Annotated in this window: 53 protein-coding genes and 5 tRNA genes (2 of these 58 cut by a window edge); 37 read left to right on the top strand and 21 right to left on the bottom strand. The window is 69.1% G+C overall.

The annotated features are described in order from the left end of the window. From murJ to ML342_RS08550, 6 genes are all read left to right on the top strand, one after another. Nucleotides 1–167, top strand: partial view of a murein biosynthesis integral membrane protein MurJ gene (gene murJ, locus ML342_RS08575; RefSeq protein WP_240126647.1) — the final stretch only. Its footprint begins 1,423 nt before the window's first position; only the last 167 of its 1,590 coding nucleotides appear in the window; its start codon lies beyond the left edge, outside the window; its stop codon occupies nt 165–167. A gap of 53 nt (nt 168–220) precedes the next feature. After that, the gene (locus ML342_RS08570; RefSeq protein ID WP_240126616.1) at nt 221–1,192 is read left to right on the top strand and encodes a bifunctional riboflavin kinase/FAD synthetase; all 972 of its coding nucleotides are present in this window, start codon (nt 221–223) and stop codon (nt 1,190–1,192) included. 59 nt (nt 1,193–1,251) lie between these two features. After that, nucleotides 1,252–4,041, top strand: a complete 2,790-nt coding sequence (ileS, locus tag ML342_RS08565) for an isoleucine--tRNA ligase (RefSeq protein ID WP_240126646.1) — start codon at nt 1,252–1,254, stop codon at nt 4,039–4,041. Beyond that, a complete protein-coding gene (gene lspA, locus ML342_RS08560) occupies nt 4,041–4,538 on the top strand; it encodes a signal peptidase II (RefSeq protein WP_240126615.1) in 498 nt (165 codons plus the stop codon). The genes ileS and lspA overlap by 1 nt, the downstream gene beginning before the upstream one ends. 9 nt (nt 4,539–4,547) lie before the next feature. Then, nucleotides 4,548–5,498 (top strand): 4-hydroxy-3-methylbut-2-enyl diphosphate reductase, encoded by a 951-nt coding sequence (ispH, locus tag ML342_RS08555; RefSeq protein ID WP_240126614.1) that lies wholly within the window; start codon nt 4,548–4,550, stop codon nt 5,496–5,498. A gap of 28 nt (nt 5,499–5,526) precedes the next feature. Further along, a tRNA-Thr gene (locus ML342_RS08550) sits at nt 5,527–5,602 on the top strand. 229 nt (nt 5,603–5,831) lie between these two features. Here the strand turns inward: ML342_RS08550 and ML342_RS08545 are convergent. Together ML342_RS08545 and uvrB are read right to left on the bottom strand one after the other, a co-directional pair. Next, nucleotides 5,832–5,908 (bottom strand) — tRNA-Asn (locus ML342_RS08545). Between the two features lie 92 nt (nt 5,909–6,000). Next, complete coding sequence (uvrB, locus tag ML342_RS08540; protein ID WP_240126613.1) at nt 6,001–8,052, bottom strand: excinuclease ABC subunit UvrB; 2,052 nt, start codon at nt 8,050–8,052, stop codon at nt 6,001–6,003. A gap of 176 nt (nt 8,053–8,228) precedes the next feature. Here uvrB and ML342_RS08535 point away from each other — a divergent pair, with 176 nt between their 5' ends. The 12 genes from ML342_RS08535 to ML342_RS08480 all read left to right on the top strand — a co-directional run bounded on the left by ML342_RS08535 (nt 8,229) and on the right by ML342_RS08480 (nt 17,438). Beyond that, nucleotides 8,229–8,759 (top strand): GspH/FimT family pseudopilin, encoded by a 531-nt coding sequence (locus ML342_RS08535; RefSeq protein ID WP_240126612.1) that lies wholly within the window; start codon nt 8,229–8,231, stop codon nt 8,757–8,759. Nucleotides 8,760–8,908: 149 nt separating this feature from the next. Next, nucleotides 8,909–8,983, top strand: a tRNA-Val gene (locus ML342_RS08530). A gap of 225 nt (nt 8,984–9,208) precedes the next feature. After that, a complete protein-coding gene (gene thrS, locus ML342_RS08525; RefSeq protein ID WP_240126611.1) occupies nt 9,209–11,110 on the top strand; it encodes a threonine--tRNA ligase in 1,902 nt (633 codons plus the stop codon). 34 nt (nt 11,111–11,144) lie between these two features. After that, a complete protein-coding gene (infC, locus tag ML342_RS08520; RefSeq protein WP_439655186.1) occupies nt 11,145–11,726 on the top strand; it encodes a translation initiation factor IF-3 in 582 nt (193 codons plus the stop codon). A 326-nt stretch (nt 11,727–12,052) separates the two neighbouring features. Then, nucleotides 12,053–12,250, top strand: a complete 198-nt coding sequence (gene rpmI, locus ML342_RS08515) for a 50S ribosomal protein L35 (RefSeq protein ID WP_027083463.1) — start codon at nt 12,053–12,055, stop codon at nt 12,248–12,250. 13 nt (nt 12,251–12,263) lie between these two features. Next, on the top strand, nt 12,264–12,623 hold the full coding sequence (gene rplT / locus ML342_RS08510) for a 50S ribosomal protein L20 (protein WP_240126610.1): 360 nt from the start codon (nt 12,264–12,266) through the stop codon (nt 12,621–12,623). A 100-nt stretch (nt 12,624–12,723) separates the two neighbouring features. Then, on the top strand, nt 12,724–13,734 hold the full coding sequence (gene pheS / locus ML342_RS08505) for a phenylalanine--tRNA ligase subunit alpha (protein ID WP_240126609.1): 1,011 nt from the start codon (nt 12,724–12,726) through the stop codon (nt 13,732–13,734). Nucleotides 13,735–13,743: 9 nt separating this feature from the next. Beyond that, nucleotides 13,744–16,119, top strand: a complete 2,376-nt coding sequence (gene pheT, locus ML342_RS08500; protein WP_240126608.1) for a phenylalanine--tRNA ligase subunit beta — start codon at nt 13,744–13,746, stop codon at nt 16,117–16,119. A 12-nt stretch (nt 16,120–16,131) separates the two neighbouring features. After that, the gene (locus tag ML342_RS08495; RefSeq protein WP_240126607.1) at nt 16,132–16,434 is read left to right on the top strand and encodes an integration host factor subunit alpha; all 303 of its coding nucleotides are present in this window, start codon (nt 16,132–16,134) and stop codon (nt 16,432–16,434) included. Then, entirely contained in the window at nt 16,427–16,783 is a 357-nt protein-coding gene (locus tag ML342_RS08490) for a MerR family transcriptional regulator (protein WP_240126606.1), read from the top strand. The genes ML342_RS08495 and ML342_RS08490 overlap by 8 nt, the downstream gene beginning before the upstream one ends. Before the next feature lie 54 nt (nt 16,784–16,837). Further along, nucleotides 16,838–16,914 (top strand) — tRNA-Pro (locus ML342_RS08485). Nucleotides 16,915–17,243: 329 nt separating this feature from the next. Further along, on the top strand, nt 17,244–17,438 hold the full coding sequence (locus tag ML342_RS08480) for a hypothetical protein (protein ID WP_240126605.1): 195 nt from the start codon (nt 17,244–17,246) through the stop codon (nt 17,436–17,438). Here the strand turns inward: ML342_RS08480 and ML342_RS08475 are convergent. Genes ML342_RS08475 through ML342_RS08460 form a run of 4 tightly spaced genes read right to left on the bottom strand, consistent with a single transcriptional unit; the run spans nt 17,404 to nt 20,500 of the window. Beyond that, a complete protein-coding gene (locus tag ML342_RS08475) occupies nt 17,404–18,033 on the bottom strand; it encodes an acyl carrier protein phosphodiesterase (protein ID WP_240126604.1) in 630 nt (209 codons plus the stop codon). The two genes, ML342_RS08480 and ML342_RS08475, sit on opposite strands and share 35 nt — an antisense overlap. Nucleotides 18,034–18,064: 31 nt before the next feature. Next, entirely contained in the window at nt 18,065–18,463 is a 399-nt protein-coding gene (locus ML342_RS08470; RefSeq protein ID WP_240126603.1) for a hypothetical protein, read from the bottom strand. An 8-nt stretch (nt 18,464–18,471) separates the two neighbouring features. Then, nucleotides 18,472–19,260 carry a LytR/AlgR family response regulator transcription factor gene (locus ML342_RS08465; RefSeq protein WP_240126602.1) on the bottom strand — a complete coding sequence of 263 codons (789 nt, stop codon included), beginning with the start codon at nt 19,258–19,260 and terminating at the stop codon, nt 18,472–18,474. Then, nucleotides 19,253–20,500, bottom strand: a complete 1,248-nt coding sequence (locus ML342_RS08460) for a sensor histidine kinase (RefSeq protein WP_240126601.1) — start codon at nt 20,498–20,500, stop codon at nt 19,253–19,255. Before ML342_RS08460 ends, ML342_RS08465 begins: the two co-directional genes overlap by 8 nt. A gap of 183 nt (nt 20,501–20,683) precedes the next feature. On the opposite strand from ML342_RS08460, the gene ML342_RS08455 reads away from it, so the two are divergent. Then, nucleotides 20,684–21,469, top strand: a complete 786-nt coding sequence (locus ML342_RS08455; RefSeq protein WP_240126600.1) for a class I SAM-dependent methyltransferase — start codon at nt 20,684–20,686, stop codon at nt 21,467–21,469. A 3-nt stretch (nt 21,470–21,472) separates the two neighbouring features. On the opposite strand, the gene ML342_RS08450 is transcribed toward ML342_RS08455, so the two are convergent. From ML342_RS08450 to ML342_RS08440, 3 genes are all read right to left on the bottom strand, one after another. Continuing rightward, a complete protein-coding gene (locus tag ML342_RS08450; protein WP_240126599.1) occupies nt 21,473–22,342 on the bottom strand; it encodes a DNA ligase in 870 nt (289 codons plus the stop codon). A gap of 142 nt (nt 22,343–22,484) precedes the next feature. After that, entirely contained in the window at nt 22,485–23,039 is a 555-nt protein-coding gene (locus ML342_RS08445; protein WP_240126598.1) for a DUF3016 domain-containing protein, read from the bottom strand. A gap of 87 nt (nt 23,040–23,126) precedes the next feature. Then, complete coding sequence (locus ML342_RS08440) at nt 23,127–23,399, bottom strand: DUF3297 family protein (protein ID WP_240126597.1); 273 nt, start codon at nt 23,397–23,399, stop codon at nt 23,127–23,129. Between the two features lie 82 nt (nt 23,400–23,481). Between ML342_RS08440 and ML342_RS08435 the strand changes: the two genes are divergently transcribed. Next, nucleotides 23,482–24,543, top strand: coding sequence for a class I SAM-dependent methyltransferase (locus ML342_RS08435; RefSeq protein ID WP_240126596.1), 1,062 nt, complete (start codon nt 23,482–23,484; stop codon nt 24,541–24,543). Beyond that, complete coding sequence (locus ML342_RS08430) at nt 24,540–25,241, top strand: pseudouridine synthase (protein WP_240126595.1); 702 nt, start codon at nt 24,540–24,542, stop codon at nt 25,239–25,241. The genes ML342_RS08435 and ML342_RS08430 overlap by 4 nt, the downstream gene beginning before the upstream one ends. Nucleotides 25,242–25,261: 20 nt before the next feature. Here ML342_RS08430 and ML342_RS08425 read toward each other — a convergent pair whose 3' ends face one another. After that, entirely contained in the window at nt 25,262–25,831 is a 570-nt protein-coding gene (locus ML342_RS08425; protein ID WP_240126594.1) for a DUF1415 domain-containing protein, read from the bottom strand. A gap of 12 nt (nt 25,832–25,843) precedes the next feature. Then, a complete protein-coding gene (locus ML342_RS08420; protein WP_240126593.1) occupies nt 25,844–26,326 on the bottom strand; it encodes a YajQ family cyclic di-GMP-binding protein in 483 nt (160 codons plus the stop codon). Between the two features lie 48 nt (nt 26,327–26,374). Here ML342_RS08420 and ML342_RS08415 point away from each other — a divergent pair, with 48 nt between their 5' ends. Next, nucleotides 26,375–27,271, top strand: a complete 897-nt coding sequence (locus ML342_RS08415) for a DMT family transporter (protein WP_240126592.1) — start codon at nt 26,375–26,377, stop codon at nt 27,269–27,271. Nucleotides 27,272–27,343: 72 nt separating this feature from the next. On the opposite strand, the gene ML342_RS08410 is transcribed toward ML342_RS08415, so the two are convergent. Together ML342_RS08410 and ML342_RS08405 are read right to left on the bottom strand one after the other, a co-directional pair. Further along, nucleotides 27,344–28,234 (bottom strand): S1/P1 nuclease, encoded by an 891-nt coding sequence (locus ML342_RS08410; RefSeq protein ID WP_240126591.1) that lies wholly within the window; start codon nt 28,232–28,234, stop codon nt 27,344–27,346. Between the two features lie 43 nt (nt 28,235–28,277). Beyond that, complete coding sequence (locus ML342_RS08405) at nt 28,278–28,910, bottom strand: OmpW/AlkL family protein (protein WP_240126590.1); 633 nt, start codon at nt 28,908–28,910, stop codon at nt 28,278–28,280. 140 nt (nt 28,911–29,050) lie between these two features. On the opposite strand from ML342_RS08405, the gene gap reads away from it, so the two are divergent. The 8 genes from gap (at nt 29,051) to ML342_RS08365 (ending at nt 40,986) form a co-directional block, all read left to right on the top strand. Then, entirely contained in the window at nt 29,051–30,055 is a 1,005-nt protein-coding gene (gap, locus tag ML342_RS08400; RefSeq protein WP_240126589.1) for a type I glyceraldehyde-3-phosphate dehydrogenase, read from the top strand. Between the two features lie 148 nt (nt 30,056–30,203). Continuing rightward, nucleotides 30,204–31,883, top strand: coding sequence for a sensor domain-containing diguanylate cyclase (locus ML342_RS08395; RefSeq protein ID WP_240126588.1), 1,680 nt, complete (start codon nt 30,204–30,206; stop codon nt 31,881–31,883). A gap of 108 nt (nt 31,884–31,991) precedes the next feature. Then, nucleotides 31,992–33,170, top strand: coding sequence for a phosphoglycerate kinase (locus tag ML342_RS08390; RefSeq protein ID WP_240126587.1), 1,179 nt, complete (start codon nt 31,992–31,994; stop codon nt 33,168–33,170). An 89-nt stretch (nt 33,171–33,259) separates the two neighbouring features. Next, nucleotides 33,260–34,741, top strand: a complete 1,482-nt coding sequence (gene pyk, locus ML342_RS08385; protein WP_240126586.1) for a pyruvate kinase — start codon at nt 33,260–33,262, stop codon at nt 34,739–34,741. A 75-nt stretch (nt 34,742–34,816) separates the two neighbouring features. Then, nucleotides 34,817–35,821 (top strand): class I fructose-bisphosphate aldolase, encoded by a 1,005-nt coding sequence (locus ML342_RS08380; RefSeq protein ID WP_240126585.1) that lies wholly within the window; start codon nt 34,817–34,819, stop codon nt 35,819–35,821. 222 nt (nt 35,822–36,043) lie between these two features. After that, nucleotides 36,044–37,114, top strand: a complete 1,071-nt coding sequence (locus ML342_RS08375) for an efflux RND transporter periplasmic adaptor subunit (RefSeq protein WP_240126584.1) — start codon at nt 36,044–36,046, stop codon at nt 37,112–37,114. A 4-nt stretch (nt 37,115–37,118) separates the two neighbouring features. Then, entirely contained in the window at nt 37,119–40,253 is a 3,135-nt protein-coding gene (locus tag ML342_RS08370) for an efflux RND transporter permease subunit (RefSeq protein ID WP_240126583.1), read from the top strand. Then, a complete protein-coding gene (locus ML342_RS08365; RefSeq protein ID WP_439655187.1) occupies nt 40,201–40,986 on the top strand; it encodes a TrmH family RNA methyltransferase in 786 nt (261 codons plus the stop codon). The genes ML342_RS08370 and ML342_RS08365 overlap by 53 nt, the downstream gene beginning before the upstream one ends. A gap of 6 nt (nt 40,987–40,992) precedes the next feature. Here the strand turns inward: ML342_RS08365 and ML342_RS08360 are convergent, their stop codons facing one another. From ML342_RS08360 to ML342_RS08345, 4 genes are all read right to left on the bottom strand, one after another. Beyond that, a complete protein-coding gene (locus tag ML342_RS08360; RefSeq protein WP_240126582.1) occupies nt 40,993–42,417 on the bottom strand; it encodes a M28 family peptidase in 1,425 nt (474 codons plus the stop codon). Nucleotides 42,418–42,486: 69 nt separating this feature from the next. Further along, the gene (gene mscL, locus ML342_RS08355; RefSeq protein WP_240126581.1) at nt 42,487–42,891 is read right to left on the bottom strand and encodes a large-conductance mechanosensitive channel protein MscL; all 405 of its coding nucleotides are present in this window, start codon (nt 42,889–42,891) and stop codon (nt 42,487–42,489) included. 34 nt (nt 42,892–42,925) lie between these two features. Next, a complete protein-coding gene (locus ML342_RS08350) occupies nt 42,926–43,651 on the bottom strand; it encodes a fumarylacetoacetate hydrolase family protein (RefSeq protein ID WP_240126580.1) in 726 nt (241 codons plus the stop codon). Then, nucleotides 43,651–43,929: a hypothetical protein gene (locus ML342_RS08345; protein ID WP_240126579.1), complete on the bottom strand. Its 279-nt coding sequence runs from the start codon at nt 43,927–43,929 to the stop codon at nt 43,651–43,653. The genes ML342_RS08350 and ML342_RS08345 overlap by 1 nt, the downstream gene beginning before the upstream one ends. A gap of 117 nt (nt 43,930–44,046) precedes the next feature. Here ML342_RS08345 and ML342_RS08340 point away from each other — a divergent pair, with 117 nt between their 5' ends. Next, entirely contained in the window at nt 44,047–44,367 is a 321-nt protein-coding gene (locus ML342_RS08340; RefSeq protein ID WP_240126644.1) for a Rieske (2Fe-2S) protein, read from the top strand. Here the strand turns inward: ML342_RS08340 and ML342_RS08335 are convergent. Next, nucleotides 44,361–46,199, bottom strand: coding sequence for an SLC13 family permease (locus ML342_RS08335; protein WP_240126578.1), 1,839 nt, complete (start codon nt 46,197–46,199; stop codon nt 44,361–44,363). The two genes, ML342_RS08340 and ML342_RS08335, sit on opposite strands and share 7 nt — an antisense overlap. A 56-nt stretch (nt 46,200–46,255) precedes the next feature. Continuing rightward, the gene (gene trmB, locus ML342_RS08330) at nt 46,256–47,008 is read right to left on the bottom strand and encodes a tRNA (guanosine(46)-N7)-methyltransferase TrmB (RefSeq protein WP_240126577.1); all 753 of its coding nucleotides are present in this window, start codon (nt 47,006–47,008) and stop codon (nt 46,256–46,258) included. 205 nt (nt 47,009–47,213) lie between these two features. Between trmB and ML342_RS08325 the strand changes: the two genes are divergently transcribed. The 6 genes from ML342_RS08325 (at nt 47,214) to ML342_RS08300 (ending at nt 53,722) form a co-directional block, all read left to right on the top strand. Beyond that, nucleotides 47,214–49,160: an autotransporter domain-containing protein gene (locus tag ML342_RS08325; RefSeq protein ID WP_240126576.1), complete on the top strand. Its 1,947-nt coding sequence runs from the start codon at nt 47,214–47,216 to the stop codon at nt 49,158–49,160. A gap of 70 nt (nt 49,161–49,230) precedes the next feature. Beyond that, a tRNA-Gly gene (locus tag ML342_RS08320) sits at nt 49,231–49,304 on the top strand. Between the two features lie 108 nt (nt 49,305–49,412). Continuing rightward, complete coding sequence (rimK, locus tag ML342_RS08315; protein WP_240126575.1) at nt 49,413–50,327, top strand: 30S ribosomal protein S6--L-glutamate ligase; 915 nt, start codon at nt 49,413–49,415, stop codon at nt 50,325–50,327. Nucleotides 50,328–50,543: 216 nt separating this feature from the next. Continuing rightward, nucleotides 50,544–51,227 (top strand): response regulator transcription factor, encoded by a 684-nt coding sequence (locus tag ML342_RS08310; RefSeq protein WP_240126574.1) that lies wholly within the window; start codon nt 50,544–50,546, stop codon nt 51,225–51,227. Continuing rightward, complete coding sequence (locus ML342_RS08305) at nt 51,214–52,530, top strand: sensor histidine kinase (protein ID WP_240126573.1); 1,317 nt, start codon at nt 51,214–51,216, stop codon at nt 52,528–52,530. The genes ML342_RS08310 and ML342_RS08305 overlap by 14 nt, the downstream gene beginning before the upstream one ends. 88 nt (nt 52,531–52,618) lie before the next feature. Next, entirely contained in the window at nt 52,619–53,722 is a 1,104-nt protein-coding gene (locus ML342_RS08300) for a branched-chain amino acid aminotransferase (RefSeq protein WP_240126572.1), read from the top strand. Nucleotides 53,723–53,902: 180 nt separating this feature from the next. Here the strand turns inward: ML342_RS08300 and ML342_RS08295 are convergent, their stop codons facing one another. Then, on the bottom strand, nt 53,903–54,295 hold the full coding sequence (locus tag ML342_RS08295; RefSeq protein WP_240126571.1) for an MAPEG family protein: 393 nt from the start codon (nt 54,293–54,295) through the stop codon (nt 53,903–53,905). A gap of 52 nt (nt 54,296–54,347) precedes the next feature. Next, nucleotides 54,348–55,054, bottom strand: partial view of a M28 family metallopeptidase gene (locus tag ML342_RS08290; RefSeq protein ID WP_240126570.1) — the 3' portion only. Its footprint extends 1,018 nt past the window's final position; only the last 707 of its 1,725 coding nucleotides appear in the window; its start codon lies beyond the right edge, outside the window; its stop codon occupies nt 54,348–54,350.

Raw genomic sequence — 55,054 nt, 5'->3', positions numbered from 1 at the left:
TGGCCGCGGCGCTGCTGGCCGGGCTCCAGCTGGCGCCGGACTTCACCGCGGTGGACAAGTGGCTGCGCCTGGGCTGGCTGGCGCTGCTGGTCGGCGGCGGGGCCGGGGTGTACGCGCTGGCGCTGCTGGCACTGGGATTCCGCCCGCGCGATTTCCGCGAGCATTGAGCGTGCGTCGGCGGGCATCGCGCCGGCCGCCGCCGCTATACTGCAAGCCTGCCATGAGTTTTTTCCTCTTCCGCGATGCCGGCCCCGCCGCGGGGCACGGGCGGGCGCCGTGCCCGCAGGGCAGCGTGGTCTGCATCGGCGCTTTCGATGGTCTCCACCTTGGCCATCGCGCGTTGGTCGACCGCGCTGTCGCGCGCGCGCGCGACCTCGGCCTGCCCGCAGTGGCGCTGGGGTTCGAGCCGCTGCCGCGCGAGTTCTTCGCCACCGGCGTGCGCCCGCCGCGGCTGATGCTGGCGCGCGCCAAGATCGAGGGGCTGCGCGCGCTGGGGTGCGACGGCGTGGGCCTGCTGCGGTTCGATGCGCAGCTGGCGGCGATGTCCGCCGAGGACTTCGTTCGCCAGGTGCTGGTGCAGCAGCTGGCCGCGCGCGAGGTCTGGGTTGGCCCGGAGTTCCGCTTTGGCCGGGGTCGCGGCGGCGACATTGCGCTGCTGCAGGCGATGGGTGCGACCCTTGGGTTTACCGCGCAGCAGATCGTGCCGGTCCACGTCGAAGGCGAGCGCGTCTCCAGCACTCGCATCCGCGCCGCGCTGGCGGCAGGGGACTTCGCGCAGGCCGCGCGCCTGCTCGGCCGCCCGTATGCGATCGCCGGGCGGGTGGTGCGCGGCCGCCAGCTCGGCCGCACCCTCGGCTATCCCACCGCCAACCTGCGCTACGGCGGCAAGGTGCCGGCGCTGCGCGGCATCTACGCGACCTGGGTGCACGGGGTCGGGGCGGCGCCATGGCCGGCGGTCGCCAGCTTCGGCACCCGCCCCACGGTGGACGGGGTGGAGCCTCTGCTGGAAGCGCATCTGTTCGATTTCGAAGGCAGCCTGTACGGGCAGCGGATCGAGGTCGAGTTCGTCGCCCACCTGCGCGACGAGGAAAGATTCCCGGATCTGCCCGCGCTGGTGGCGCAGATGCGCCGCGACGAGGCCCGCGCGCGTGCGATCCTTCATCAACACGAATCACGGCGAGCCCACGCGTGAGCGACAAGACCGACAACCCCTACAAATCCACCATCCTGCTGCCGGAAACCGATTTTCCGATGCGCGGCGACCTGCCCAAGCGTGAGCCGGAGATCCTGGCGCGCTGGGAGGCCGAAGGTCTGTATGCGCAGATCCGCAAAGCGGCAGCGGGGCGTCCGCGCTTCGTGCTGCACGATGGCCCGCCGTATGCGAACGGCGCCATCCACCTCGGGCACGCGGTCAACAAGATCCTCAAGGACATCATCGTCAAATCGAAGACGCTGGCCGGGTTCGATGCGCCCTATGTCCCGGGCTGGGACTGCCACGGCCTGCCGATCGAGATTGCCGTCGAGAAGAAGTGGGGCAAGGTCGGCACCAAGCTGGACGCCGCCGAGTTCCGCCAGAAGTGCCGCGAGTACGCCAGCGAGCAGATCGAGGTGCAGCGCCGCGACTTCAAGCGCCTGGGCGTGCTCGGCGATTGGGACAACCCCTACCGCACCCTTGACTTCAAGTTCGAGGCCGACGAGATCCGCGCACTGGCCAAGGTGGTGGAGAACGGCCACCTGCTGCGCGGGGTGAAACCGGTGTACTGGTGCTTCGACTGCGGCAGCGCGCTGGCCGAGGCCGAGATCGAGTACCACGACAAAGTCTCGCCTGCGATCGACGTGGCCTATGCCGCGCGCAACCCGCAGCAGGTCAGCCGCGTCTTCGGCTGCGAGCTGCTGGAAGGCGTGGAGGTGGCCATCCCGATCTGGACCACTACGCCGTGGACCTTGCCGGCCTCGCTGGCGATCTCGCTGGGACCGGAGCTGGATTACGTGCTGGTGGAAGGCCCGGCGGGCGCCGACGGCACCCGCCGCTGGCTGGTGCTGGCCGAGGCGCTGGCCGAGAAGGCGCTGAAGCGCTACGGCGTGGACGAGGTCGTGGTGCTCGGCCGCGCGCGGGGCGAGGCGCTGGAAGGCCTGCGGTTCGCGCATCCGTTCTACCCGAACCGCGACATCCCGGTGCTGCTGGGCGACCACGTCAGCGCCGAGGAGGGCACCGGCGCCGTGCATACCGCGCCCGGCCACGGCCAGGAAGACTTCGCGGTGTCGCAGAAGTACGGCCTGGTCGAGCAATACGACGCCGCCACGCTCAATCCGGTGGACGGCCGCGGCGTGTACCTGCCGGGCACCGCGCCCGCCGGCGAGACAGAGTTGGCCGGCGTCCACGTGTGGAAGGCCAACGACCTGCTGGTAGAGACGCTGCGCGACAGCGGCCGCCTGCTGGCCTTCGCCAGGCTGACCCACAGCTACCCGCACTGCTGGCGGCACAAGACGCCGATCGCCTTCCGCGCCACCCCGCAGTGGTTCATCTCGATGGAGCAGGCGCACCTGCGGCGGGATGCGCTGGCCGCGATCGAGACCGTGCGTTGGTTTCCGGCCTGGGGCCAGGCGCGGATCGCCGGCATGGTGGAGGGGCGTCCGGACTGGACGATCTCGCGCCAGCGCACCTGGGGCGTGCCGATCGCGCTGTTCGTGCATCGCCAGACCGGCGCGATCCATCCGCGCAGCGTGGAGCTGATGCGGCAGGTGGCCGAGCGCGTGGAGCAGGCCGGGATCGACGCCTGGTATGCGTTGGAGCCGGCCGAGCTGCTCGGCGCGGAGGCGGGCGAGTACGAAAAGATCACCGACATCCTCGATGTCTGGTTCGACTCCGGCATCACCCACGAGGCGGTGCTGGCCGCGCGCGGGCTGGGCAAGCCGGCCGATCTCTACATCGAAGGCTCCGACCAGCACCGCGGCTGGTTCCAGAGCAGCCTGCTCACCGGGGTGGCGATCGACAAGGCCGCGCCCTACCGGCAGTGCCTCACCCACGGCTTCACCGTGGACGAGCACGGCCGCAAGATGTCGAAGTCGCTGGGCAACGGGATCGAGCCGCAGGAGATCATGAAGACCCTCGGCGCGGACATCCTGCGCCTGTGGATCGCCAGCGCCGACTACAGCAACGAGATGACGCTGTCGCAGGAGATCCTCAAGCGCAACGCCGATGCCTACCGCCGCATCCGCAACACCGCGCGCTTCCTGCTCGGCAACCTGCACGGCTTCGACCCGGCGCGCGACCTGCTGGCGCCGGAGGCGATGGTGGCGCTGGACCGCTGGATCGTGCATCGCGCCTGGCAGGTTCAGGAGCAGATCGCGCGCGCCTATGCCGAATACGACTTCGCCGCGGTGGTGCAGGCGCTGATGAATTTCTGCAGCGTCGATCTCGGCTCGCTGTATCTGGATGTCACCAAGGATCGCCTGTACACCATGCAGGAGGACTCGCCCGGCCGCCGCAGCGCGCAGAGCGCGATGTACCGGATCGCGGAGGCTTTCGTGCGCTGGATCGCGCCGATCCTCAGTTTCACCGCGGATGAAGTCTGGCGCCATCTGCCCGGCGCGCGCGCCGGAAACGTCCTGCTGGAGACCTGGTACGACGGCCTGGCGCCGCTGCCGGAGGATGCCGTACTGTCGGCGCGCGACATGGAAGCGCTGCTGGCGCTGCGCGAACAGGTGGCCAAGGTGCTGGAGCCGATGCGTGCCGCCGGCGAGATCGGCGCGGCGCTGGAGGCGGAGATCACCCTGCGCTGCGGGGTGGCCGACCAGAACTGGCTGGCGCCGCTGGTCGATGAGCTGCGTTTCTTCTTCATCAGCGGCGATGTCGCGCTGGTGCCGGACGCGGAGGCGACCGCCGCCATCGCGGTGTCCGCGCGCGCCACTGCCAAACCCAAGTGCGTGCGCTGCTGGCACCACCGCGAGGACGTGGGTACCCATGCCGCGCATCCGCTGCTGTGTGGCCGCTGTGTCGAGAACGTGGACGGCGCGGGCGAAACCCGGGTGTATTTCTGATGGCCCGGATCAAGTCGAACGCGCTGCCCTGGCTGGGCGTCTCTGCGCTGGTGCTGGGGCTGGATCAGTGGTCGAAAGCCTGGGTGCTGCGCGCGCTGCCGGAGTTCACCGCGGTGCCGGTGATCGACGGGTTCTGGAACTGGTACCGCACCTACAACACCGGCGCGGCATTCAGCTTCCTGGCCGATGCCGGCGGCTGGCAGAAATACATGTTCGTAGCGCTGGCGCTGGCGATCAGTGCCTTGATGACGTGGATGCTCGCACGTTTGCCGCGCCACGACTGGCGGCAGGCGCTGCCGCTGGCGCTGGTGATCGGCGGCGCGCTGGGCAATGTGATCGACCGCGTGCGGCATGGGCACGTGGTGGATTTCATCCAGTGGCATATCGGCCAGCACTACTGGCCGGCGTTCAACGTGGCCGACAGCGCGGTGGTGTGCGGCGCGCTTGGCATCGTGCTGGCGGGCATGCTGGGCAGCCGGCGGCAGTCGAGGGAGTAAACTCCGCGCATGGACGTCCTGCTCGCCAATCCACGCGGTTTCTGCGCCGGCGTCGATCGCGCCATCGAAATCGTCAAGCGCACCCTCGAAGTGTTCGGCGCGCCGATCTACGTGCGCCACGAGGTCGTGCACAACAAGTTCGTGGTGGACGATCTCAAGGCGCGCGGCGCGGTGTTCGTCGAAGAGCTGGATGAAGTCCCGGATGGCGCCACCGTGGTATTCAGCGCGCACGGGGTCTCGCAGGCGGTGCGCGCGGAGGCCGAGCGGCGCGGGCTGCGGGTGTTCGACGCGACCTGCCCGCTGGTCACCAAGGTGCACCTGGAGGTCAGTCGCCAGCACCGGCGCGGCCGCGATATGGTGCTGATCGGGCATGCCGGACATCCCGAGGTGGAAGGCACCATGGGCCAGTGGGTTGGCGATGGTGAGCGGGGGCGGATCTATCTGGTCGAGGACATCGAGGACGTCGCCGCACTGACGCTCGAGCAGCCCGACAACTGCGCCTACACCACCCAGACCACCCTGAGCGTGGACGATACCCGCGACATCATCGCGGCGCTGAAGGCGAAGTATCCGGCGATCCAGGGGCCCAAGCACGACGACATCTGCTACGCCACCCAGAATCGCCAGGACGCCGTGCGCGCGCTGGTGCGCGGCGGCTGCGACGCGGTGCTGGTGGTGGGCTCCCCGAACTCCTCCAACTCCAACCGCCTGCGCGAGCTGGCCGAGCGCGAGGGGGCCGCGGCTTGGCTGATCGACGATGCTGCGCAGATCGATCCGTCCTGGATCGCCGGGCGCCGGCGCATCGGCGTCACCGCCGGCGCCTCCGCTCCGGAGGTACTGGTGCGCGGTGTGCTGGAGCGCCTGCGCGCGCTGGGCGCATCCGCCGTGAGCGAGCTCCATGGCGAACCGGAGAACATGGTCTTTGCCCTGCCCAAGGAACTGCGGCAGCTGGCGCAGTGACGCGCCAGCCGCTACACTTGCCGCCCGCGCCGGAGTAGCTCAGCTGGTAGAGCACGTCATTCGTAATGATGGGGTCGTAGGTTCGATTCCTATCTCCGGCACCACCCCCCCACAGAAAAGGCAGCCTCGAGGCTGCCTTTTCTGCATTTGAGGATCATGAACGGGGCAGGTCGGCGGGAGGTCAAAGTGCCGGCCTCGGACGCGGCGCGGCACTGCCGATAATCGAGCCATGCCGGCGTGATCCCGAGCAGGTGGGTCTGGTCGCGCGGCGCATCAGGCGTGGAAGCAAAAACGGCTTGGGGCCGCTGCAGCAGCGACCCCAAGCTATTTATGTGGCGCCCGAACTTGGACTCGAACCAAGGACCCCCTGATTAACAGTCAAGTGCTCTAACCAGCTGAGCTATTCGGGCGAGGCCGCGCATTGTATGCGGCCTTTGCGGCAACGGCAAGTGCTTTGCTGGGGCGTGATGACTAGGAGAAGCTGCCTGGCCGCCGTCCGGTGTCATCGCAGGCTGAGCTCGCGCAGGCGACGGATCTGGTCGCGCACGCGCGCGGCCTCCTCGAACTCCAGGTCGCGCGCGTGCTGGTGCATCTTCTGCTCCAGTTCCTTCAGGCGGGCCGCCTGCTGGGCCGGTGCCAGCCGCAGGTATTCCTGCTCCGGCTCGGCCATGCGGCGCGCCTTGCCGCGCCCCTTCAGCTCGCCCGGCTCGGCGCGCGCGCCCTCCATCACGTCGCGCACCGCGCGCCGCACCGACTGCGGCGTGATGCCATGCGCGGCGTTGTAAGCCAGCTGACGCTGGCGCCGGCGCGCGGTTTCGTCCAGCGCGGCCTGCATCGAGCGCGTGATCGTGTCCGCATACAGGATGGCCTTGCCGCGCAGGTTGCGGGCAGCGCGGCCGATGGTCTGGATCAGCGAGCCGGTGCTGCGCAGGAAGCCTTCCTTGTCGGCGTCCAGAATCGCCACCAGCGACACTTCGGGCATGTCCAGCCCCTCGCGCAGCAGGTTGATGCCCACCAGCACGTCGAACACGCCCAGGCGCAGGTCGCGGATGATTTCGACCCGTTCCACCGTGTCCACGTCGGAATGCAGGTAGCGCACCTTGACCCCGTGCTCCGACAGGTAGTCGGTGAGGTTCTCGGCCATGCGCTTGGTCAGGGTGGTCACCAGCACGCGGTCGCCCAGCGCGACCCGCGCGTGGATCTCCGACAGCAGATCGTCCACCTGGGTCGCGACGGGACGAATCTCCACCTCGGGATCGACCAGCCCGGTCGGGCGCACCACCAGTTCCACGATCTCGCCGCCGGCCTCGCGCAGCTCGTACGGACCGGGCGTCGCCGAGACATACACGCTGCGCGGCGCGCGCGCCTCCCATTCCTCGAAGCGGAGCGGCCGGTTGTCCAGCGCCGACGGCAGCCGGAAGCCGAACTCGACCAGGGTCTCCTTGCGCGAGCGGTCGCCCTTGTACATCGCGCCGATCTGCGGAATGGTGACGTGCGATTCGTCCACCACCAGCAGTGCGTCCGCCGGCAGGTAGTCGAACAGGGTCGGCGGCGGCTCGCCCGGCGCGCGTCCGGTCAAGTGGCGGCTGTAGTTCTCGATGCCGTTGCAGTAGCCGACCTCGGCCATCATCTCCAGGTCGAACTGGGTGCGCTGCTGCAGCCGCTGCGCCTCGACCAGTTTGTTCTGCGCGTACAGGTATTCCAGCCGCTCGCGCAACTCCTGCTTGATGCTCTCCACCGCGGCCAGAGTGCGCTCGCGCGGGGTCGCGTAGTGGGTCTTGGGATAGACCACGTAGCGCGGCAGGCGGCGCAGGATCTCGCCGGTCAGCGGGTCGAACATCGACAGCTGCTCGATCTCGCCGTCGAACAGCTCGATCCGCAGCGCCTCCAGGTCGGACTCGGCCGGGAACACATCGACCGTCTCCCCGCGCACGCGGAAGGTGCCGCGCTCGAGCGTCATCTCGTTGCGGGTGTACTGCAGGGTGGTCAGGTGGCGCAGCAGCTCGCGCTGGTCGATGCGCTCACCGCGCGAGAGGATCAGCCGCATCGCCAGATAATCCTCGGGCGCGCCGAGGCCATAGATCGCCGAGACCGACGCCACCACGATGGTGTCGCGTCGCGACAGTAGCGCCTTGGTCGCCGCCAGCCGCATCTGCTCGATGTGATCGTTGATCGCGCTGTCCTTCTCGATATAGGTATCGCTGGCCGGGACGTAGGCTTCCGGCTGGTAGTAGTCGTAGTAGCTGACGAAGTATTCCACCGCGTTGTGCGGGAAGAACGCCTTGAACTCGCCGTACAGCTGCGCCGCCAGGGTCTTGTTGGGCGCCATTACCAGGGTCGGCTTCTGCACCCGCGCGATCAGGTTGGCGATGGTGTAGGTCTTGCCCGATCCCGTCACGCCCAGCAGCACCTGTTTGGCCAGCCCGCTCTCGAAACCGGCCACCAGCTTCTCGATCGCCTGCGGCTGATCGCCTGCCGGCTGGTACGGCGCCACCAGCTGGAAACCGGCGGAGGTGGTGCTCAGGTCGAGATCGGAGGGAACAGGCTGGCTCATTGGCTGACACGTCGGAAGGCAGCCGCTGAGTGTACGCTCGCGCCATGCGCGTGGCCTGCATGGAAAACCCCGGCGCCGCGCACGGGCATTTTCCGATCCTTGCCGCCTGCGTCACCCGATCCCGCGCCAATACGCCCGCGTGCAGGCTGTGCGCACCTTGACTTCGGAGTGCCGTCATGCCGCATCGCTCTGCTGGCTTCAGCCTGATCGAACTGCTTGCCACCACCGTCATCGCTGCTCTCGTCACCGGCGCGGCGCTGCCCTCTGTTTCGAGATTCATCGAGCAGCGCCACGCGGCTTCCGCCGTTTCCGCGCTGACCGCGCACATGCAGCTGGCGCGCATGGCCGCCATCACCCGCAACCATCGCACCGTGCTGTGCCCCAGCGCGGACGGCAGCCAATGCTTGTCGGGTAGCGACTGGAGCGGCGGCTGGATCCTGTTCGCAGACGACGACGGCAACCGTCGCCCCGACTCCCGCGAGGACATCCTGCGCCAGGAGCAGGAGCCGACCAGCCGCCATCTTCGCATCATCAGCAGCGACGGCCGTCAGCAGTTGCGTTACCTGCCGGACGGCAGCAGCGCAGGCAGCAATCTCAGCCTGGCGATCTGCACGCCCGACGGGGCGCTGCTGGCGCGTGTGATCGTCAACAATGCCGGTCGCCCGCGCAGCGAGCGCGCCAGCCCTGGCGCCCTGTGTCCGGTCTGACGCCGGCCAGCCCTGGCGCCAGCGCATCCTGCTAGCCCTCCACGCGCCCGTACCGCTGGGGGCCATGCCAAGGTGCCAAGCGCGTACGGATGCTTGTTGACGCGCGCATTCCCAGGCTACAATCCCATCCCCCGCATCGTGCGGGTCATGGGCGGTTAGCTCAGCGGTAGAGCACTACCTTGACATGGTAGGGGTCACAGGTTCGAACCCTGTACCGCCCACCACGCGGATGCCGCGTGGCAACGAATCCGGAGAAGGTGGCCCGCGGAAACGCCGGCCGAGCGTGCGACATGGACACTACCCGCTTCCCACGCTAATCCCGCCGACGCGTTCGTGCCACCTTGAGCAGTGGGTCAACGAAAGGCGCCTCGGCGCCTTTTTTCGTATCTTGCTACATCCCTGAGCGCGTTCCTTGTGTTGCTTGCCGAGGCTTCCCGGAAGAGTCTTCCATGATTTCGATCACGTTACCCGACGGCTCCCAGCGTCAGTTCGAAGGTCCCATCTCCGTGCAGGAGGTGGCTGCCAGCATCGGCCCCGGGCTGGCCAAGGCGACTTTGGCCGGCAAGGTCGATGGGCGCCTGGTGGATGCCAGTCATGTCATCGATCGCGATGCCAGCCTGGCCATCATCACCGACAAATCGCCGGAGGCGCTCGATATCCTGCGCCATTCCACCGCGCACCTGCTGGCGCAGGCCGTCCAGCGCCTGTACCCCGGCGCGCAGGTCACCATCGGCCCGGTGATCGACAACGGCTTCTACTATGACTTCGCCTACGAGCGCCCGTTCACTCCCGAGGATTTGCCGGCGATCGAGGCGGAGATGCACAAGATCGTGAAGGAGGCATTGCCGGTCAGGCGCAGCGTGAAGTCGCGCGACGAGGCGATCGCCTTCTTCAAGGGCCTGGGCGAGCATTACAAGGCCGAGATCATCGAATCGATTCCGGCCGACGAGGAGCTCTCGCTGTATACCCAGGGCGAGTTCACCGACCTCTGCCGCGGCCCGCACGTGCCCTCCACGGACAAGCTGCGTGCGTTCAAGCTGTTGAAGGTGGCCGGCGCCTATTGGCGCGGCGATCACAACAATCCGATGCTCAGTCGCATCTACGGCACTGCCTGGCTGAACGAGAAAGACCTCAAGGCCTACCTGCACCAGCTGGAGGAGGCGGAGAAGCGCGATCACCGCAAGATCGGCAAGGCGCTGGACCTGTTCCATCTGCAGGAGGAAGGGCCGGGCCTGGTGTTCTGGCACCCCAAGGGCTGGGCCATCTGGCAGGTGGTCGAGCAATACATGCGCAAGGTCTATCGCGAGACCGGCTACGGCGAGGTGCGCTGCCCGCAGATCCTCGACGTCGAGCTGTGGAAGAAGTCCGGCCACTGGGACAACTACAAGGACAACATGTTCTTCACCGAGTCCGAGAAGCGGACCTACGCGGTGAAGCCCATGAACTGCCCGGGCCACGTGCAGGTGTTCAATCAGGGCCTGCACAGCTACCGCGACCTGCCGATCCGCTACGGCGAGTTCGGCGCCTGTCATCGCAACGAGCCGTCCGGCGCGCTGCACGGCATCCTGCGCGTGCGCGGCTTCACTCAGGACGACGGCCATATCTTCTGCACCGAGGACCAGGTGGAGTCCGAGGTGCGCGCGTTCCACCAGCAGGCGCTGAAGGTGTACGCGGACTTCGGCTTTTCCGACATCCAGATCAAGATCGCCCTGCGCCCGGAGTCGCGCCTGGGCGATGACGCCACTTGGGACAAGGCCGAGGAGGCGCTGCGCGGCGCGCTGCGCGCGTCCGGGGTGGAGTGGCAGGAGCTGCCGGGCGAGGGCGCGTTCTATGGCCCGAAGATCGAGTACCACCTCAAGGATGCCATCGGCCGCACCTGGCAGCTGGGCACCATGCAGGTGGATTTCATGATGCCGGGCCGGCTGGGCGCGGAATACGTGGACGAGCACAGCCAGCGTCGGCATCCGGTGATGCTGCATCGGGCCATCGTCGGCTCGATGGAGCGTTTCATCGGCATCCTGATCGAGCACCATGCCGGGCAGTTCCCGACCTGGCTGGCGCCGGTGCAGGCGGTGGTCATGAACATCACCGACGCCCAGGCCGAGGCCGTCGAGGCGGCCCGGAAAACCCTTGCGAATCAAGGCTTCCGGGTGATTTCCGATTTGCGCAACGAAAAGATCGGCTATAAAATCCGCGAGCACACGCTACAGCGCGTGCCGTACCTGCTGGTGATCGGTGATCGCGAGAAGGAGTCGGGCACGCTGTCGGTGCGGACGCGGGGTGGGGAAGACCTGGGCAGCATGTCCGTTGACGCCTTTGCTGCGCGCTTGCGCGAAGAGGGCGCCGGCTGACGGCCGCCGCCCGCGCCAGATTTGGCGGCGCTGGATGCCGGAATCCAGCGCCGAACCGGCCCGAAAGGGTCACCCCTTGGAGACAGCCACAATCAGTACCCCCGATAGCAAGCAGCACCGTCGCAACCACGAGATCCGCGTCCCGCGGGTTCGCGTCATCGGCAGCGACGGCGAGATGATCGGCGTGCTCGCGCGCGACGAAGCCCTGCGCATGGCCGAGGAGGAAGGCCTCGACCTGGTCGAGATTCAGCCCAATGCGGATCCGCCGGTCTGCAAGATCATGGACTTCGGCAAGTTCCGCTTCGAGCAGCAGAAGAAGGCCAGCGAAGCCCGCAAGAAGCAGAAGCAGGTCGAGATCAAGGAACTCAAGTTCCGTCCGGTCACCGACGAGGGTGACTACCAGATCAAGCTGCGCAAGATGCGCGAGTTTTTGGCCGAGGGCGACAAGGTCAAGGTCAACATCCGCTTTCGCGGCCGCGAGATGAGCCACCAGGAACTGGGGCGCGAGATGGCGGCGCGGATCGAAGCCGATCTCGGTGATGAGGTCGTGATCGAGTCTCGGCCGCGTCTGGAAGGCCGGCAGATGGTGATGATGATCGCGCCGAAGAAGAAGTGATGTTCGGCCGGCTCCGTTGGCGATCAAGGGGAGCGGTCATCGGGTGGGTGTCGAGGGCGGCTCTCGCCAGCTGTCCGGGAGTCGCCCCCGGCATGCCGCGCGGCATGAACTCGCTGATTCACAAGGCTAAAGATTGCAAACCCTGCGCGAGCCGGTCATAATGAACGACCCGGTTTTCCGGGGTGGTTGTTTGTCATACATGGACCCGCCCGCGATTCATGCCCGAATCGAGGGCTTACCCACCGGTCGGGCAGGACGGAAAGCGTGGTGGCGCCGCACGGCTCTACTGCCGCCCAGGCCAGTCGTCGATTTCGCAAGGAGCTCCAATGCCCAAGATCAAGACCAACCGGGCGGCGGCCAAGCGCTTCCGGAAGACTGCTTCCGGCAAGTACAAGTGCGGCCACGCCAACAAGAGCCACATCCTCACCAAGAAGGCGACCAAGCGGAAGCGCAACCTGCGGCAGACGAACCACGTTCGTGCCGAGGACGCGGGCCGTCTGGACCGCATGCTGCCGTATCTCTGAGGAGGGCTAGACCATGGCACGAGTCAAGCGGGGCGTCATCGCCCATCGCCGTCACAAGAAGATCATCAAGGCCGCCAAGGGCTATTACAACGCGCGGCGCAAGGTGTTCCGCGTCGCCAAGCAGGCGGTCACCAAGGCCCAGCAGTACGCCTACATCGGTCGCAAGCAGAAGAAGCGCCAGTTCCGCACCCTGTGGATCGCGCGTATCAACGCCGCGGCGCGCGCCAACGGCATGAGCTACAGCCGCTTCATGAACGGCCTGATGAAGGCCGGCATCACCCTCGACCGCAAGGTGCTGGCAGACATCGCCGTGCACGATGCGGCGGGGTTTGCGGCCCTGACCGAGAAGGCCAAGGGCGCTTTGGCGGCGTAAGCCGCCACTCCACTGCGACAGACGCGGCGGCCACGGCGTGCCGCCATCACGTGGGGAAGGGCGCGAGTCCTTCCCCATGTTCGTTTACGGGGCATGGATCATGAGTGATATCGAATCTCTCGCGGCGCGCGCGCTGGCGGACATCGCGGCGGCTCCCTCGCTGGATGCGCTGGAAGCGCTGCGCGTAGGGCTGCTCGGCAAGAGCGGCCATATCACGGCGCAGCTCAAGGCGCTGGGCGCCCTGCCGCCAGAACAGCGCAAGGCGGCGGGCGAGGCGATCAACCGCGCCCGCGATGCGATCGCCGCGGCGCTGGCGGCACGCAGGTCGCAGCTGGAGGCGGCGGCGTTGGACGCACGCCTGGCCAGCGAAACCCTCGACGTGACGCTGCCGGGGCGCGTGGCGGAGCGTGGCGGGATGCACCCGGTCAGCCGCACCCTGGAGCGCATGATCGACATCTTTGGCCGGCTCGGCTATGAGCTGGCCGATGGTCCCGAGATCGAAGACGACTGGCACAACTTCGAGGCGCTGAACTTCCCGCCGCACCATCCGGCGCGCGCGATGCACGACACCTTCTATTTCCCGGATGGGCGCCTGCTGCGCACCCACACCTCGGGCGTGCAGGTGCGCTACATGCAGGACCTGCTGGCGCGCGGCGGCACCCCGCCGCTGCGGATGATCGCCGCCGGTAAGGTTTATCGCAGCGATTCCGACCAGACCCATACCCCGATGTTCCACCAGGTCGAAGGCCTGCTGGTGGATGAGCGCGCCAGCTTTGCGGACCTCAAGGGCACCCTGGTGGAGTTCGTGCGCGCGTTCTTCGAACGCGATTTCCAGATGCGCTTCCGCCCCAGCTACTTCCCGTTCACCGAGCCCTCGGCGGAAGTGGACATCGCCTGGCAGCAGGCCGATGGCAGCAGCCGCTGGCTGGAAGTGCTGGGCTGCGGCATGGTGCATCCGAACGTGCTGCGCAATGTCGGCATCGATCCTGAGCGCTACACCGGCTTTGCCTTTGGTCTGGGGGTGGAGCGCTTTGCGATGCTGCGCTATGGCGTGGACGATCTGCGTAGCTTCTTCGACAACGACGTGCGCTTCCTGCGCCAGTTCGCCTGAGGTGTCGCGATGAAGTTCCCCGAATCTTGGTTGCGTCAACACGTCCAGACCACGGCAAGCCGTGACGCATTGGCGACGACGCTGACCGCAATCGGCCTCGAGGTCGAGGACGTGGCGGTACTGGGTGAGGCGCTGGACGGCGTGGTGGTGGCGCGGATCGTCGAATGCGCCAGGCATCCACAGGCCGACAGGCTGCAGGTCTGCCAAGTCGATGCCGGCGCGCACGGCATGCTGCAGATCGTGTGCGGCGCGCCGAATGCACGCCCCGGTCTGGTCGCGCCGCTGGCGACGATCGGCACGCGGGTGGGCGAGCTCACGATCAAGGCTGCCAAGCTGCGCGGCGTGGATTCCAACGGCATGCTGTGCTCGGCCAAGGAACTCGGTCTGGATGCCGATGCTTCCGGCCTGCTGGAGCTTCCCACCGATGCGCCGGTGGGCGTACCGCTGGCCGATTACCTCGGACTGCCGGATGCCGTGTTCACGCTCAAGCTCACGCCCAATCGCGCCGACTGCTTCAGCGTTCGCGGAGTGGCCTACGACGTGGCCGCCGCCACCGGCGGCGCGGTGGAGCCGTTGGCGGACGATCCGGTGCCGGCGCAGAGTGAGGCGGCACTGGCCATCGAGCTGCATGCCGGCGCGGACGCGCCGCGCTTCGTCGGGCGAGTGATCGAAGGGGTCGATGCCGCGGTACCGACGCCAGTGTGGATGGCCGAGCGGCTGCGTCGCAGCGGCATCCGTCCGATCAGCCTGCTGGTGGACGTCACCCAGTACGTCATGCTGGAGCTGGGGCAGCCGATGCACGCCTATGATCGCGACCTGCTGCGCGGGCCGATCGGCGTGCGCCACGCGCGCGCAGGGGAATCCTTGCGCCTGCTCAACGGACAGGATGCGCTCCTGGATCCGCAGTTCCTGGTCATTACCGATGGCGATCGCCCGGTTGGCCTGGCCGGGATCATGGGAGGCGACGACACCAAGGTATCGCCCGCCACGCGCACCGTATTTCTGGAGGCCGCGCATTTCGCGCCGGCGGCCATCATCGGCCGCAGCCGTAAGCTGGGGTTGCATACCGATGCCGGTCACCGGTTCGAGCGCGGGGTCGATCCGGAGCTGCCGCGCATCGCGATCGAATACGCCACCCGGCTCATCCTTGACGTGGCCGGTGGCCGTCCGGGCCCGGTGGTGGAGCAAGTGCTGGCAGAGGCGCTGCCGCAACCGCGGCCGATCCTGCTGCGGCGCGCGCGCCTGGCGCGGGTGCTCGGCGCGCGGGTGGAGGATGCCGAGGTCGAGCGCATTTTCGCTGCGCTCGGTCTGCGCGTGCAGACGGTGGACGCAGGCTGGCGGGTGACGCCGCCGGCGCGCCGCTTCGATCTGGCGATCGAGGAGGATCTGATCGAGGAAGTGGCGCGTATCCACGGCTACGACGCCGTCCCGGCCGCGCTGCCGGGCGGCGCGATGCGTCTGGTCGGCCCGAGCGAAACCCGGGTGGGCGCGGCGGAGGTACGCCGGCAGCTGATGGCCCGCGATTTTCTGGAGGCCATCAACTATGCCTTCGTCGATGCTGGCCTGCTGGCGACATGGCAGGCGGACGCAGGCGCAGTGGCGCTGGCCAACCCCTTGAGCGCGGAGCTCGGAGTGATGCGCACCGCATTGCTGCCAGGGTTGACGCAGGCGCTGGCGCGGAATCTCGCCCGCCAGCAGGCGCGCGTGCGTCTGTTCGAGCTGGGCAGTACCTTCAATGCTGCTGCCGATGGCCGCGCGCCGGTAGAGACGGCCAGCCTGGCGGCGGTCGCCTGTGGTGACGCCCATGCCGAGCAATGGGGCGTGCCGGCCCGTGCGCTGGATTTTTACGATCTCAAGGGCGATCTCGACAGCGTGGCCGCCCTGTGTGGAGCGGTGCTCGAGTACCGCGCGGAGGCAGTCGCGCATGCGCATCCCGGGCGCAGCGCCGGGATCTATCGCGACGGTGAGCGCATCGGCTGGATCGGCCAGCTGCATCCGCGCCTGCAGCAGGCGCTGGGGTTGCAGACCGATGTCTATGCCTTCGAGCTCATGCTGGCTCCGCTGCTGGCGCGGCCCCTGCCGCGCGCGGCTACGTTGTCGCGGTTCCCGTCGGTGCGCCGTGACCTTGCCGTGGTGGTGGCCGAGTCGGTGCCGTGGGCGGCCGTGCGCGCGACCGTCGAGACCGCCGCCGGGCCGCTGCTGCGGCAGGTGACACTGTTCGATCGCTACGCTGGCAAAGGCATCGAAACGGGATGCAAGAGTTTGGCCATGGCCTTGATTTTGCAGGATGAATCCCGCACCCTGACCGACCGCGACGTGGATGCCGTGGTCGCGGCCGTGATGGCGGCCCTGAGCGAGCGTTACGGCGCGGTCATTCGGAGCTGACAGGGGGCGACGATGGCACTGACCAAAGCAGAAATGGCAGAACGCATCTACGAGGACGTCGGGCTGAACAAGCGCGAGGCGAAGGAGTTCGTCGATGCCTTTTTCGACGCCCTGCGCCAGGCCCTGGAGCAGGGGCGGCAGGTGAAGCTTTCCGGCTTCGGCAACTTCGACCTGCGCCGCAAGAACCCGCGGCCGGGCCGCAATCCGAAGACGGGCGAGGAAATCCCGATCACCGCGCGAACGGTGGTCACCTTTCGCCCTGGCCAGAAGCTGAAGGAGCGGGTCGAAGCCTACGCGGGGGTCGCTCATGCTTGATCCCGGCAGTAACCGCGAACTCCCGCCGATCCCGGCCAAGCGCTATTTCACCATCGGGGAGGTCAGCGAACTGTGCGACGTCAAGCCGCACGTGCTGCGCTACTGGGAGACCGAGTTCCCTTGCCTGGAGCCATCCAAGCGTCGTGGCAACCGCCGCTACTACCAGCGCCATGACGTGCTGATGGTGCGCCAGATCCGCAGCCTGCTATACGAGCAGGGCTATACCATCAGCGGTGCGCGCCTGCGTCTGGAGGGCGAGAGCGCCAAGCAGGAATCCACCATCAGCCAGCAGATCGTGCGTCAGGTGCGGGCCGAACTAGAGGAAGTGCTACAGCTGCTGCGGCGATGACGCGGCAGTGGTCGCATTGGGGTGGTCGCATTGGGTATAATGCGCAGCCTTCTTCGGGGTATAGCGCAGCCTGGTAGCGCACTTGTCTGGGGGACAAGTGGTCGTCGGTTCAAATCCGGCTACCCCGACCAAATACCACGACGGCACCCGCATCCTGTGCGGGTGCCGTCGCCGTTTTGAGGCGGCGCACGTTTGTGTGGCCTGGCAATGCAAGTGCAAGTCGCCGCTTAGCACGCGCCTCTCGCCACGCATCGCAGACAGGCTGATGCCAGCCCAGGCCGAAAACATGGTCCGACGGTCTGCAATCATGCGGCGCTGGATCTTTAAGCCCGGTACAGAAAGCCCGGTGCGGAATGCCCTGTCAGCGACGCTGGCAGCTGGCATGACTTCCGGCACGTTTGCTTGATTTCTTGGTGTTGTAGATTACTACTACACCATACAACAACATCAGGAGATCACCATGAACGCCACCGCTTCCTACTCCTCCCGCCCCAATGCCGAACGTCGCCGCCTGCCGCGTCATCCCGAAAGCACGGCCTTCGAGCCGCGGCGCAGCAGTGAGCGCGAGTTTGGCATCGGCTACGGGCGCAGCAGCGGGTATGCCCGTGTGCGCAGCTACGTCAGCAGCCAGCCCGCGCTGTTCCGCTGCCGTTGAACCCTGGGCCCGGATCGGCGCGCAACGCGGCGGCGGCCTGCAGCAGGTCCGGGAAAAACGCTTCGAACGTTGCGTGCATGCGCGCTTCGTCCGCGCGCAGCACCTCGAGGCAGGCCACCAGCTTCTCGCCATCGCGCGAGAGCCGGGTCGCGATGCCGCGTACTGCGGCGTCCACGTTCTCGCGCCGGGCGTATGCCCCCAGCCAGTCATGCGCGGCCATGCGCGGTGCCAGTGATGCCAGCCGCGGCGGCAGCAGCTCGCGCCGCGCGTCGAGAATCCGGTAGATGCGGCCGGTGAAGGCGTCCAGCGGGGTTGCGTCCCAGCGCGCCCAGTCGCGCGCCAGGCAATGGTCGAAGTACACGTCCAGCACGATGCCGGCATAGCGGCGCAGCGGACCGAAGCGCGCGCGGGCAGCGGCCACCGCCGGGTGTGTGTCGGTATAGCGGTCGATCCGGCGATGGCGCACGATCTCCTCCCGCACCGGGGCGGGCCAGTCGTCCAGTGCGCTTTGCCCGAGCACGAAATCCCCCAGCAGCGCGCCGAGGATGGCGTCGTCCGAGTGCCGCGCCAGCCAGGCGTGGGCGAGGTAGTTCATGCGCCGATGGTACGGCGCGGGGCGGGTGCGGTCAGCGCGGGGCCGCCGCGGCGGCGCCTTGCGCCGGGTCGGGCTTGCAGTCCGGGCCGAGCGGGCGGGCATCAGTCGCCACGCACGGGGTGAAGTCGCGCAGCCCCGCGAACTGGCGAGTATCGCCGCGGGCCACGACGAAGCGGCGCAGCGGCGCCAGCGCGCAGTCGCGGCGCTGGCTGCAGGCCACCGGGTACAGGGTGTAGTGGCACCAGCCGCTGTCGCTGGCGCGGCATTCGAAGCGGGCCACGCCGTCTTCCACCCGCGCCCGGCTGGCCAGGCTGACGTGCCCGTCCTGCGCGACCCGGCTGGTGTAGTCCACGCCGCCGATGGAGCAGCCGGCCAGGGCCAGCAGGAACTGCAGCAGGGCGACGAGCTTGCTGATGCCGAAATCGAACATATCGGGCCTCACATGTGCTTGAACAAGGCCATGAACGGCTGGCTGACCGTGAGCGTCTCCGCGCGCTGCTTCAGGCGCACGCTGCCGCGCCCGCTGTCGTCGCGGACGATGCCGGCAATGGCCTTGAGGTTGACGATGGTGGAGCGGTGGATCTGCTTGAACGTGCGCGGGTCCAGGCGCGGCAGCAGCTCGCGCAGGGAACTGCGCAACAGCGCTTCGCCGTCGGCGGTGACCACCGTGGTGTACTTCTGGTCGGCCTGGAAATACAGCACGTCGTCCACCAGCACCAGGCGGGTCTCGCGCCCGGCGCTGGCGGTCAGCCAGGTCAGCGGCTCGGGCGCATCGGCCTGCCGCGGCAGTGCGCCCAGCTGGCCCAGCAAGGCGGCCAGGGTGGCGGCATCGGGCTGCCCGTCACGCGCCTGCAGGCGCGCCACGGTGGCGTCCAGGCGCTCCGGTTTGACCGGTTTCAGCAGATAGTCGATGGCGCCGCGCTCGAACGCGTCGATCGCGTACTGGTCGTAGGCGGTCACGAACACGATGCGCGTGCGCGGGCTCGCTTCGGCCGCCGCCGCGGCGACTTCCAGCCCGGTCAGGCCGGGCATGCGGATGTCGAGGAAGGCGACGTCTGGCTGGTGTTCGGCCACAGCTTCCAGCGCGCTGGCGCCGTCTTCGCATTCGGCGAGGATCCGCAGGCCCGGCCAGGCGCGCTTGAGGCCATCCACCAGCGCCTGCCGCAGCAGGGCCTCGTCCTCGGCGACCACGCAGGTCCAGGTCTTGGCGGGCGAAGTCTCAGTCATGGCGGGCTCCGTTCGGCGGCACCGTGATGGTGGCGGCGACGCCACTGGGGAAATTGGCAATCACCGCGAGGCTGGCCTCGCCGGCGTAGCGCAGGCGCAACCGCTCGCGCACGTTCTTCAGGCCGATGCCGGTGCCGCTGGTCTGGGTATTGAAACCTTCGCCATCGTCGGCGACGGTCACCGCGATCTTGCCGTCGTCGTCGCGGCGCGCACGGATCCACACGGTACCGCCGACGGTGCGCGGCTCCAGGCCGTGCTTGATTGCGTTCTCCACCAGCGTCTGCAGCATCATCGCCGGCAGTGGGGTGGCGCGCAGCGCCTGTGGCACGTCCACCTGCACCGACAGGCGGTTGCCCATGCGGATCTTCAGGATCTCCAGATAGGCCAGCGCACGCTCCAGCTCCATGCCCAGCGTGGACATATCGTCCTCCGCGTTTGGCAGCGAGCGGCGCAGGTACTGGATCAGGTGGCCCAGCATCGCCTCGGCGCGCGCCGGGTCGCTGCGGGTAAGTAGCTGGGCGCTGGCCAGCGTGTTGTAGAGGAAGTGCGGTTCAACCTGTGCATGCAGCAGGTGCAGTTTGGCCTCGGTGAGCTCCTTCTCGGTCGCGGTCTGCGCGGCGCTGGCCTGCTCGCGGCGGCGGCGTTCGCCGATGCGGCGGGTGATGGCGCGGGCGATCGCCTCGGCGTTCTCGAAATTGGTGCCGTCATCGACCAGGAACCAGTCGCTCCAGGCGGGGCTTTCCGGCTCGCAGATCAGGGTGACCCGGCCACTGTCGCCGGCCGGTGTCACCGTGGCCTGCAGCAGGTTGTATTCGGGCGCGAACCACAGCAGCGGGTTCCAGCGTCGCAGCGGCGGCTCGCCGTACAGGTGGGGACGGGCGATCTTCGCGCGCACCTGCAGGCTGTCGCGCGCCGCACGCACGTCGCCGACGCCCGGCAGTTCGCGCACGGCGGCCTCGACCACGTCGAAGGCCTCGCCGGCTTCCAGCGGGATCTCGATGATCCGCTTCTGGCGGTTGTCCAGGGTCTCGTTGTCCACCCGACCGGCCACCAAGCGTACGCGGTGCAGATGCGAAAACGCGCCGGCGATTACCAGGGCCATGGTGAAGAACGTGAACAGCACCGCCGGGAACTCCAGCTGGCCGATCAGCGGCAGGCTGGAATACAGGCCGACTACCAGCATCACCGCCAGGCCCCAGGCGGTGGTGATGCGCAGGAGGAAGAACAGGCGCTTGAACATGGGCGATGGGCCGTCGGGAGATGGCCGCGAGCATAGCCGCGCCGACCCGGATGGGAAGCTGGCGCGCGACGAACCCCGGGATTGCCGCGATGAAGCGGGCCTCGTCCGGCATGACCTCCGGCCCGTGTTCGCCGCGTTCGGACGTGAATGATGGGGGCACCCAACGCCTCCCTGGAGTCCGCCATGCGCCGCGTCCTGCCTGCATCGTCCTTCGCTCCGGCCCTGGCGGCGGCGCTGGCCATCGCCCTGCTGCCTGGCTGTGCCGGCGTCAGCGTCAGCCCGTCGCCCACCATCGCGCGGGTACTGGCCGACCCGGCCCGCAGCGCCGCCGACCGCGAGCGCGACGCGCGCGACAAGCCGGCCGAGGTGCTGGCGCTGGCCAGGTTCAAACACGGCGACACCGTGGCCGACCTGCTGGCCGGCGGCGGCTATTACAGCGAGATCCTGTCCGGCATCGTCGGCCCGAACGGCAAGGTGCTGCTGGTCAACAATCCCGGCTACGAGGCCTTCGGCGGCAAGACGCTGGCCGCGCGCCTGGCCAACGATCGCCTGCCCAACGTCGTTCACGTCGTCGGCCCCAGCGACGCGCTGGGCATGGGCGAGAACGTGCTCGACGGCGCGCTGATCGTGATGTCCTACCACGACCTGTACTGGGTGGACGAGAAGGAAGGCTGGCCGAAGGTCGATGCCGGCCGGTTCCTCGACCAGGTGGTGCGCGCGCTCAAGCCGGGTGGGGTGCTGCTGGTCGTGGATCACAGCGCCAAGGCCGGCACCGGCAGCGCCGATGCGCAGACCCTGCATCGGATCGACGAGCAGTTCGCCATCGCCGACTTCCGCCAGCATGGCCTGCAGTGGGAAGCGGCGATCCCGGTACTGCGCAATCCGGAGGACGACCGCAGCAAGAGCGTGTTCGACCCCGCCATCCGCGGCAGGACCGACCGCTTCGTGCATCTGTACCGCAAGCCGTGAGTGTCAGCGCCGCGCGATGGGCGTATCGCTGCGCACGCGCAGGTAGCGGGCGAAGCGCGGCGTACCGTTGGCGGTGAGGCCGCTGTAGCGATAGGTCACCACGGTTCCTGGCGGTGGTGGCTGTCGGCGGTCGGCATCGGACAGCCCGCTGCCCAGGGCGAAGCGGCGGCCGTGCGCATCCTCCACCAGCAGGGCGCCGACCAACCCGGCGTATTTGCCCTGCCCGGGGCGGTAGCCCACCACCCGCGCCTCGGCATCGGCGGCGGGTTTGTACTTGAGCAGATCCTCGCTGCGCCCGCCGCGGTAGCGGGCATCGAACCGGTGCAGCATCAGGCCCTCGCCGCCGGCAGCGATGACCGCGCGCAGGCGCGCGTCCAGCTGGGCGCGATCGGCCACGGGCGCCTGCGCGATGGCGCGCAGGTGCGGTGCCGCAGTCTTCGCCACCAGTGCGCGCAGGCGCGCCGCGCGCTGGCCGAACACCCCGGGGTCGGCGGGCAGGTCGAACGCCATGAACCGCACCTGGCGCCAGCCGTCGGCGTCCATCTGCAGCGCGCGCACCAGGTCGCTGATCTGCTGGAACCGGCCGCGCGCGATCCACAGCTCGCCGTCCATCGGCTGCGACGGCCAGCCGGCGGTGAACCATGCGGGGACGTCGATCGGATCGCCGTTGCGGGTCAGCAGGCGGCGGCCATCCCAGCGTGCGCGCACGCCGTCGAGCTTTTCGCTGACCAGGTAGCGGGCGACGTCGATCTGCCCGTGCAGGGTGGTGGCCAGCATCGGTGCCGGCGTGAGCGGCGCGGCCCAGCCATTCAGCGCGGGCGCGAGTCCGGCGGAGGTCAGTAGCAGAGCGAGCAGGGCGGGGCGCAGGTCCATGGATGGCTCCGGATGAGGGCGGCCGCAGTCTTGCGCAAGCGATGGCGTGCGCCCATCGGACGCCGCCGCGCCCGCGCGTCGGCGCTTTCCTCATGCCGGATGCGCCGCCCTGTGGGCGGCGCCGAGAGGGATACGCGTCGGGTCAGCGCGCGGGCGCGGGGAATTCGCGGCGCAGCCAGCTGTCGATCATGCGCTTCTCGTAGCGCAGCGGATCGCTGTCGTTGGGCATTCCCGGATTGACCAGGAACGCCGGATCGGTCAGCTGACGCTCGCCTTCCGCCACTACCTTGCCGGTGGCATCGAGTTCACGGAAGCGCACCGTCATTCGCGGTGGGTAGATGTCGCGGATGATGCGCACGTCCTGCGCGCCGACGCCATGCCAAGGCTCGTACTGGCCGGCGCGCTTGATGTCCTCGATGGTCAGCTCCAGCCGGTAGCCCGGCGGCAGCTGGCGCGCCGCCTGCTTGCGCATGTACTGCGCCAGCTGCAGCAGCCAGTCGCCCTGGGCGGCGGCCTGGCGGTTGCCGCTGGAGGTGATCTCGCTGAACTCGGCCGGGTTGGACCAGGCCACGCTGACCGGGCCATCAGGCGGCAGCGCGCGCGGCGCGTCCGCGGCCAGCATGCTGCTGCCGCCGGTCGCGGTGGCGCAGCCGGCCAAGGCGAGGCTGAGGGCGAGGGCGGTAAAGAGGATGCGCATGGACGGACTCCTCGATGAGCTGGCTTTGAGTGGGCCGCTTCGAGTGTGCCGCCGCTGGCGCGGGTCTGGGTAGCTGCGGGTGGCGGATCAGTCAGCCGACGTTTCGCTGGCGCGGTCCAGGAACCAGGCCTCCACCGTGCCCTTGAGCTTCATGGTCATCGGCATGCCGCGGCGATCCAGCGAACGGCCCACCGGCACCCGCACCCAGCCTTCGCTGATGCAGTATTCCTCGACATTGGTGCGTTCGATTCCGTTGAAGCGGATGCCGATGCCGCGCTCCAGCAGCTCGGGCCGGTAGAACTTGCTGCGTGGATCGTTGGAAAGGCGGTCGGGTGGGGTGTCCAGCGGCGTATCGGTCATGGTCTAGCACTTCCAGCAATAGCAACGGATCGACCATTATCGCGGCAGCGGCGGCCGCCTGGTATCTGGCTACACTGCGCGGATGTCCTCCGCGCACCACGATCCCGCCCTCGACGCTCTCCTGCATCCGTTTGCCTCCGGCTTGCTGCCCTGGCCGGAGCGGGCGCTATTCCTGCGCGCCCGCGAAGGCGCGGCGCTGCATGCGCAGGGGCTGCGCGGGCTGGCGGCGACCCAGCCGTTCCGGTCCGAGGCCGTGCGTTTGCAGCGGCTCGGCGTCGAGTTGCTCGACGAGGAGGCCTTGCCGGCGCGGCAGTTCCCGCTGGTGCTGGTGCTGCCGCCGCGTCAGCGCGAGGAGGCGCGCGCGCTGCTGGCCCGCGCCTGCGCGGCGGTCGCGCCCGGTGGCCGGGTGGTGATCGCCGCCGCGAATGATGAGGGTGGGAAATCCCGCGAGTCCGAGCTGAAGCAGCTGGCGGGAGCGGTCAACACCGCCAGCAAGTACCACTGCCGGGTGTGCTGGACGCAGCCCGAGGCCGGCTGCGATCCCGCGCTGCAGGCGCAGTGGGCGCAGGCCGACGCGCCGCGCTGGCAGACGTGTGATGACGTTCCCGGTGGCGGCTTTCATACGCGTCCTGGCGTGTTCGCCTGGGACCGGGTGGATGCCGCCTCGGCGCTGCTGGCGGCGGCGTTGCCGGTGGATCTGCGCGGGCGGGTGGCGGATCTCGGCGCGGGCTGGGGCTACCTGTCGCTGCAGGTGCTGGCGCGCTGCATGCAGGTGACGGCGCTGGAGCTGTTCGAAGCGGATGCGCGCGCGCTCATGCTGGCCGACGCCAATCTTGCCGCGCCGGCGCGGGCGCGCGGCGTGCCGGTGCGCTGTCATTGGCACGACGTGGTGGACGGAGTGATGGGCCCGTTCGATGCCGTCGTCTGCAATCCGCCGTTCCACGCGCTGGGACGCGGCGAGCGCCCGGACATCGGACGCGCCTTCATCGCCGCCGCCGCGCGGGCGCTGCGTCCGGGCGGCGCGCTGTGGCTGGTCGCCAACCGGCACCTGCCCTACGAAGAGGCGCTGGGCGCTGGTTTCCGCCAGGTGGAGGTCGTCACCCAGCAGGGCGGTTTCAAGATCATTCGCGCGGTGACGGCATGAAGCTGGTCAAGCATATTGCGAACCTCGGGTACGGCAGCCGCAAGGAAGTCCTGCGCATGCTGCGGGAGGGCCGTATCACCAATGCCGCGGGCGAGGTGCTGTGCGCGGACGATCCGCTGGATCACGACGACGTGCGCGTGGACGGGCAGCCGCTGGACCCGCCACCAGGGCTGCTACTGATGCTGCACAAGCCCACCGGCTACACCTGTTCGACCAGGGATGCCGGACGCCTCGTCTACGACCTGCTGCCGCCGCGCTTTCGTCTGCGCAATCCGGTGCTTTCCACCGTGGGGCGGCTGGATCGCGACACTTCCGGCCTGCTGCTGCTGACCGACGACGGCCAGCTGCTGCACCGGATCATCTCGCCGAAGGCGAAGCTGCCCAAGGTGTACGTGGCCACGCTGGCGCAGGACCTGCGCGGCGACGAGACGGCCTTGTTCGCCAGCGGCACGCTGCGGCTGCACGGCGAGACCACGCCGCTGCTGCCGGCGGAACTGGAGGTGTTGGACGCGCGGCGCGCGCGGCTCACCCTCTACGAAGGCCGCTACCACCAGGTACGGCGAATGTTCGCCGCGACCGGCAATCACGTGCTGACGCTGCACCGAGAGCGCGTCGGCGGGCTGGATCTCGCCGGGCTGCCGCCCGGTGCGTGGCGACGATTGGACGAGGACGCACGCGCGCGGTTGTTCGCGGCCTGAAGTGTGGGCGGCTTTACGTGTCAGCGCGTCGATTCGCCGGAGAGCAGCGCGCGAAAGCCCGCGAAGCCGAGCTCGCGCATGGTCGCGATGTTGCGCGCGATGATCGCGTCCGGCTGCGGGTAGGCCGCCACCGCGCGCTCCACGCTGTCCTCGCGCAGCAGGTGCAGGATGGGATAGGGCGCGCGGTTGGTCAGGTTGCCGGGATCATCGGCATCGGTATCGGCGAAGCGGTAGTCGGGATGGAAGCTGGCGATCTGCAACACGCCATCCAGTTGCAGGGCTTCCACCAGCGCGTCGGCGTCGTCGAGGAAATCGTTGTAGTCGAGGAAGTCGGTCAGCACCAGCGGATGCACCAGCAGGGTGGTGTCGACCGTCTCTGCGGGCGTATCGCGCAGGCGCACCAGCTCTTCGCCCAGCTGCTCCAGCAGCGCGCGTTCGGTGCTGGCGTCGCTGATGACGATCCGCACCTGCTGCTTCACGTAAACGGCCTTGGCGAACGGGCACAGGTTCAGCCCGATCACCGCGCGCTCCAGCCAGCGGCGGACGTCGGCTTCGATGGTCTCGGGGTCGAACGTCGGTTCCTCGTGCATGGCGTTTCATCGCTAGTCGCGGAAGTTGTCGAACTGCAGCGGCCGCCCGAAATCCTGGCCCCGCAGCAGCGCGATCGCCGCCTGCAGGTCGTCGCGCTTCTTGCCGGTCACGCGCAGCTTGTCGCCGTTGATCTGGGCCTCGACCTTCAGCTTGGCGTCCTTGATCGCCGCCTGCAGCTTCTTGGCCAGCTCGCGTTCGATGCCCTGCTTCACCGTCACCTTCTGGCGCGCGCCGGCGAGGTTGGTCTCGATGTCGCCGAACTCGAGGCAGCGCACGTCGATCTTCCGTGCGACCAGGCGCGCGCGCAGGATGTCGGTCATCTGCTGCAGCTGGAACTCGCTGGGGGCGGACTGGGTGATCACGGCGTCCTCGCGCACGAACTTCGCGGCCACGCCCTTGAAGTCGAAGCGGGTCGCCAGCTCGCGGTTGGCCTGGTCCACCGCGTTGGTGAGCTCGTGGATATCCACTTCTGAGACGATGTCGAAGGAAGGCATGGCATTCGGCACGGTGACGGGGCGCGCAGGTTAACGCATGCTGGGCGGATGCCGACACCCGTTCCCGCTGCCGCGCCACGCCCGCGCCCTGCCATCCTGCTGATGCTGGCGGCGGTGGCGGCATTCGCGTTGATGGACGCCGGGCTGAAAGCGCTCTCGGCGCACTACCCGCCGCTCGAAGTAGCGGCGCTGCGCAGCCTGTCTTCGCTGCCGTGGCTGCTGGTGTGGGCGCTGGCGGGTGGCGGACTGCGCGCGCTGCGGCCGGTGCGCTGGCCGCTGCATCTGCTGCGTGGCGCGCTGGGCGTGCTGATGATGGCCAGCTTCGTCTATGCCCTGCGGCGCCTGCCGCTCTCCACCGCCTACGCGATTTTCTTCGTCGCCCCGCTGCTGATCACCGCGCTGTCGGTGCCGCTGATGGGCGAGCGGGTCGGGCCGCGGCGCTGGACGGCGATCGCATTCGGCCTGCTCGGCGTGCTGGTGGTGCTGCGTCCCAGCGGGGCGGGCATGTTCAGCCTGGCCGGGCTGGCGGTGCTGGTGGCAGCGGGCGGCTATGCGCTGTCGGCGATCACGGTGCGGGTGCTGGCGCGCACCGACAGCACCCAGGCCATCACCTTCTGGGTGCTGCTGCTGATGGCGGCCGGCGCGGGGGCGCTGGCGTTGCCAGGCTGGGTGGCGCTGCGCGGCGAGCATATGGCGCTGGTGCTGGGCATCGGCATCGCCGGCGCGCTCGGCCAGTATGCGATCACCGAGGCGTTCCGGCGCGGGGAGGCGTCGTTGATCGCGCCGCTGGAATACACCGCCCTGGTCTGGGGTGTGGCGCTGGATCTGGCCATCTGGGGCGTGCTGCCGGGGGCCATCACCTGGGTCGGGGCCGCGATCATCGTTGCCAGCGGGCTCTACCTGCTGCGGCGCGAGCGCGTGCATGCCGAGGCCGAGCACCCCTGATCGCGGCGGATGCGCGCGCGCCCGGCGCAGGCCGGGCGCGGTGCTGGCAGGGCGCGCCGGTGGGACGATCGGTCAGGGCGCGGCGCTGGCCGGCGCCTGCTCGCCGATGGTCTGGTTGAGCAGCTGCGCCAGGCGCTCGCCGGCCTGGCGCACGCGGTCTTCCGCCAGCGGGCGCATCTGCTCCAGGTAGTCCTGGGTCAGCACGTGCTTGTTGCCCGGCGGGTACAGGCCCTTGGCCGTAATCAGGCGGCAGGATTCCCCGGCCCAGGCCAGCGGCGCGTCCGTGGCGACACTCGCCGTGATCGGGCCCGGCGCCAGCGCCTTGTCCAGCAGGTTGACGTACTCCAGCGGCGGCAGCGGACGGCTGGCGAGGATGTAGTAATCCCAGATCGCGTGCAGATTGGTGCCCATCACGCCGTTGGCGTAGTTCTTCGCCGCGTAGGGTTCCGGCGGCACCGCGGTGCGCAGGCTGATCTGGTACTGGTTGCCGCCCGCATCCGGACGGTCGCCGGCATGCATCGGCTGGTGCACGTCACCGACGAAGTGCACCACGAACTTGAGGGCGTCGCGGCGTGCGTCCAGCGGCTGGCTGCGGTCGCCCAGGATCGCCAGCTGGCGCTGGATCGCGCCGACCACGCAGTTGCCGTCCGGGCAGTCGCGCGCGAGGTCGAAATCGCAGCCGCCGCCCTTGGCATTGATGTAGTGCCAGCGCGAGGTGGCCTTGAAGCGGTCGGGATCGAGGCTGCGCAGGTCGTCGGCCCACGAGGCCACGCCGGCCAGGGTCGGGATCGGCTCGCCGGCCAGCAGCGCGGCGACTTCGGCGCGGGCCTTGGGGTCGAGGTGGCGCTGGGCGATCTCGCCGACCATGGCGTGGCCCAGACGCGACCACGCCAGTGCGGTGGAGGTGACGCCCAGGCAGAGCAGGGCGGCGATCAGGAATCGTGAGCGGATGCGTGTCGTCATGCCGGGGAGGATACCCCGGCACGACGTTGAGCAGATGACCGGATCAGAACGAGAACACGTAGGCGACCCCGTACACCGAGGGGTCGATGTGCACGGTGTTGGGCGCGCCGAGGTTGGCACCGTTCAGCTTGACCTTGGTGTCGATGTCGAGCTTGCGGTAGTCGATGCGGATCGCGCCCTTCTCGCCGACCCGGACATCCACGCCGACGTGGCCGGCCAGGCCCCAGGAATCCGACAGGGACAGCCGGGTGCCGGCGATCGGCCCGGTGGTGCGGGTGCCGAAGAAGCGGGTGTAGTTCACGCCGGCACCGATGAACGGGCGCAGCTTGCCCTGGCCGAAGTGGTACTGCAGCGACACCGTGGGCGGCAGATGCTTGGTGGAGCCGACCTTGCCCACGCCCACCACGTCGATGTCGTGCTGGAACGGCAGCGCGGCCAGCACTTCCACGCCCAGGTTGTCTTTCAGGAAGTACTCGGCGGTGATGGTGGGGCGGGTGTTGTTGCCAACGTCCATCTTCAGATTGCCCAGCGGAGTGCCGACCAGGGTGCCGTTGTTCGACTTGGGCGCGACGGTGTGGACACCGACGCCGAGCGTCCAGTGCCCGGCGGACTGGGCGAAGGCGGGGCTGGCGGCCAGGGCCAGGGCGGCGGCGAGGGTAAGACGGGGCAGGGCCATGCGGGATCTCCTTTGTGGTTTCAACTGAAACCAGTTTTCCGGGCCCGGCGGGGCCGCGTATTGATCGACGTCAAACCGGCCCGCCTGGGGGTGATCCGCTAAAATGCCGATTTCCCCGTGCCCATCCGCAGGAGTTCAGCATGGCCATCAAGGTCGGTATCAACGGTTTCGGTCGCATCGGTCGTTGCGTGTTCCGCGCGGCGGTGCAGAACTTTGGCGACGACATCGAGATCGTCGGCATCAACGACCTGCTGGAGCCGGACTACCTGGCCTACATGCTGCGCTACGACTCCGTGCACGGCCGCTTCGACGGCGACGTGCAGGTGGTGGATGGCCAGCTGGTGGTGAATGGCAAGACCATCCGTCTGACCGCCGAGCGCGACCCGGCCAACCTGAAGTGGGATGCCGTCGGCGCCGAGGTGGTGCTGGAGTCCACCGGGCTGTTCCTCACCGACGAGACCGCGCGCAAGCACATCGCCGCCGGCGCGAAGAAGGTGCTGATGTCGGCGCCGTCGAAGGATGCGACGCCGATGTTCGTGTATGGCGTCAATCACGCCAGTTATGCCGGCCAGGACATCATCTCCAACGCTTCCTGCACCACCAACTGCCTGGCCCCGATCGCCAAGGTGCTGCATGACAAGTGGGGCATCAAGCGCGGCCTGATGACCACCGTGCACGCGGCGACCGCGACCCAGAAGACCGTGGACGGCCCGTCCAACAAGGACTGGCGCGGCGGCCGCGGCATCCTCGAGAACATCATCCCGTCCAGCACCGGCGCGGCGAAGGCCGTGGGCGTGGTGATCCCGGAGCTCAACAAGAAGCTCACCGGCATGAGCTTCCGGGTGCCGACCAGCGATGTCTCGGTGGTCGATCTGACCGCTGAGCTGGAGCGTCCGGCGACTTACGCGGAAATCTGCGCGGAGATGAAGGCGCAGAGTGAGGGGGCGCTCAAGGGCGTGCTGGGCTATACCGAGGACAAGGTGGTGGCCACCGACTTCCGCGGCGATCCGCGCACCAGCATCTTCGACGCCGAGGCCGGTATCCAGCTCGATCCCACCTTCGTCAAGCTGGTGGCCTGGTACGACAACGAGTGGGGCTATTCCAACAAGTGCCTGGAGATGATCCGGGTGATGGCGGGCAAGTGAGCCCCGCCCGGCGACACTCGCCCTTTGCCACAGCAAAGCCCCGCCGCATGCGGGGCTTTGCGTTTGCAGGGCGGGTGTCGCGCGACTGGCGGCCAGTCCCGCCGGTGGGCGAATGCCGCCCGCACCGGGCTGTGCTATGAAGCGAGGAATGGAGCGATCCACTTCCCGTACTGCCTGGAGCCTGCGTCAGCGGCTGGCGCTCGGGCTGGTGTTGGCCACCCTGGTGCCGGTGCTGCTGTTTGCCGGTCTGCTGCTGCAGAACCAGTGGCAGAGCAGCCGGGATACGCTGTCGTTACAGCTGGATGCCAATGCCCGCCTGAGCGCGGGGGTGATCGAGGACAGCCTGGATGCGCATCTCGCCGCGCTGGCACTGCTGTCCGATCAGGTGCAAGGCGCGGCAGGTGACGACGCCGAACGGCTGTCGCGGTTGCTCCATGCCTATCCCGCGCTGCTGCGGATCCGGCTGGTGGACGCGGACGGACGGGTGCTGCTGGCGCGCGATGGGCGCGGTCGCCAGCTGGCGGCGCAGGTGCCGGACGTGAGTGCGGCGCCGTGGTTTCGTGAGGTGCGCGAGCGCTTGCGTCCGGTCGTGTCCGGCGTGATGCGTCAGCCGGAATACGGGGACGAGGCGGTGGTGACGCTGGTGGTGCCGGTGCTGCGCGGGGAGCACTTTCGCGGCGCGCTGCAGGCGGCGATCCCCGCCGAGAGCCTGGTGCGGCGCCCGCAGCAGAGTCTGGACGAGCGCGGGCTAGCGATGCTGTTGCTGGACGCCGACGGGCGGGTGATCGATGCCAGCCCCGCCCTGCACTTGTCGGTCCTGGACACCATTGGCCGGGTCGGGGCGCAGCTGCGCGCGCTGGCCACGTCCAGCGATCGTCCGGGGCGGGTGGGGCGCGTGTCCGGGTTGTTGCCCGACAGCGCATCGCCGGCATTCGTGCGCGCGATCGCCATGCGCGAGGGCTGGACGCTGGTGCTGGCAGCGCCGGGAGAGGTCGTGTGGATGCAGCTGCGGCCGCGGCTATGGCTGGTGCTGGCGCTGCTGGCCGCCACACTGGTGGGGACGGGTGTGGCGATCTGGCGGCAGCGTCAGATGCTGCGCGATGGCATCGGCTACCTGACGAGCAGCCTGCGCGGCTACGCGCTGGGCGGCCAGGTGGAGGCGGTCTCGGACCGGCTGCCGCGCGAGCTGCATCCGCTGGCCGAGGGGATCGCCGAGCTGGCGACGCGCTTGAATGCGGCGTATGCCGATTTGCGGCAGGCGCTGGAATCGCGCGAGCGCGAGATCGCACTGCGCACCGACTCCCTGCGTCGCGCGGTGGAAGAGTTGGATCGCCTCAGCCGCACCGATGCGCTCACCGGCAGCCTGAACTATCGCGGATTCGTGGAAGCGGGCCAGCGGCTGTGGGACGAAGCGCAGGCGAGCGGCAAGCCCCTGTCGGTGCTGGCGCTGGATATCGACTATTTCAAGCGTTACAACGATCTGTACGGGCATGCGGCCGGCGACAACGCGCTGCGCCGGTTCGCGGGCGCGGTGCGCAGCGCCCTGCTGCACGCAGGCGATGTGCTGGCCCGGCCTGGCGGCGAGGAGTTCACCGTGTTCCTGCCCAATACCACCCATGCCCAGGCCATGCGGGTGGCCGAGCGCGTGCGCCGGCGCGTGCATGAGGCCGACATCATCCATGCCGGCGCGCCCAAGGGCCGTTTGACGGTCAGTATCGGTGTCGCCACCCGGCAGCCGCTGGATCTGGAGCTGGAGGACCTGCTCAAGCGCGCGGATGCGGCGCTGTATCGCGCCAAAGATGCCGGTCGCGATGGTTTCAGCGACTGACTGCGTCCTTTTGCGCCTTTTGCGAGGCCGCCACCGTAACCGGCAGGTTTGAAGCGCTGCCGGCGCGACGCGACAATGGCAGCCTTTCCACCACTCACGGGCTGCCCCATGTCCATTCTTCGTATGACCGACCTCGACCTTGCCGGCAAGCGCGTGCTGATCCGGCAGGATCTCAACGTGCCGATCGACGCGGCCGGCCATATCGCGTCCGAGCAGCGCATTCTCGCCTCGCTGCCCACCCTGCGCCTGGCGCTGGAGCAGGGCGCGGCGGTGATGGTGATGTCGCATCTGGGGCGGCCGAAGGAGGGCGCGTGGAGCGCGGCCGACTCGCTGGCGCCGGTCGCCGCGCGCCTGGCGGAGCTGTTGGGGCGGCCGGTGCCGCTGCTGCGGGAGTATCTGGACGGCGTGCAGATCGCTCCCGGCGAGCTGGTGCTGCTGGAGAACTGCCGCATGAACGTCGGCGAGGGCAAGGACGATGAGGCGCTGGCGAAGAAGTACGCCGCACTGTGCGACGTGTTCGTGATGGATGCCTTCGGCACTGCGCACCGCGCGCAGGCCTCCACTCACGGCGTCATTCGGTTTGCTCCGGTCGCCTGCGGCGGTCCGCTGCTGATGGCCGAGCTGGACGCGCTGGCGCGCGCGCTCGAGCATCCGGCCAGGCCGTTGCTGGCGATCGTCGCCGGCAGCAAGGTCAGCACCAAGCTCGAACTGCTCGGCAACCTGGTCAGGAAAGTGGATCGGCTGATCGTCGGCGGCGGGATCGCCAACACCTTCCTCGCGGCGCAGGGGTATGCGGTTGGGCGGTCGCTGATGGAGCCGGACCTGATCGACACCGCCAGGCAGATCATGGCCGATGCCAAGGCGCGCGGCGCGGAGATCCCGCTGCCCGTGGACGTGGTCGTGGCGCCGGCGTTCGCCGCCGATGCGCCGGCCACCGTCAAGGCGGTGGATGCGGTGGGTGAGGACGACATGATCCTCGACATCGGCCCGGCCACCGCCGCGCGCTATGCCGAGCTCATCGCAAGCGCCGGCACCGTAGTCTGGAACGGCCCGGTGGGCGTGTTCGAGTTCGACGCCTTCGCAGCCGGCACCGAGGCGGTGGCGCGCGCGATCGCTGCCTCCAGCGCGTTCTCCATCGCCGGCGGCGGCGACACCCTCGCGGCCGTGGACAAGTTCGGCATCGCCGACCAGGTGTCCTACATCTCCACCGGCGGCGGCGCGTTCCTCGAGTTCCTGGAAGGCAAGACCCTGCCGGCAGTGGCTGCGTTGCAGGCCCGCGCCGGCTGAAGTCGATTGCAGGCCCCGGTTCCGTCGTTCGCGCGACGGATCGCCGTGGTAGCGTGGGATCACTCTCGGATACACGATTTCGCGCTTCCATGACCGCTGCCGCCCCGTCTGACCGCCCCCGCCACACCCGCATCGTCGCCACCCTCGGCCCGGCCACCGATCCGCCGGAGGTGCTGGAGGCGGTGCTGCGCGCGGGGGTGGACGTGGTGCGGCTGAACTTCTCGCACGGCGATCCGTCCGCGCAGGTCGCGCGCGGCGAGGCGGTGCGCGCGATGGCGGCCAGGATCGGGCGTGAGGTCGGCATCCTGGCCGACCTGCCGGGGCCGAAGATCCGCATCGAAACCTTCGCCGCGGGCAAGGTGCAGCTGAAGGCCGGTCAGCGTTTCGACCTGGTGGCCAGCCTGGAGGCGCCGCCCGGCGACGCGTCCCAGGTGGGGGTGAGCTATCTCGAGCTGCCGGGCGATGTCGCGCCGGGTGACGTGCTGCTGCTGGACGATGGGCTGGTGCAGCTGCAGGTCGAGGCGGTGCAGGGTGAGCGCATCATCACCCGCGTCCTCAATGACGGCGTGCTGTCCAATCGCAAAGGGCTGAACAAGCTGGGTGGCGGGCTGTCGCTGGGCGCGCTCACCGAGCACGACCGCGCGCTGATTGCGATCGCGGCACGGATGGAAGCGGATTTCATCGCGGTTTCGTTCTGTCGCGACGCCGAGGACATGCACGAGGCGCGCCGGGTGGCCAGGGCGCACGGCAGCAATGCCGCGCTGGTGGCCAAGATCGAGCGCGCCGAAGCCATCCGCAACCTGGCCGAGATCGTGGATGCCAGCGACGTGGTGATGGTGGCGCGTGGCGACCTGGGCGTGGAGATCGGCGATGCCGAACTGCCCGGCCTGCAGAAGAAGATCATCCGCGAGGCGGTGGCGCGCGAGAAGGTGGTGATCACCGCCACCCAGATGCTGCAGTCCATGGTGGACAACCCTATTCCGACTCGCGCCGAAGTGCTGGACGTGGCCAACGCGGTGATCGATGGCACCGACGCGGTGATGCTCTCGCAGGAGACCGCCGCCGGCCACTGGCCGGTGAAGGCAGTGGAGGCGATGGCGCGCATCTGCCGCGGCGCCGAGCGCCAGTTTGCGTTCGATACCGATTTCGAGAAGGCCCGTCGCGGTCTGGAACGGGCCGACCAGGCCATCGCGATGGCCACCATGTTCCTGTGCGAGCACATCGGCGTGCGCGCGGTGGTGGCGATGACCGAATCCGGCGGCACCGCGCGCTATCTGTCGCGGTTCCGTTCGGCGGTGCCGATCTACGCCTTCTCTCACCACGCCAGCGCGCGCCGGCGCATGGCGCTGATGCGCGACGTGTTTCCGATGGACTACGACAGCCGCGGGCAGACCCCGCGCGAGGCCGCCCGCGGCAGCATCCGCCTGCTGGTCGAGGCCGGCCTGCTGGCTCCTGGAGATCGGGTGATCTTCACCAGCGGCGAGCACATGCAGACCCGCGGTGCCACCAATACGCTGCGCCTGCTCGAAATCGGCGCGGACGGGCACGCCACCGGCCTGGGCGAGCTGTAGTGACCGCCGGGCATCCGGCGGGCCGGCCGGCGCGGCTATAATCCGCGCTTTCCCACCGCCAGCCGAGCCGCCTGCATGAGCATCGAACAGCTTGCCGACACCGCCCGCGCCATGGTCGCCCCGGGCAAGGGCATCATCGCCATCGACGAGTCCACCAGCACGATCGCCAAGCGCTTCGCCGCGGTCGGAATCGAGAATACCGAGGCCAACCGCCGCGCTTACCGCGAGCTGCTGCTGACCACGCCCAACCTCAACCAGTACATCTCCGGCGCGATCCTGTTCGACGAGACCATCCGCCAGTCCACCCGGGACGGCGTGCCGTTCGCCAAGTACATGGCCGAGCACGGCATGATCCCGGGCATCAAGGTGGACAAGGGCACCCACCCGCTGGCCGGTTTCCCGGGCGAGCTGGTGACCGAAGGGCTGGATGGCCTGCGCGAGCGCCTGGCCGAGTACGCCAAGCTCGGCGCCCGCTTCGCCAAGTGGCGCGCGGTCATCACCATCGGCGAGGACATGCCCTCCGGCACCTGCATCGAGGCCAACGCCCACGCGCTGGCCCGCTACGCGGCGCTGTGCCAGGAGCAGGGCCTGGTGCCGATGGTCGAGCCCGAGGTGCTGATGGACGGCGACCACGACATCGAAACCTGCTACGAGGTCACCGAGGTCACCCTGCGCGCGCTGTTCGACGCCCTGTACAACCAGAACGTGATGCTGGAGGGCACCATCCTGAAGGCTTCGATGGTGGTGCCGGGCAAGGAGTGTCCGGAGCAGGCCAGCGTGGAGGAGGTGGCCGAGTCCACCCTGATGTGCCTGAAGACCGCGGTGCCGGCCATCCTGCCGGGCATCGTGTTCCTGTCCGGCGGCCAGAGCGACGAGGCGGCGACCGCGCATCTGAACGCCATGAACCGCATGGGCCCGAACCCGTGGCCGCTGTCGTTCTCGTACGGCCGCGCCATGCAGCAGGCCGCGCTGAAGCTGTGGGCGCAGGACATGCAGGGCAACTACGCCAAGGCCCAGCAGACCGTGTTCGAGCGCGCCAAGGCCAACGGCCTGGCGGCGCTGGGCAAGTGGGAAGGCTGATTCCGGCGCGCGTTCGCCCGCCCGTATCGCCCAGGGAATGCCGGCCATGCGCCGGCATTCCTGCATCTAGGCTGGTCGGGGTTGGTCGCTGCCTGCATCCGTGCCGGGAGCGCAGGCGTAAGCATGGCGCTCCGCGGATTCCAGCGCTTACCCCAGCCGATGGCACAGGCGCCATCATGGGAGACGCCTAGAATCGCAAGGTCCCCCTCAGCGAGCCCGTGCATGCCAGCGTTCCTCGTCCGCGCCGCCCCTCTCTCCTGCCTGTGCCTGCTGCTGGCCGCCTGCGGCAAGCCGGCGGCCCCGCAGGGCGGTGGCCGCGGCAATGCGCCGCAGGCGGTGGAGGTGCAGACGGTAGCGCTGCGCGACTGGCAGGACACCCTGCGCGCGCTGGGCACCGTGCGCGCGCGCGAGGCGGTGACGGTCACCGCCAAGGTCAGCGAAACCGTGCAGGCCGTGCACTTCGAGAGCGGGCAGGAGGTGGCCAAGGGCGCGCCGCTGGTGACCCTGACCGGCCAGCAGCAGCAGGCGGCGCTGGCCTCTGCGCAGGCGCAGGCGCGGGACGCCGAGGCCCAGTACCGGCGGCTGGAACAGCTGGCCGGGCAGCAGCTGGTGGCGCGCTCCGCGCTGGACACCGCGCGCGCCAACCGCGATGCGGCGCAGGCGCAGGTGGCGCAGATCCGCGCCAACCTCGCGGACCGGGTCATCCGCGCGCCGTTCTCCGGGGTGCTGGGCATCCGCCAGGTCAGCCCCGGCGCGCTGGTGACGCCGGGCACGGCGATCGCCACCCTCGACGATATTTCCCGCGTGTTCGTGGACTTTCCGGTGCCCGAGACCGAGCTGGCCGGGGTCGTGCCGGGGCAGGCGCTGGAAGGCCGCGCCAGCGCCTGGCCGGGGCGCAGCTTTCCAGGCCGGGTCGCCACCGTGTCGGCGCGGCTGGAAGCGGCGACCCGCGCCGCCACCGTGCGCGGCGAGTTCGCCAACCCCGAGCGCCTGCTGAAGCCGGGCATGCTGGTCGAGGTCACCCTGGTGCGCGCCACCCGCCCGGCGCTGGTGGTGCCGGAGCTGGCGGTGCAGCAGGTGGGCACCGAGACCTTCGTCTGGCGGGTGAAGGAGGATGACAGCGTGGAGAAGGCCGACGTGGTGGTGGGCGGCCGCATCCCCGGTTGGGTGATGCTGAAGCAGGGCATCGCGGCGGGCGAGCGCATCGTCACCCAGGGCACCGGCAAGCTGCAGCCGGGCGCGAAGATCACGCCGGTCGCGCCGGCCAGCGCCCCCGCCGCGGCGGCGAAGTGACGCCATGAAGCTGTCCGACCTGTCGATCAAACGCCCGGTGCTGGCCGTGGTGATGAGCCTGCTGCTGATCGTGCTCGGGGTGATGTCGTTCCTGCGCCTGACCCTGCGCGAGCTGCCGGCGATCGACCCGCCGATCGTCTCGGTGCAGGTGGAATATCCCGGCGCGTCCGCGGGGGTGGTCGAAACCCGCATCACCAAGCCGCTGGAGGATGCGCTGGCCGGGATCGAGGGCATCAACACCATCGACTCCAGCAGCCAGAACGGCAGCTCGCGGATCAGCATCGAGTTCTACCCCAGCCGCGACATCGAGGCCGCGGCCAACGACGTGCGCAACGCGGTGAGCCGGGTCGCCGACCGCATCCCGCCCGAGGCACGCCCGCCCGAGATCAGCAAGGTCGAGGCCGACTCCGACGCCATCATCTGGCTCAACCTGCGCTCCACCACGATGGACCAGATGCAGATGTCGGACTACGCGCAGCGCTACCTGGTCGATCGCTTCTCCAGCCTGCAGGGCGTGGCGCGGGTGCTGCTGGGTGGCAGCCAGCGCTATGCGATGCGGGTGTGGCTGGACGGCGACAAGCTGGCCGCGCGCGGCCTGACCGCGGCCGACGTGGAGGGCGCGCTGCGCGCGGAGAACGTGGAGCTGGGCGCGGGCCGGATCGAATCGGCCGACCGCGATTTCATCCTGCGGGTGGCGCGCGACTACACCAGCCCCGGGCAGTTCGCCGAGCTGCCGCTGGGCAAGGGACGTGATGGCTACGTGGTGCGCCTGGGCGACGTAGCGCGGGTGGCGCTGGAGTCGGCCGAACGCCGCGCCTGGTACCACAGCAACGGTGAGCCGGCGCTGGGCATCGGCATCGTCAAGACCTCCACCGCCAACAGCCTGGAAGTCGCGGACGAAGCCAAGGCCGAGGCCGACCGCATCCGCCCGACCCTGCCCAAGGGCACCGACATCTACGTTGCCTACGACAGCACCACCTTCATCTCGGCCGCGGTGGCGCGGGTGTACGAGACCCTGCTGGAGGCGATCGTGCTGGTGCTGGTAGTGATCTGGCTGTTCCTCGGCAGCGTGCGCGCGGCGCTGATCCCGGCGGTGACGGTGCCGGTGTGCGTGATCGCCGCGTTCATCGCGCTGTACGCGTTCGGATTCTCGATCAACCTGCTCACCCTGCTGGCGCTGGTGCTCTGCATCGGGCTGGTGGTGGACGATGCCATCGTGGTGGTGGAGAACATCCAGCGCCGGGTGGACCTGGGCGAGCCGGCGCTGGTCGCGGCCCGCCGCGGCACCGCGCAGGTGGCGTTCGCGGTGCTGGCCACCACCGCGGTGCTGGTGGCGGTGTTCCTGCCGGTGGGCTTCCTGCAGGGCAATACCGGCCGCCTGTTCCGCGAGCTGTCGGTGGCGCTGGCGGCGGCGGTGGCCATTTCCGCGTTCGTCGCGCTCACCCTCACCCCGATGATGGCCAGCCAGCTGCTGCGCCCGCATACCGGGCCGCACGCGGTGCACGGCAACCGCGTCAGCGAGTGGATCAATGCCCGCTTCCAGCGCCTGGCCGCGGGCTACCGCGGCGTGCTGGCGCGCCACGTGCACAGGATCGGGCTGTTCGCGATGCTGATGCTGGCGGCGGTGGTGGCGCTGGTGCTGTTGTTCAGGATGCTGCCCAGCGAGCTGGCCCCGACCGAGGACCGCGGCGCGTTCCAGCTGATGGTGGAAGGCCCGGAGGGCGCGGGCTTCGATTACACCGTCAAGCAGATGCAGCAGGTCGAGGCGATCCTGGCTGGCCTGACCGGCCCGGACAAACCCATCCTGCGCGCCAACCCGCGCGTGCCCGGCAGCTTCGGCCCCAGCGAGGAGATGCACACCGGGCGCGCGATCGTGTTCCTGCAGCCTTGGGACAGGCGCGACAAGAGCACGGTGGAGCTGGCCGGCGAGCTGGAGAAGAAGTTCAGCGGCCTGCCCGGCGTGCGCGTGCGCACGATGGCCGGCGGCGGCCTGGTGCGTAGCCGCGGGCAGCCGTTCCAGCTGGTGCTGGGCGGGCCGGACTACAAGGAACTCGCGCAGTGGCGCGACATCATGCTGGCGAAGATGGCCGCCAACCCCGGCTTCCTCGGCCCGGATTCGGATTACAAGGAAACCCGCCCGCAGATGCGGGTGATCGTGGACAAGGCGCGCGCCGCCGACCTCGGGGTGCCGGTGGCGGCGATCGGCAGCGCGCTGCAGACCATGATGGGCGGCATCCGCGCCACCACCTTCGTGGACAACGGTGAGGAATACGACGTGATGCTGCAGGCGGATCGCGGCGGCCGCGATTCGGTGGCCGCGCTGCAGTCGCTGCAGGTGCGCGCGCGCGACGGCAGCCTGGTGCCGCTGTCCAACCTCGTCACCCTGAAGGAAATCGCGGAGCCGGGCACGCTCAACCGCTTCAACCGCCTGCGCTCGATCACCCTGAGCGCGCGCCTGGCGCCCGGCTATCCGCTGGGCGAGGCGGTGGCCTGGGCGCAGCAGACCGCGCGCGACAACCTGCCGGACTACGCGCAGGTCTCGTGGAAGGGCGAATCGCGCGAGCTGCAGCAGTCCGGCGGCGAGGTGCTGGTGACCTTCGCGCTGGCGCTGCTGATCGTGTACCTCGCGCTGGCGGCGCAGTTCGAGAGCTTCCTGCACCCGCTGGTGATCATGCTCACGGTGCCGCTGGGCGTGCTCGGCGCGCTGCTCGGGCTGTGGGTCACCGGCGGCACGCTCAACCTGTTCTCGCAGATCGGGATCGTGATGCTGGTGGGCCTGGCCGCGAAGAACGGCATCCTGATCGTGGAGTTCGCCAACCAGCTGCGCGACGAGGGCCGCAGCGTCCACGACGCCATCATCGAGGCCGCCGGCGTGCGCCTGCGCCCGATCCTGATGACCTCGATCGCCACCGTGATGGGCGCGGTGCCGCTGGTGGTGTTCGGCGGCCCCGGTTCCGCCAGCCGCGCCGCGATCGGCATCGTGGTGATCTTCGGCGTGGCGTTCTCCACCCTGCTGTCGCTGTTCGTGGTGCCGGCGTTCTACGCCGCGCTGGCACGCTACACGCGCTCACCCGAGGCGCTGGCGCATACGCTGGAGATGCTCGAGGCCCAGACCCCGCAGGCGGGTGGCCATGCGTAATCGCGACGCCGAGCTGCGGATCTATGGCCTGAACGCGGTGCGCGCGGTGTTCGCGCGGCGGCCGCAGGCGCTGCGCAAGCTATATCTGGCCGAGGCTCGGATTCCGCAACTCAAGCCATTGCTGAAGTGGTGCGTCGCCCACCGCATCGGCTACCGCGTGGTGGCGGAAGCGGATCTGCACAAGCTGGCCGCCAGCGCGCACCACGAGGGCGTAGTCGCCGACGTGCTGCGCGAGGAGCCGCGGCCGCTGTCGTCCTGGCTGCGCGACCTGCCGCCCGGCCCGCAGTGCGTGCTGTGGCTGGACGGGGTTGGCAATCCGCACAACCTTGGCGCGATCCTGCGCAGCGCCGCGCACTTCGGGGTCGCCGCGCTGCTGCTGCCCAAGCACTCCACGCTGGCGCTCTCGGGCGCCGCCGCGCGGGTGGCCGAAGGCGGCGCCGAGGCGGTGCCGCTGGTGCGGTTGGGGCACGAGGACGACAGCCTCGCGCAGCTGCGCGGGGCCGGGTTCCAGCTCGCGGCCACCGTGGTGCGCGGCGGTGACGATCTGTTCTGCACGCCGCTGCCTTTGCGCCTGGTGTACGTACTGGGCGCGGAAGGCCCGGGCATGTCGCCGGCGCTGGCCGCGACCTGCGACCTGCGGCTGTCGATCCCCGGCAGCGGCGCGGTGGAGAGCCTGAACGTGGCCGCCGCCACCGCGGTGCTGCTGGCGCAGTGGGCCGCGCGCGCGGCCTGAGTGCCCTTACTTGCCCGCCTGCGCGGCGGCCTCCGGCTTCGGCGCGCTGCCGAAGTCGCCGTCCGCGTCCGCCGCCAGGTAGGCGAAGGTGACGTAGGCGGCCACGTTCTGCGCCAGATCGGCCGGCGCGATTTTGTCGAGGGTGTCGTCCGGGGTGTGGTGGTAGTCGAAGTAGTCGGTGCCGTCCTGGGCCAGGCTGGCGCAGGCCATGCCGAGGGCGTGGAAAGGCGACAGGTCCGGGCCGCAGCCTTCGCCAGCCTCGCGCGCGACGATTCCCAGCGGCGCCAGCGCCTGGGCGATCTGCGCCAGCGCGCCCTGCGCATATGCAGGAACCTTGGCGCTGAAGGCGTAGATGCGCCCCGCGCCGAAGTCGCTCTCCGCGCCAATCTGGTGCTGCCGCAGCTTCCCCTTGTGCGCCTCGGCATAGGCGCGCCCGCCCCACAGGCCCTGCTCCTCGTTGGCGAACGCGACCACCCGGATGCTGCGCGCCGGGCGCTGCGCCTTCGGCAGCTGGGCGATCAGGTGGCCGGCAGCCATGGTGATGGCGATGCCTGCGCCGTCGTCGATCGCGCCGGTGCCCAGATCCCAGGAATCCAGGTGGCCGCCGATCACCACCACCTCGTCCGGCTTGCTGCGCCCGGTGATCTCGCCAATCACGTTCTGCGAGGTGTATTCGCCGTTCCAGCCGCAGTCCAGCGCCAGCTGCACCCGGGTCGGGCCGAGCGCGACCAGGCGCGCCAGCTGGTCGGCGTCCGGCAGCGACAGCGCGGCCATCGGGATCGGCGTCAGCCCGGGCTGGAAGCGGCTGATGCCGGTGTGCGGGTTGCGGTGCATGTCGGTGCCGGCCGAGCGCATCAGGTAGCCGATCGCGCCGGCGCGCGCGGCCGCCGACGGGCCGGCACCGCGGATCTTCGACCCCACCTGGCCGTAGCCTTCGCCGCTGCGGCTGCGCGGCATCGGCACGTCCACGAAGGCGATCTTGCCGGCCAGCGAGCCGGTCGCGGCCTGCTGCAGTGCCTCCAGCGAATCGAAGCGCACCACTTCGCCCGCGACCGTGCCGCCGGGGCTGCCGCCCAGCGCGGTGACGTGCAGCGGTTGCGCGTGCGCGCCCAGCACCTGCGCCGATTCGCTGCGGCGCTCCCATTTCGGGAACGTCACCGGCTCGGTCCACACCCGGTCGAAGCCCAGCGCCTTGAACCGGGCCTTGGCCCATTCCACCGCGCGCGCATCGGCTTCGCTACCGGCCAGGCGCGGGCCGACCTCGGTGGTCAGCGCTTCCACCACCTTCCAGCCGGTGTCGTCGCGCAGCGCCTGCGCCTGCAGCTGCGCGGCGCGCGCGAGCGCGGCATCAGGGATGCGGGTGGGCTGGGCGGCATGCAGCGGGGCCGCCACCAGCAGGGCGAGTGCGGCGGCAAGGACGGTGGTGCGCATCGGCAGGCTCCGGCGACGGGAAAGCCCGGAGTCTAGGCGGCGCGCACGCGGGCCGGCCCGTGCCGGAAGTTATTTCTTCAGCGCGTCGCGGATCTCGCGCAGCAGCAGGATGTCCTCCGGCGTCGCCGCCGGGGCATCGGCCGGCTTCTTGTGCAGGCGGTTGATGCCCTTGACCAGCAGGAAGATCGCGAACGCGATGATGACGAACTGGATGACCGCGTTGAGGAACTCGCCGTAGGCCAGCACCACCGCGGGGATCTCCTTGCCGTCCGGACCGGCGTGCGCGGCCTGCAGGGTGATCGCCAGCTTGGAGAAATCCACCCCGCCGACCAGCAGCCCGATCGGCGGCATGATCACCTTGTCCACCAGCGCCGACACGATCTTGCCGAACGCGCCGCCGATGACCACGCCGACGGCGAGGTCGATCACGTTGCCGCGCATCGCGAATTCCCGGAACTCGGTCATCATCCCCATCGGTGCTCTCTCCAGAGTGGCGTTGGTGGCAAGCTTACCCGGCCGGCGGCGTGATCCGGCCTTCCAGCGTCAGCAGGTCGGCGAGACGGGCGCGGAAGGCATCGCCCGGGTGCAGCGCGGCCACCCCGGCCGGGGTGCCCATGAACACCAGGTCGCCGGCGCGCAGGGCGTAGAGCTTCGACAGTTCGTGCAGGATCTCGGGCACGTTCCAGATCAGCTGGTCCAGCGTCGCGGCCTGGCGGCGCTGGCCGTTGACTTCCAGCGACAGTTCCAGCGGGGCGAGCGCGCCGACATCGGCGGCCGGCAGCAGCGCGGAAACCGGGGCGGAATGGTCGAAGCCCTTGCCGGTATCCCACGGCAGACCCTTGGCCTTGGCCGCCGCCTGCAGATCGCGGCGGGTCAGGTCCAGCCCGATGGCGTAGCCGAAGACCAGCGCCGCGGCGTCTTCCACTGGCAGCAAGCCCGCCGGGGCGTCGCGGCCGAGTGCGACCACCAGCTCGACCTCGTGGTGGAGATCGGCGGTGCCGGGCGGGTAGGGCACCACGCCGTCGGTGACGATGGCATCCGCCGGCTTCATGAAGAACACCGGGGTGCCGCGTTCGGCCTTCGAGGCCGGCACGCTGGCGCCCATCTCGCGCGCATGGTCGGCGAAGTTGCGGCCCACGCAGTAGATGCGGCGCACCGGGAACTCGCCCAGCGCGTGGCCGTGGCGGTCGCGGACGGGAATGCGCGGCGCGGCCGCGGCGGGGATCAGATCCATCAGCGCGCCAGCGACGGCTTGCCCACCACCCGGTAATCGCCTTCGAGGATGCGTCCGCGCCCGCGCGCCGGCTTGCCCGGGCGCGTGAACAGGCGCAGCAGCTGGCCGCCGAGCAGCATCGCCAGGCCCACGACCAGTCCGACCGCCAGCAGCGCCAGCAGCAGGGCGATCCCGAGCAGTCCCAGCACGAGCCGCAGCAGCGGATGGCGCGGGCGGCGCGGGGTGCCGGACACCAGGGTGCGCAGGCGCAGGAAGGCGGAATGCTGGAAAAACGACATGGCGTAATCCTGAACGTGACAGGGTCATGACACAATGTCGGCAGTATCGGCAGAACCGGCGGGGCAGGTGTGAGCAGTTCGTTAAACGACGGGACGGTGTTGGCCGTGCTGGACGAGATGCCCCGCGATGGCCTGCTGGCCGTGGAGACGATGCTGGAAGGTGAAGTCGCAGCGTTGATCCTGCACCGCGCCTCCGATGGCAGCGTGCGCGCCTGGCTGAACGTGTGCCCGCATGCCGGGCGGCGGCTGGATTACGCGCCGGGGCAGTTCCTGCGTGGCAAGGCTGGCGAGCTGGTGTGCGCGGTGCATGGGGCCAGCTTCGCACTGGCGGATGGCTGCTGCGTGGCCGGCCCCTGCCGCGGCGAGTCGCTGCGCGCGGTGCCGGTGCATTGCGCGGACGGCCGGGTGTGGCTGGGCGCGGCGCCCGCGGATCAGTAGAGCAGGTTGACCATCGCCACGATCACCCCGGTATACAGCAGGGTCAGCGGCCCGCCCGAGCGCCACATGTCGCGCACGCTGTAGCCGGCCGGCCCGGTGATCATCGACACCGACGGGTTGGAGGCGGTGATGAAGTTGTTGGAGGCCGACAGCGCGACGATCAGCGCGAACGCGGTGGGGTTGCCGTTCACCGCCAGCGCGAGGTTGATCGCCAGCGGCACCAGCACGATGGTGGCGCCGACGTGGCTGATGACCATCGAGAACGCGGTGGTGAGCAGGGCCAGCGCGATCTCGACCAGCCACGGCGGCATTCCCTGCGGCAGGCGCTCGATGCTGTGCCCGGCGACCCACGCCGCGGCGCCGCTGGAATCCATCGCCCAGCCCAGCGGGATCAGGCAGGCGATCAGGAACACCGTCTTCCAGCTGATCGCGGCATAGGCCTCGTCGATCTTGAGCACCCCGGCTACCAGCATTCCCACCACACCGGTCATCAGCGCGATCGAGGTCGGGATGCGCGAGGACAGCGCCAGCAGCATCGACAGCGCGAAGATCGCCATCGCGATCTTGAACTTGTGCGGGCGCTGCTCATCCTTCGGATAGTCGGTGACCACCACGAAATCGCGGCTGCGCGCGGCCTCGGTGAGGTCGGTCCAGACGCTGTGCAGCACCAGCATGTCGCCGGCTTGCAGCGGCACGTTGCGCACATCCTCGCGCAGCACCTTGCCATCGCGGTTGATCGCCAGCAGGCTCAGCCCGAACTGCTTGCGCAGACGCAACTGGGCTTGCGATTTCCCGATGAAGTTGGAGGTCGGTGGGATCACCGCCTCGGAAATGCCGGCGCGCGCCGGGTTGAACAGGTCGGCGAACACGCGCAGGCGCGAGGACAGGCGCAGGAAGTTCTTTTGCGCGAAATCGGCGATCTGCTCGCGCGGACCCATCACGCCGAGCACGCTACCCACCCAGATGCGTGAGTCGGCCGGCGGTGCCAGCCGCGATTCCTCGCCAGTGCGCAGCGCCAGCAGCAGCGGCATGTCCACCAGCGCTTCGGCATCGCCCACGCTCATGCCCACCAGCGGGCTGTCGGCGGTGACGGTGAGCTCGAATACGTCGCCTTCCAGACCATAGGTGCGCGCGAAATAGCTCTGGGTGCGCGCCGGAGTCACCGCCTCGTCGCCGCTCTCGCGCAGGACGCGATCTCCGAAGAAGTGGAAGTAGGCCAGCGACGTCGCCAACAGGACCAGGCCGATCGGCAGTGGCGCGAACATTTTCAGCGGAGACAGCGCCGCCGCGCCGGAGGGCATGCTGGCGTTGGCCGAGACCAGCAGGTCGTTGAGCAGGATCAGCGGCGAGTTGCCGACCATGGTCAGACTGCCGCCCATGATGATCGCCGCCGACATCGGCATCAGCAGGCGCGACAGGCTGATGCCGGTGCGCGCGGTCAGGCGCGAGGCCACCGGCAGGTACAGCGCGGTCGCCGAGGTGTTGGGGATGATCGCCGAGTTCAGCCCGGCCACCGCCGAGGCCAGCAGCACCAGCCGGCGTTCGATCCCGTGCGCGCGCCGCAGCAGCCAGCCGGCCAGGCGGTTGAGCGCGCCGGTACGGTCCAGTCCAGCGCCCAGGACCATGGTCGCCATCACATTGATCACCGCGTCCGAGGAAAACCCGCCGAACAGGTCTTCCGGGGCCACCAGCCCGGTCAGCCCCAGCGCCACCAGCACCACCAGCGAGACCACGTCGGCGCGGATGCGCTCGAACAGGAACATGGCCATCGCGAACGCCACCAGCCCCAGCACCCAGAGCATGTCGTTGGTGAGGACGAGGCTGGTATCCATTCCGAACTGGCTACAGCGGCGAGGACGCGGGCAGAGTAGCGCGTTTTGCGCGCGTGTCAGCCCGCGCCGTGGAGGGCGACGCGGTCGTACAGCAGATCCCAGACGCCGTGGCCCAGACGCAGGCCGCGCGCCTCGAAGTGGGTCTGCGGCCGCCAGTCTGGGCGCGGCACATGGCCGCGCGGGCCGGCGCGGTTGATCAGCCCAGGCGTCGAATCCAGCACGTCCCACATCTGCTCGGCATAGTCCTGCCAGTCGGTGGCCAGGTGCAGACGGCCGCCGACGGTCAGCTTGCGCGCCAGCAGCGCGGCGAAGGCAGGGTTCACCAGGCGCCGCTTGTGGTGGCGTTTCTTGTGCCAGGGATCGGGAAAATAGATGCGCACCTCGTCCAGCGCCGCGTCCGCGATTTCGTGTTCGAGCACTTCCACCGCATCGTGGTGATAGACACGGACATTGCAGGCCCCGTCTGCAGCCAGCGCATTGAGCAGGCGGCCGACCCCCGGGGCATGCACTTCGATGCCGATGTGATCGCGCGCCGGGTCGCGGGCTGCCGAGTAGCGCAGCGCCTCCCCATTGCCGAAGCCGATTTCCAGGATGCGCGGCGCGCGGCGGCCGAAGGCGGCGTCGAAATCCCGCAACGCGCCCGTGTAATCGAGCCCATAGCGTGGCCAGAGGACATCGAAAGCGCGTTGCTGGGCCTCGGTGAAGCGGCCCTGGCGCAGGACGAAGCTGCGCACCTTGCGCTGACCTTCGGTGACGGTGAAGGGCTTGGGCGGCGCTTTCGCGTGCGGATGGGGATCAGACTCGGTCAAGGTGGGCTCCCATGCAGGAAACGAGGCGGCGCCTATTGTCGCCGCTGGCGGGCATGGCGTGATGCGCTGCAGCGTGAGCGCGTTATGATTTCATGAAACCATCGCTGCCATTCGCAGGCGTACGGCTTGCGGCAGGTCTCGATGGCTGCCGGGGTTCGTCTATCGCAACGTCCACCTTATCCTTATCCGACACGAGAGGATGCCCATGAAACGTTCACTTCGCAGGACCCTGCTCACCGCCGCCCTGGCTCTCGCCGCGGTGCCGGCATTTGCACAGAGCGCGCCGAAGTCGCCGTTCTCGCAGACGGTCTTTTTCGGCGACAGTCTGACCGATGGCGGCTATTTCCGGCCGACGTTGATCAACCTGATCGGCCCCAACGGCGCCATCATCGGACGTTTCACCACCAATCCCGGCTATTTGTGGGCGGATTACCTGTCCAGCTACTACGGCGGCAACGCCAATCCCGCCTGGACCGGCAATACCACCACCACTCCGACCCCGGGCAGCGGCAGCAACTGGGCGGTCGGCGGTGCGCGCATCGCCACCAACGTCAGCGGTCCTCTCGGGTACACCCCGTCTTTGACTGCGCAGTATCAAGCGTACTTGGCCGCGAATGGCAACAAGGTCGATCCCAATGCCCTGTATACGGTCTGGGGCGGCGCCAACGACATTTTTGCCGCGACCGGCGCCTATCAGACCGCCTATACGAATGTGTTGCTCGGCGGAGGTACCGCCGCGCAGGCGCAGGCGGCCGGCAATGCCGCGGCGCAGGCGATCATCGGGCCTGCGGTCGGCAGCCAGATCAGCCTGATCGGGGCCATGACCCAGGCCGGCGCCCGCTATATCCTGGTGCCGACGATCCCGGACGTCGGCCTGACCCCGGATGCGGCCGCCGGCGGTGCCGCTGGCATCGCGCTCGGCACCGCCCTGTCCACCGCCTATAACGGCGGGCTGTACAGCGGGTTGGCCAGCGCCGGCCTGCACGTGATTCCGGTCGATACCTTCCACTTCCTGCAGGAAGTGGTGGCCAGTCCGAGCACCTATGGCTTGACCAACGTCACCGGCAAGGCCTGCCTGCCCCAGCCGGCGCCGGCGGGTGGCTCCTCGTTGTTCTGCAATCCGGCCTCGACCGTGCCGAACGGCGCCAACACCTATCTGTTTGCCGATGGCGTGCATCCGACCTCGGCTGCGCACAAGGCGCTGGGGGATCTGGCGATTGCGATGATCGATGGTCCGCGCAGCATCGCGGTGCTGCCGCATTCGGCGGGAACGATCGGGCGCGCGCGCGCGGTGGGCGTGGATGCGGCGGTCGCCGGCATGGCGATGCACGAAGGCGACGGCATGCGCTGGTGGGCCGACATCCGCGGCGACCAGCAGCGCTTCGTCAAGTCGCATGGTTTCGACGGCTTCGGCGGCACCGGCGCGTTTGGGGTTGGCTGGCGCAGCGGCCACCTGCTGTACGGCGCGTTCGCCGGCTATGGTCGCCAGGACATCGATTTCGGCTTCGATCGCGGCAGCTTCCGCCAGACCGACGCCAGCGTCGGCGGCTTCGTCGGCTGGACCAGCGACGGGCTGTGGGTCAACGGTCAGGTCAGCTGGACCAAGCTCGGCTACAAGGTGGATCGCCAGGTCAACCTCGGCCAGGCCGTGCGCATCCACCACGGCTCCCCGGATGGCACCAATCTGAGCGTGGGCGCCAGCGCCGGCTGGACCTTCAAGCACGGTAAATGGGAGCACGGCCCGCTGGTCAGCCTGCTGTCGCAGACCATCCGCGTGGATGGCTACGCCGAGGACAGCAACCAGTCCAGCGCGCTGGCCTACATGAAGCAGAAGGGCGATTCGCTGATCGGCAGTGCCGGCTGGCAGGCCAGCTACGCCATCAACGACCATGTGCAGCCGTTCGTGCGCCTGACTGGTGATCATGAGTACAAGAAGCCGGCCGAGCAGGTGTGGGCGCAATCGCTGTCGCTGACCGGCTCGCTGCCGTATGCGGTGCCGGGGCTGGCGTTCGACCGCACTTACGGCACGTTCACCGTCGGCCTGCGCAACAAGATCGGCGGGCTGGATCTGACCACTGCCGCCAACGTCACCGTCGGCCAGAGCAGCGGCAGCAACGCCAGCTTCTATGTGACCCTGGGCGGTTCGTTCTGACCGATCCCCCTCGCCGGCCGGGGGCATGCGTTGCATCCCGGCCGCGAGCCAGCATAGACTTGCGCCCCGCGCGGGTGTAGTTCAATGGTAGAACTGCAGCTTCCCAAGCTGCTAACGTGGGTTCGATTCCCATCACCCGCTCCAACTTTTCCGCAGTTCCTGCAATATCAGGGCGGCATCCTTCCGGGTGCCGCCCTTTGTGTTGGGGGTGGCGGCAAGGACAATGATCGGAAGTCCCTCACTGGCATTCCCATGAAACTCGCGATCCTGTCCCGCAACGGCAAGCTGTATTCCACCCGGAGGCTGGTCGAAGCCGCGCGGGAGCGCGGCCACAGCGTGCGCGTGCTCGATCCGCTGCGCTGCTACCTGCGCATCGGTCATGACGGCTTTGCGATGCGCTACAAGGGCAAGCCGATCGCCGGCTATGGCGCGGTGGTGCCGCGCATCGGCGCGTCGATTACCCGCTACGGCTGCGCCGTGCTGCGTCAGTTCGAGCTGATGGGCAGCTACAGTCCCAACAGCGCAGCGGCGATCGCACGCGCGCGCGACAAACTGCGCTGCCACCAGGTGCTGGCCGCGGCGGGTATCGATTTGCCGGTGACGGTGTTCGGCGACAATCCGGACGATACCGCCGATCTGCTGGCGATGCTGGGTCCACCGCCGCATGTCATCAAGCTCAACGAGGGCACCCAGGGCGCAGGCGTGATGCTGACCGAGAAGCTCTCGTCCTCGCGGGCAGCGATCGAAACCCTGCGCGGGCTGTACGCCAACTTCCTGGTGCAGGAGTTCATCGCCGAGGCCAAAGGCGCCGACCTGCGCTGCTTCGTAGTGGGCGAGAAGGTAGTGGCCGCCATGCGCCGGCAAGCGCCCAAGGGCGACTTCCGTTCCAATCTGCATCGCGGTGGCAGCGCCAGGCCGATACGTCCGAGCCGCGCCGAGATCCAGACCGCGGTACGGGCAGCCCGCCTGCTCGGGCTGGGCGTGGCCGGGGTGGACCTGATCCGCAGCCGGCGCGGGCCGCTGGTGCTGGAGGTCAATTCCTCGCCGGGGCTGGAGGGCATCGAGCGGGCGACCGGGATCGACGTGGCGGGCGCCGTGATCGACTATGTGGTGGGGCGCGCCTGCGAGCTGCAACACAAGTGCAACGGCAATTTGACGGATTCTTAATCGCCCTGCGCGCACCATTTGCCCGTGCTTGCTGCGCTTCCCCCTCGGCTGGCACTTCAGGGCGATGAGACTCTTGGCCCGGGCGGGTTTTCCCGTCCGGGCATTTTGTTGCCGTTGCAAGATCCATCTGCCGCGCGGCGGCTGTGCAAGAATCCGGGAACCGGCGCGGATCTGGCCGGTCATAGCCGGGGCTGCCGCCTCCTGGAGACGAGACACATGCGCGTACTGGTCATCGAAGACAATCCCGACATCGCCGCCAACCTCGGGGATTACCTCGAGGACTGCGGGCACACGGTGGATTTCGCCGCGGACGGCGTCACCGGTTTGCACCTGGCGGTGGTGCACGACTTCGATGCCATCGTGCTGGATCTGAACCTGCCGGGAATGGACGGGCTCGACGTCTGCCGCAAGCTACGCAACGAGGCGCGCAAGCAGACTCCGGTGCTGATGCTGACCGCGCGCGATTCGCTGGACAACAAGCTGGCCGGCTTCGAGTCCGGCGCCGACGATTACCTGATCAAGCCGTTCGCGCTGCAGGAAGTGAACGTGCGTCTCAATGCGCTGGCGCGGCGAGGCCGTGGAGCGACGGCGCGGGTGCTGACCGTGGGCGAGCTCGAATACAACCTCGACACCCTGGAAGTGCGCCGCGAGGGGCGGTCGATCCAGCTCAACCCGACCGCGCTGAAGATCCTGCAGGCGCTGATGGAAGCCTCGCCGGCGGTGGTGACCCGGCAGGAGCTCGAAAACCGGGTGTGGGGCGAGGAACTGCCGGATTCGGACTCGCTGCGGGTGCACATCCACGGCCTGCGCGCGGCGGTGGACAAACCCTTCGCCAAACCCATGATCCAGACCCGCCATGGCATCGGCTACCGGATCGCAGCCCCCGATGCCGACGGCTGATCCTTCCGCGACGCCCCGGCCGCGCGGCCGGCGGCGGCTGCGCACCCGCATCATCGTCACCTTCATGCTGCTCGGCACCGGCCTGACGGTGCTGTTCGCATTCGCCACCAACTGGACGCGCGATCGCGTCGAGAACCAGCTGGTGGAAGACATGATGAACCAGAACATCGACGAGTACGCGCGCCGCTTCTACGCCGATCCGGGCAACGTGACGCTACCGGTCCAGCAGATGCGCGGGCGGGTGGTGGCGCCGGGCAATTTCGAGGCGCTGCGCCGCGAGCAGCCGGACTGGTACCGGCTGGGCGACGGCATCCACACCATCGTCGGCCGCGACGAAGACGGTGCGCCGTTCTCCTACAAGCTGGCGGTGCGCAAGACGCCGGACGCGTGGTTCTTCCTCGCCTACGACATGACCCAGGCGGCGCACGGGCAGGAGCAGTTCAAGCGCACGATCTGGGGCGCGGTGATCCTGTTCTCGCTGCTGTCGCTGCTGCTGGGCTGGTGGTCGGCCTCGCGCGTGATGGCGCCGGTGTCGGAGCTGGCGCGCCGGCTGCGGCGTTCGGGCAACAGCTCCGATCCGGAGGCGCTGGCGCCGGATTTTGCGGATGACGAGGTGGGCGAGTTGGCGCGCGCGCTGGATGACTACGCCGCGCGGCTCACCGAGGTGGTGCAGCGCGACCGCGAGTTCAACGCAGATGTCAGCCACGAACTGCGCACCCCGCTGGCGGTGATCCGCGGCGCGGTCGAGCTGTTGCTGGCCAAGCCCGATCTCGACGAGCGCACCCGCGCACGCCTGCTGCGCATCCAGCGTGCCGAGCAGCAGTGCAGTGACCTGATCGGCGCGCTGCTGCTGCTCTCCCGCAACGAGCGCGCGGTCGGCCAATGCGATGTGGCCAAGGTGGCGCAGCAGTTGCTGGAGAGCCATCGCGCCCATCTCGGCGGCAAGCCGGTGGAGCTGAAGCTGGAGGGCCAGCCCAGCCTGCGCCTGGAGGTGCCGGAATCGGCGCTGGCGGTGGCGCTGGGCAACCTGATCGGCAACGCGGTGAAGTACACCCCCAGCGGCGAGGTGGTGGTGCGGGTGCTGCCGCAGGCGGTGGAAGTGCGCGACTCCGGCCCCGGCCTCAGCGCCGAGGACGCCGCGCGCCTGTTCGAGCGCGGCTACCGCGGCACCCACGCCGGGCATTCCCAGGGCGGTGGCATCGGGTTGTCGATCGTGCGCCGCCTGTGCGCGCTGTACGGCTGGGATGTCGAAGTGCGGCCCGGCGAGGAGCGCGGCGTGGTGGCGACCCTGCGCTTCGGCTGATCTGCCCGCGCAGGTGATGTATTACCGCGATTTCGGCTGAGCGCGGCTTCGGCGGCATAATGCGCATTTCGCTTGCAAGGAGCCCTGCATGAACACTGCTGCCGCGCCGCTGGCCTATCAGGTCATCCTCTCCGACCATGCCCGCAGCGATGCGCAGCGCGAGGCGCTGCTTGCCGGCGAGCTCGGTTTCGGCCGCCTCTTCACCGACCACATGGTGGCCATTCACTGGGACGAGGCGCGCGGCTGGCACGACGCCCAGGTGCGCGCTTACGGCCCGCTGACGCTGGACCCGGCCGCGGCGGTGTTTCACTACGGACAGGAGATCTTCGAAGGGATCAAGGCCTACCGGCATGCCGACGGCTCGATCTGGACCTTCCGCCCCGAGGCCAACGGCGCGCGCTTGCAGCGCTCGGCGGCGCGGCTGGCGCTGCCGCCGCTGCCGGTGGCGGAGTTCGTCGAGTCGCTGCGACAGCTGATCGCGGTCGATCACGGCTGGGTGCCCTCGCAGCCGGAGAGCAGCCTGTATCTGCGTCCGTTCATGATCGCCACCGAGGCCTTTCTCGGGGTGCGTCCGGCGCGGGCGGCGGCCTACTACGTGATCGCCAGCCCCGCCGGTGCTTATTTCGCCAAGGGCATGGCCCCGGTGGCGATCTGGCTGTCGCAGGATTACGCGCGCGCGGCCAAGGGCGGCACCGGCGCGGCCAAGTGCGGCGGCAACTACGCCGCTTCCCTGCTGCCACAGCAGGAGGCCTATGCCAACGGCTGCTCGCAGGTGCTGTTCCTGGATCCGGTGGAGGGCCGCTACATCGAGGAACTCGGCGGCATGAACGTGTTCCTGGTCTACCGCGATGGCCGCCTCGTCACCCCGGCGCTATCGGGCAGCATTCTCGAAGGCGTCACCCGTTCCAGCCTCCTGCAACTGGCGCGCGACCGCGGAATGCAGGTAGAGGAACGCAAGATCGCAATCGACGAATGGATCGAAGGCGTATCCTCGGGTGAGATCAGAGAAGTATTCGCCTGCGGCACCGCCGCGGTGGTGACCCCGATCGGTCAGCTCAAAGGCAAGGGCTTTGCGGTGGGCGATCTCGATGCGCCGATCGGCGAGGTGACCCTGGCGCTGCGCCGCGAGCTGACCGACATTCAGTACGGGCGGGCGCCCGACCGCCACGGTTGGATGGTGCGCCTGCGCTGAAGGCGCGTGTCGTTGGCGGCGGCGCTACACCGCTACGACGCATAGGCAGCCATGCACCGCCACAGGCCGAACTCGGCCTGGCGCGGCGTGCGTCCGTTGCCTTTCGACTTCGCTTTCGATTACAGGGCCAGCGCAGTCCTGGAGTGAAAGCTAAACATGGCGCTGGCTGCAGGTCTTGGTCTAGCCGCCGACGTTGGCGGCGGCTAGCACCATTAGCGTGAGTACGCAGACAAAGCCCCCCAGCCAGCACAGGCTGCGCAGCAGCGGGATGGATGCGATATAGAAAATCCCGTGCAGCACGCGCAAGCCGACGAATGCCAGCGCCAGCCAGGCCACGTGCTGCGGCGTCACCTGCGCGAACTGCGCCATCAGCACCGCCGCGGCGAAGGCCGGGAAGGCCTCGAAGGCGTTGAGGTGGGCGTTGTAGGCGTTGCGTACCCGGTAGTTGTCCTGGCGTGCGATCCAGCCGCGCGGGTCCTTGTTGTTGTATCCGGGCGCGCTGGTCTTGGCGATGACGGCCCAGCAGTAAGGCAGGCAGGCGGCGATCAGGACGCAGCAATAGGCGATGAACATGGGCAGGGCTCCCGGTGGTTGGATGCCGGGAGTCTAGCCCGAAGCCGTTCGCTCATTGCCTGGGCATGGCAGCGGCGGCAGGCGGGCGCTGCGCATCGCGCGCGGCCTTGAACGGGCTGCCTGCGCGCCAGGTCGGCCATTGGCCGCTGTTGGTCAGGCCCGCGCCTACCGCATACAGCGCGTCCAGGTCCTGCACGATGCCGTCCAGCTTCCAGGTCGCCGGATCGTATTGGTCGGCCGGGGTGTGGTAGCGGTGCAGGGTGTAGTCGCGGTTGGCGGCTTCGCCCGCGGCGCGCCCGCCGGCCAGCAGATCCTCGCCGCTATCGATGTACAGCGCCGGCACGCCGGCCTTGGCGAAGTTGAAGTGATCGGAGCGGAAATAGAAGCCGGCCGCGGGATTGGACTCTTCGCTGAGATGCCGCCCCTGCGCGCGCACCGCTTGCGCCAGCAGGTCCTCCAGTTGCGAGTTGCCCTTGCCGACCACGGTGATGTCGCGGGCCTTGCCGATCGGCGCCAGCGCATCGATGTTGAACACGGCCACGGTCTTGGCCAGCGGGATCACCGGATGGGTGACGTAATATTGCGAGCCGAGCAGGCCGGATTCCTCGAGGGTCACCGCCAGGAACAGGATCGACCGCTTCGGTGGCGTCGGCGCATGCCGGAACGCCTCCGCCAGCTCCAGCAGCGCGGCCACGCCGGTCGCGTTGTCCACCGCGCCGTTGTAGATGTTGTCGCCGGGCTCGCCGTCGTGGGTGCCGA

It is taken from the genome of Thermomonas alba, from assembly GCF_022419205.1.
GTDB lineage: Bacteria > Pseudomonadota > Gammaproteobacteria > Xanthomonadales > Xanthomonadaceae > Thermomonas > Thermomonas alba.
This window is presented reverse-complemented; position numbering and strand designations above follow the sequence as displayed.

Bases quoted from the DNA above. Each gene is read 5' to 3' on its own strand.
- ML342_RS08340 (WP_240126644.1), top strand. From the start codon at position 44,047: ATGCCCCGCGATGGCCTGCTGGCCGTGGAGACGATGCTGGAAGGTGAA.
- ML342_RS08335 (WP_240126578.1), bottom strand. From the start codon at position 46,199: ATGGATACCAGCCTCGTCCTCACCAACGACATGCTCTGGGTGCTGGGG.
- ML342_RS08305 (WP_240126573.1), top strand. From the start codon at position 51,214: ATGCCGACGGCTGATCCTTCCGCGACGCCCCGGCCGCGCGGCCGGCGG.
- ML342_RS08495 (WP_240126607.1), top strand. From the start codon at position 16,132: ATGGCACTGACCAAAGCAGAAATGGCAGAACGCATCTACGAGGACGTC.
- ML342_RS08370 (WP_240126583.1), top strand. From the start codon at position 37,119: ATGAAGCTGTCCGACCTGTCGATCAAACGCCCGGTGCTGGCCGTGGTG.
- pyk (WP_240126586.1), top strand. From the start codon at position 33,260: ATGACCGCTGCCGCCCCGTCTGACCGCCCCCGCCACACCCGCATCGTC.
- ML342_RS08295 (WP_240126571.1), bottom strand. From the start codon at position 54,295: ATGTTCATCGCCTATTGCTGCGTCCTGATCGCCGCCTGCCTGCCTTAC.
- ML342_RS08475 (WP_240126604.1), bottom strand. From the start codon at position 18,033: ATGAACTACCTCGCCCACGCCTGGCTGGCGCGGCACTCGGACGACGCC.
- ML342_RS08350 (WP_240126580.1), bottom strand. From the start codon at position 43,651: ATGGATCTGATCCCCGCCGCGGCCGCGCCGCGCATTCCCGTCCGCGAC.
- rplT (WP_240126610.1), top strand. From the start codon at position 12,264: ATGGCACGAGTCAAGCGGGGCGTCATCGCCCATCGCCGTCACAAGAAG.
- ML342_RS08535 (WP_240126612.1), top strand. From the start codon at position 8,229: ATGCCGCATCGCTCTGCTGGCTTCAGCCTGATCGAACTGCTTGCCACC.
- ML342_RS08345 (WP_240126579.1), bottom strand. From the start codon at position 43,929: ATGTCGTTTTTCCAGCATTCCGCCTTCCTGCGCCTGCGCACCCTGGTG.
- ML342_RS08445 (WP_240126598.1), bottom strand. From the start codon at position 23,039: ATGCGCATCCTCTTTACCGCCCTCGCCCTCAGCCTCGCCTTGGCCGGC.
- ML342_RS08465 (WP_240126602.1), bottom strand. From the start codon at position 19,260: ATGACTGAGACTTCGCCCGCCAAGACCTGGACCTGCGTGGTCGCCGAG.
- ML342_RS08390 (WP_240126587.1), top strand. From the start codon at position 31,992: ATGTCCATTCTTCGTATGACCGACCTCGACCTTGCCGGCAAGCGCGTG.
- ML342_RS08360 (WP_240126582.1), bottom strand. From the start codon at position 42,417: ATGCGCACCACCGTCCTTGCCGCCGCACTCGCCCTGCTGGTGGCGGCC.
- pheT (WP_240126608.1), top strand. From the start codon at position 13,744: ATGAAGTTCCCCGAATCTTGGTTGCGTCAACACGTCCAGACCACGGCA.
- ML342_RS08490 (WP_240126606.1), top strand. From the start codon at position 16,427: ATGCTTGATCCCGGCAGTAACCGCGAACTCCCGCCGATCCCGGCCAAG.
- ileS (WP_240126646.1), top strand. From the start codon at position 1,252: ATGCGCGGCGACCTGCCCAAGCGTGAGCCGGAGATCCTGGCGCGCTGG.
- ML342_RS08570 (WP_240126616.1), top strand. From the start codon at position 221: ATGAGTTTTTTCCTCTTCCGCGATGCCGGCCCCGCCGCGGGGCACGGG.
- rimK (WP_240126575.1), top strand. From the start codon at position 49,413: ATGAAACTCGCGATCCTGTCCCGCAACGGCAAGCTGTATTCCACCCGG.
- thrS (WP_240126611.1), top strand. From the start codon at position 9,209: ATGATTTCGATCACGTTACCCGACGGCTCCCAGCGTCAGTTCGAAGGT.
- infC (WP_439655186.1), top strand. From the start codon at position 11,145: ATGCCGGAATCCAGCGCCGAACCGGCCCGAAAGGGTCACCCCTTGGAG.
- ML342_RS08395 (WP_240126588.1), top strand. From the start codon at position 30,204: ATGGAGCGATCCACTTCCCGTACTGCCTGGAGCCTGCGTCAGCGGCTG.
- ML342_RS08425 (WP_240126594.1), bottom strand. From the start codon at position 25,831: ATGCACGAGGAACCGACGTTCGACCCCGAGACCATCGAAGCCGACGTC.
- ML342_RS08375 (WP_240126584.1), top strand. From the start codon at position 36,044: ATGCCAGCGTTCCTCGTCCGCGCCGCCCCTCTCTCCTGCCTGTGCCTG.
- ML342_RS08440 (WP_240126597.1), bottom strand. From the start codon at position 23,399: ATGACCGATACGCCGCTGGACACCCCACCCGACCGCCTTTCCAACGAT.
- rpmI (WP_027083463.1), top strand. From the start codon at position 12,053: ATGCCCAAGATCAAGACCAACCGGGCGGCGGCCAAGCGCTTCCGGAAG.
- ML342_RS08455 (WP_240126600.1), top strand. From the start codon at position 20,684: ATGCGCCGCGTCCTGCCTGCATCGTCCTTCGCTCCGGCCCTGGCGGCG.
- ML342_RS08470 (WP_240126603.1), bottom strand. From the start codon at position 18,463: ATGTTCGATTTCGGCATCAGCAAGCTCGTCGCCCTGCTGCAGTTCCTG.
- ML342_RS08325 (WP_240126576.1), top strand. From the start codon at position 47,214: ATGAAACGTTCACTTCGCAGGACCCTGCTCACCGCCGCCCTGGCTCTC.
- ML342_RS08420 (WP_240126593.1), bottom strand. From the start codon at position 26,326: ATGCCTTCCTTCGACATCGTCTCAGAAGTGGATATCCACGAGCTCACC.
- ML342_RS08410 (WP_240126591.1), bottom strand. From the start codon at position 28,234: ATGACGACACGCATCCGCTCACGATTCCTGATCGCCGCCCTGCTCTGC.
- lspA (WP_240126615.1), top strand. From the start codon at position 4,041: ATGGCCCGGATCAAGTCGAACGCGCTGCCCTGGCTGGGCGTCTCTGCG.
- gap (WP_240126589.1), top strand. From the start codon at position 29,051: ATGGCCATCAAGGTCGGTATCAACGGTTTCGGTCGCATCGGTCGTTGC.
- ML342_RS08300 (WP_240126572.1), top strand. From the start codon at position 52,619: ATGAACACTGCTGCCGCGCCGCTGGCCTATCAGGTCATCCTCTCCGAC.
- ML342_RS08480 (WP_240126605.1), top strand. From the start codon at position 17,244: ATGAACGCCACCGCTTCCTACTCCTCCCGCCCCAATGCCGAACGTCGC.
- ML342_RS08460 (WP_240126601.1), bottom strand. From the start codon at position 20,500: ATGTTCAAGCGCCTGTTCTTCCTCCTGCGCATCACCACCGCCTGGGGC.
- ML342_RS08405 (WP_240126590.1), bottom strand. From the start codon at position 28,910: ATGGCCCTGCCCCGTCTTACCCTCGCCGCCGCCCTGGCCCTGGCCGCC.
- ML342_RS08380 (WP_240126585.1), top strand. From the start codon at position 34,817: ATGAGCATCGAACAGCTTGCCGACACCGCCCGCGCCATGGTCGCCCCG.
- ML342_RS08430 (WP_240126595.1), top strand. From the start codon at position 24,540: ATGAAGCTGGTCAAGCATATTGCGAACCTCGGGTACGGCAGCCGCAAG.
- mscL (WP_240126581.1), bottom strand. From the start codon at position 42,891: ATGGGGATGATGACCGAGTTCCGGGAATTCGCGATGCGCGGCAACGTG.
- ML342_RS08435 (WP_240126596.1), top strand. From the start codon at position 23,482: ATGTCCTCCGCGCACCACGATCCCGCCCTCGACGCTCTCCTGCATCCG.
- ML342_RS08310 (WP_240126574.1), top strand. From the start codon at position 50,544: ATGCGCGTACTGGTCATCGAAGACAATCCCGACATCGCCGCCAACCTC.
- uvrB (WP_240126613.1), bottom strand. From the start codon at position 8,052: ATGAGCCAGCCTGTTCCCTCCGATCTCGACCTGAGCACCACCTCCGCC.
- ML342_RS08450 (WP_240126599.1), bottom strand. From the start codon at position 22,342: ATGGACCTGCGCCCCGCCCTGCTCGCTCTGCTACTGACCTCCGCCGGA.
- ispH (WP_240126614.1), top strand. From the start codon at position 4,548: ATGGACGTCCTGCTCGCCAATCCACGCGGTTTCTGCGCCGGCGTCGAT.
- pheS (WP_240126609.1), top strand. From the start codon at position 12,724: ATGAGTGATATCGAATCTCTCGCGGCGCGCGCGCTGGCGGACATCGCG.
- ML342_RS08415 (WP_240126592.1), top strand. From the start codon at position 26,375: ATGCCGACACCCGTTCCCGCTGCCGCGCCACGCCCGCGCCCTGCCATC.